52 protein-coding genes (1 of these 52 only partly in view) are annotated in these 55,746 nt (G+C 72.7%); 26 read left to right on the forward strand and 26 right to left on the reverse strand.

Annotated features, from left to right (window positions below; translation table 11 throughout):
* From ACZ7HT_RS01005 to ACZ7HT_RS01025, 5 genes are all read right to left on the reverse strand, one after another.
* Positions 1-270, reverse strand: the start of a protein-coding gene (locus tag ACZ7HT_RS01005) for a DUF475 domain-containing protein (protein WP_471158384.1). Its footprint begins 873 nt before the window's first position; 270 of the gene's 1,143 nt are visible here — the first part of the coding sequence; it begins with the start codon at positions 268-270; its stop codon lies beyond the left edge, outside the window.
* Positions 271-298: 28 nt separating this feature from the next.
* Complete coding sequence (locus tag ACZ7HT_RS01010) at positions 299-874, reverse strand: TerD family protein (protein ID WP_471158386.1); 576 nt, start codon at positions 872-874, stop codon at positions 299-301.
* 82 nt (positions 875-956) lie between these two features.
* Positions 957-1,532: a TerD family protein gene (locus ACZ7HT_RS01015; protein WP_030495317.1), complete on the reverse strand. Its 576-nt coding sequence runs from the start codon at positions 1,530-1,532 to the stop codon at positions 957-959.
* Positions 1,533-1,681: 149 nt separating this feature from the next.
* Positions 1,682-2,140 carry a peroxiredoxin gene (locus ACZ7HT_RS01020; RefSeq protein WP_471158388.1) on the reverse strand — a complete coding sequence of 153 codons (459 nt, stop codon included), beginning with the start codon at positions 2,138-2,140 and terminating at the stop codon, positions 1,682-1,684.
* 159 nt (positions 2,141-2,299) lie between these two features.
* Complete coding sequence (locus ACZ7HT_RS01025; protein ID WP_471158390.1) at positions 2,300-2,722, reverse strand: DUF3052 domain-containing protein; 423 nt, start codon at positions 2,720-2,722, stop codon at positions 2,300-2,302.
* Between the two features lie 473 nt (positions 2,723-3,195).
* Between ACZ7HT_RS01025 and aceE the strand changes: the two genes are divergently transcribed.
* Both aceE and ACZ7HT_RS01035 read left to right on the forward strand, forming a co-directional pair.
* Positions 3,196-5,928 carry a pyruvate dehydrogenase (acetyl-transferring), homodimeric type gene (gene aceE / locus ACZ7HT_RS01030; protein WP_471158392.1) on the forward strand — a complete coding sequence of 911 codons (2,733 nt, stop codon included), beginning with the start codon at positions 3,196-3,198 and terminating at the stop codon, positions 5,926-5,928.
* Between the two features lie 116 nt (positions 5,929-6,044).
* Positions 6,045-6,887 carry a potassium channel family protein gene (locus ACZ7HT_RS01035; RefSeq protein WP_471158394.1) on the forward strand — a complete coding sequence of 281 codons (843 nt, stop codon included), beginning with the start codon at positions 6,045-6,047 and terminating at the stop codon, positions 6,885-6,887.
* Here ACZ7HT_RS01035 and ACZ7HT_RS01040 read toward each other — a convergent pair.
* The gene (locus ACZ7HT_RS01040; protein ID WP_471158396.1) at positions 6,868-7,299 is read right to left on the reverse strand and encodes a peptidase inhibitor family I36 protein; all 432 of its coding nucleotides are present in this window, start codon (positions 7,297-7,299) and stop codon (positions 6,868-6,870) included. The two genes, ACZ7HT_RS01035 and ACZ7HT_RS01040, sit on opposite strands and share 20 nt — an antisense overlap.
* 148 nt (positions 7,300-7,447) lie before the next feature.
* The gene (locus tag ACZ7HT_RS01045; RefSeq protein ID WP_471158398.1) at positions 7,448-9,070 is read right to left on the reverse strand and encodes an MFS transporter; all 1,623 of its coding nucleotides are present in this window, start codon (positions 9,068-9,070) and stop codon (positions 7,448-7,450) included.
* A gap of 152 nt (positions 9,071-9,222) precedes the next feature.
* On the opposite strand from ACZ7HT_RS01045, the gene ACZ7HT_RS01050 reads away from it, so the two are divergent.
* The 7 genes from ACZ7HT_RS01050 (at position 9,223) to ACZ7HT_RS01080 (ending at position 17,018) form a co-directional block, all read left to right on the forward strand.
* Positions 9,223-9,852, forward strand: a complete 630-nt coding sequence (locus ACZ7HT_RS01050; RefSeq protein WP_471159026.1) for a TetR family transcriptional regulator — start codon at positions 9,223-9,225, stop codon at positions 9,850-9,852.
* 237 nt (positions 9,853-10,089) lie between these two features.
* On the forward strand, positions 10,090-11,301 hold the full coding sequence (locus tag ACZ7HT_RS01055; protein ID WP_471158400.1) for an alpha/beta hydrolase: 1,212 nt from the start codon (positions 10,090-10,092) through the stop codon (positions 11,299-11,301).
* Positions 11,302-11,375: 74 nt separating this feature from the next.
* Positions 11,376-12,314: a DUF4429 domain-containing protein gene (locus ACZ7HT_RS01060; RefSeq protein WP_471158402.1), complete on the forward strand. Its 939-nt coding sequence runs from the start codon at positions 11,376-11,378 to the stop codon at positions 12,312-12,314.
* 287 nt (positions 12,315-12,601) lie between these two features.
* Positions 12,602-13,927: a sensor histidine kinase gene (locus ACZ7HT_RS01065; protein ID WP_471158404.1), complete on the forward strand. Its 1,326-nt coding sequence runs from the start codon at positions 12,602-12,604 to the stop codon at positions 13,925-13,927.
* Complete coding sequence (locus ACZ7HT_RS01070) at positions 13,924-14,604, forward strand: response regulator (RefSeq protein ID WP_471158406.1); 681 nt, start codon at positions 13,924-13,926, stop codon at positions 14,602-14,604. The genes ACZ7HT_RS01065 and ACZ7HT_RS01070 overlap by 4 nt, the downstream gene beginning before the upstream one ends.
* A gap of 225 nt (positions 14,605-14,829) precedes the next feature.
* A complete protein-coding gene (locus ACZ7HT_RS01075) occupies positions 14,830-15,810 on the forward strand; it encodes an alpha/beta hydrolase (RefSeq protein WP_471158408.1) in 981 nt (326 codons plus the stop codon).
* Positions 15,807-17,018 carry an acyltransferase family protein gene (locus ACZ7HT_RS01080; RefSeq protein ID WP_471158410.1) on the forward strand — a complete coding sequence of 404 codons (1,212 nt, stop codon included), beginning with the start codon at positions 15,807-15,809 and terminating at the stop codon, positions 17,016-17,018. Before ACZ7HT_RS01075 ends, ACZ7HT_RS01080 begins: the two co-directional genes overlap by 4 nt.
* 5 nt (positions 17,019-17,023) lie before the next feature.
* Here ACZ7HT_RS01080 and ACZ7HT_RS01085 read toward each other — a convergent pair whose 3' ends face one another.
* Positions 17,024-18,049 carry an aldo/keto reductase gene (locus ACZ7HT_RS01085; protein WP_471158412.1) on the reverse strand — a complete coding sequence of 342 codons (1,026 nt, stop codon included), beginning with the start codon at positions 18,047-18,049 and terminating at the stop codon, positions 17,024-17,026.
* Positions 18,046-18,465: a MerR family transcriptional regulator gene (locus ACZ7HT_RS01090; protein WP_471158414.1), complete on the reverse strand. Its 420-nt coding sequence runs from the start codon at positions 18,463-18,465 to the stop codon at positions 18,046-18,048. Before ACZ7HT_RS01090 ends, ACZ7HT_RS01085 begins: the two co-directional genes overlap by 4 nt.
* A gap of 52 nt (positions 18,466-18,517) precedes the next feature.
* Here ACZ7HT_RS01090 and ACZ7HT_RS01095 point away from each other — a divergent pair, with 52 nt between their 5' ends.
* A complete protein-coding gene (locus ACZ7HT_RS01095) occupies positions 18,518-19,348 on the forward strand; it encodes a serine hydrolase domain-containing protein (RefSeq protein ID WP_471158416.1) in 831 nt (276 codons plus the stop codon).
* Positions 19,349-19,357: 9 nt separating this feature from the next.
* Here ACZ7HT_RS01095 and ACZ7HT_RS01100 read toward each other — a convergent pair whose 3' ends face one another.
* Genes ACZ7HT_RS01100 through ACZ7HT_RS01120 form a run of 5 tightly spaced genes read right to left on the reverse strand, consistent with a single transcriptional unit; the run spans position 19,358 to position 25,140 of the window.
* Entirely contained in the window at positions 19,358-20,122 is a 765-nt protein-coding gene (locus tag ACZ7HT_RS01100) for a hypothetical protein (RefSeq protein ID WP_471158418.1), read from the reverse strand.
* Positions 20,119-21,609 carry an ATP-binding protein gene (locus ACZ7HT_RS01105; protein WP_471158420.1) on the reverse strand — a complete coding sequence of 497 codons (1,491 nt, stop codon included), beginning with the start codon at positions 21,607-21,609 and terminating at the stop codon, positions 20,119-20,121. Before ACZ7HT_RS01105 ends, ACZ7HT_RS01100 begins: the two co-directional genes overlap by 4 nt.
* A gap of 8 nt (positions 21,610-21,617) precedes the next feature.
* Positions 21,618-22,301, reverse strand: coding sequence for a response regulator (locus ACZ7HT_RS01110; RefSeq protein WP_471158422.1), 684 nt, complete (start codon positions 22,299-22,301; stop codon positions 21,618-21,620).
* 44 nt (positions 22,302-22,345) lie between these two features.
* The gene (gene murJ / locus ACZ7HT_RS01115) at positions 22,346-23,956 is read right to left on the reverse strand and encodes a murein biosynthesis integral membrane protein MurJ (protein ID WP_471158424.1); all 1,611 of its coding nucleotides are present in this window, start codon (positions 23,954-23,956) and stop codon (positions 22,346-22,348) included.
* A complete protein-coding gene (locus tag ACZ7HT_RS01120; protein WP_471158426.1) occupies positions 23,953-25,140 on the reverse strand; it encodes a lipid II:glycine glycyltransferase FemX in 1,188 nt (395 codons plus the stop codon). Before ACZ7HT_RS01120 ends, murJ begins: the two co-directional genes overlap by 4 nt.
* Before the next feature lie 208 nt (positions 25,141-25,348).
* Here ACZ7HT_RS01120 and ACZ7HT_RS01125 point away from each other — a divergent pair, with 208 nt between their 5' ends.
* Entirely contained in the window at positions 25,349-26,518 is a 1,170-nt protein-coding gene (locus tag ACZ7HT_RS01125) for a L,D-transpeptidase family protein (RefSeq protein ID WP_471158428.1), read from the forward strand.
* A gap of 4 nt (positions 26,519-26,522) precedes the next feature.
* Here the strand turns inward: ACZ7HT_RS01125 and ACZ7HT_RS01130 are convergent, their stop codons facing one another.
* On the reverse strand, positions 26,523-27,191 hold the full coding sequence (locus ACZ7HT_RS01130) for a pirin family protein (RefSeq protein ID WP_471158430.1): 669 nt from the start codon (positions 27,189-27,191) through the stop codon (positions 26,523-26,525).
* A gap of 58 nt (positions 27,192-27,249) precedes the next feature.
* On the opposite strand from ACZ7HT_RS01130, the gene fasR reads away from it, so the two are divergent.
* The 5 genes from fasR to fabF all read left to right on the forward strand — a co-directional run bounded on the left by fasR (position 27,250) and on the right by fabF (position 32,154).
* Positions 27,250-28,431, forward strand: a complete 1,182-nt coding sequence (fasR, locus tag ACZ7HT_RS01135; RefSeq protein ID WP_471158432.1) for a fatty acid biosynthesis transcriptional regulator FasR — start codon at positions 27,250-27,252, stop codon at positions 28,429-28,431.
* A gap of 89 nt (positions 28,432-28,520) precedes the next feature.
* Complete coding sequence (locus tag ACZ7HT_RS01140) at positions 28,521-29,438, forward strand: ACP S-malonyltransferase (RefSeq protein WP_471158434.1); 918 nt, start codon at positions 28,521-28,523, stop codon at positions 29,436-29,438.
* 18 nt (positions 29,439-29,456) lie between these two features.
* Positions 29,457-30,488 (forward strand): beta-ketoacyl-ACP synthase 3, encoded by a 1,032-nt coding sequence (locus ACZ7HT_RS01145; RefSeq protein WP_471158436.1) that lies wholly within the window; start codon positions 29,457-29,459, stop codon positions 30,486-30,488.
* Positions 30,489-30,548: 60 nt separating this feature from the next.
* Positions 30,549-30,797, forward strand: coding sequence for an acyl carrier protein (locus ACZ7HT_RS01150; protein ID WP_471158438.1), 249 nt, complete (start codon positions 30,549-30,551; stop codon positions 30,795-30,797).
* Positions 30,798-30,891: 94 nt separating this feature from the next.
* Complete coding sequence (gene fabF, locus ACZ7HT_RS01155) at positions 30,892-32,154, forward strand: beta-ketoacyl-ACP synthase II (protein WP_471158440.1); 1,263 nt, start codon at positions 30,892-30,894, stop codon at positions 32,152-32,154.
* Between the two features lie 236 nt (positions 32,155-32,390).
* Here the strand turns inward: fabF and ACZ7HT_RS01160 are convergent, their stop codons facing one another.
* On the reverse strand, positions 32,391-32,885 hold the full coding sequence (locus ACZ7HT_RS01160) for a DUF3145 domain-containing protein (RefSeq protein WP_471158442.1): 495 nt from the start codon (positions 32,883-32,885) through the stop codon (positions 32,391-32,393).
* Between the two features lie 260 nt (positions 32,886-33,145).
* Here ACZ7HT_RS01160 and ACZ7HT_RS01165 point away from each other — a divergent pair, with 260 nt between their 5' ends.
* Positions 33,146-34,027 (forward strand): SGNH/GDSL hydrolase family protein, encoded by an 882-nt coding sequence (locus ACZ7HT_RS01165; RefSeq protein WP_471158444.1) that lies wholly within the window; start codon positions 33,146-33,148, stop codon positions 34,025-34,027.
* A gap of 60 nt (positions 34,028-34,087) precedes the next feature.
* On the opposite strand, the gene ACZ7HT_RS01170 is transcribed toward ACZ7HT_RS01165, so the two are convergent.
* Positions 34,088-36,526, reverse strand: a complete 2,439-nt coding sequence (locus tag ACZ7HT_RS01170; protein WP_471158446.1) for a beta-glucosidase — start codon at positions 36,524-36,526, stop codon at positions 34,088-34,090.
* A 161-nt stretch (positions 36,527-36,687) separates the two neighbouring features.
* Between ACZ7HT_RS01170 and ACZ7HT_RS01175 the strand changes: the two genes are divergently transcribed.
* Entirely contained in the window at positions 36,688-37,263 is a 576-nt protein-coding gene (locus ACZ7HT_RS01175; RefSeq protein WP_471158448.1) for a TetR/AcrR family transcriptional regulator, read from the forward strand.
* On the opposite strand, the gene ACZ7HT_RS01180 is transcribed toward ACZ7HT_RS01175, so the two are convergent.
* Positions 37,260-38,081, reverse strand: coding sequence for an NAD(P)-dependent oxidoreductase (locus tag ACZ7HT_RS01180; protein WP_471158449.1), 822 nt, complete (start codon positions 38,079-38,081; stop codon positions 37,260-37,262). The genes ACZ7HT_RS01175 and ACZ7HT_RS01180 overlap by 4 nt on opposite strands.
* A 49-nt stretch (positions 38,082-38,130) precedes the next feature.
* Here ACZ7HT_RS01180 and ACZ7HT_RS01185 point away from each other — a divergent pair, with 49 nt between their 5' ends.
* A complete protein-coding gene (locus ACZ7HT_RS01185; protein ID WP_471158451.1) occupies positions 38,131-39,048 on the forward strand; it encodes a LysR family transcriptional regulator in 918 nt (305 codons plus the stop codon).
* 8 nt (positions 39,049-39,056) lie between these two features.
* Entirely contained in the window at positions 39,057-39,770 is a 714-nt protein-coding gene (locus tag ACZ7HT_RS01190) for a carbon-nitrogen hydrolase family protein (protein WP_471158453.1), read from the forward strand.
* A 103-nt stretch (positions 39,771-39,873) separates the two neighbouring features.
* On the opposite strand, the gene ACZ7HT_RS01195 is transcribed toward ACZ7HT_RS01190, so the two are convergent.
* A complete protein-coding gene (locus tag ACZ7HT_RS01195) occupies positions 39,874-42,063 on the reverse strand; it encodes a M4 family metallopeptidase (protein ID WP_471158455.1) in 2,190 nt (729 codons plus the stop codon).
* 137 nt (positions 42,064-42,200) lie between these two features.
* Here ACZ7HT_RS01195 and ACZ7HT_RS01200 point away from each other — a divergent pair, with 137 nt between their 5' ends.
* Positions 42,201-43,163 carry a LysR family transcriptional regulator gene (locus ACZ7HT_RS01200; protein WP_471158457.1) on the forward strand — a complete coding sequence of 321 codons (963 nt, stop codon included), beginning with the start codon at positions 42,201-42,203 and terminating at the stop codon, positions 43,161-43,163.
* Here the strand turns inward: ACZ7HT_RS01200 and ACZ7HT_RS01205 are convergent.
* The 4 genes from ACZ7HT_RS01205 to ACZ7HT_RS01220 form a co-directional block, all read right to left on the reverse strand.
* On the reverse strand, positions 43,140-43,961 hold the full coding sequence (locus ACZ7HT_RS01205) for an EI24 domain-containing protein (RefSeq protein WP_471158459.1): 822 nt from the start codon (positions 43,959-43,961) through the stop codon (positions 43,140-43,142). The genes ACZ7HT_RS01200 and ACZ7HT_RS01205 overlap by 24 nt on opposite strands.
* A 42-nt stretch (positions 43,962-44,003) precedes the next feature.
* Positions 44,004-45,539 (reverse strand): serine/threonine-protein kinase, encoded by a 1,536-nt coding sequence (locus ACZ7HT_RS01210; protein ID WP_471158461.1) that lies wholly within the window; start codon positions 45,537-45,539, stop codon positions 44,004-44,006.
* 115 nt (positions 45,540-45,654) lie between these two features.
* Positions 45,655-46,077 carry an organic hydroperoxide resistance protein gene (locus ACZ7HT_RS01215; protein WP_030693363.1) on the reverse strand — a complete coding sequence of 141 codons (423 nt, stop codon included), beginning with the start codon at positions 46,075-46,077 and terminating at the stop codon, positions 45,655-45,657.
* A 64-nt stretch (positions 46,078-46,141) separates the two neighbouring features.
* A complete protein-coding gene (locus ACZ7HT_RS01220; protein ID WP_471158464.1) occupies positions 46,142-47,161 on the reverse strand; it encodes an NADP-dependent oxidoreductase in 1,020 nt (339 codons plus the stop codon).
* A 105-nt stretch (positions 47,162-47,266) separates the two neighbouring features.
* Between ACZ7HT_RS01220 and ACZ7HT_RS01225 the strand changes: the two genes are divergently transcribed.
* Positions 47,267-47,701 carry a MarR family winged helix-turn-helix transcriptional regulator gene (locus tag ACZ7HT_RS01225; RefSeq protein WP_471158466.1) on the forward strand — a complete coding sequence of 145 codons (435 nt, stop codon included), beginning with the start codon at positions 47,267-47,269 and terminating at the stop codon, positions 47,699-47,701.
* Between the two features lie 7 nt (positions 47,702-47,708).
* On the opposite strand, the gene ACZ7HT_RS01230 is transcribed toward ACZ7HT_RS01225, so the two are convergent.
* The gene (locus ACZ7HT_RS01230; RefSeq protein ID WP_471158468.1) at positions 47,709-49,004 is read right to left on the reverse strand and encodes an SCO2400 family protein; all 1,296 of its coding nucleotides are present in this window, start codon (positions 49,002-49,004) and stop codon (positions 47,709-47,711) included.
* Between the two features lie 288 nt (positions 49,005-49,292).
* Here ACZ7HT_RS01230 and mreB point away from each other — a divergent pair, with 288 nt between their 5' ends.
* The 3 genes from mreB (at position 49,293) to ACZ7HT_RS01245 (ending at position 53,163) form a co-directional block, all read left to right on the forward strand.
* Positions 49,293-50,354 carry a rod shape-determining protein MreB gene (gene mreB, locus ACZ7HT_RS01235; RefSeq protein ID WP_471158470.1) on the forward strand — a complete coding sequence of 354 codons (1,062 nt, stop codon included), beginning with the start codon at positions 49,293-49,295 and terminating at the stop codon, positions 50,352-50,354.
* Between the two features lie 39 nt (positions 50,355-50,393).
* Positions 50,394-51,842 carry a GAF domain-containing sensor histidine kinase gene (locus ACZ7HT_RS01240; protein ID WP_471158472.1) on the forward strand — a complete coding sequence of 483 codons (1,449 nt, stop codon included), beginning with the start codon at positions 50,394-50,396 and terminating at the stop codon, positions 51,840-51,842.
* 136 nt (positions 51,843-51,978) lie between these two features.
* Positions 51,979-53,163 (forward strand): MFS transporter, encoded by a 1,185-nt coding sequence (locus tag ACZ7HT_RS01245; RefSeq protein ID WP_471159028.1) that lies wholly within the window; start codon positions 51,979-51,981, stop codon positions 53,161-53,163.
* Between the two features lie 6 nt (positions 53,164-53,169).
* Here the strand turns inward: ACZ7HT_RS01245 and ACZ7HT_RS01250 are convergent, their stop codons facing one another.
* Positions 53,170-53,820, reverse strand: coding sequence for a response regulator transcription factor (locus ACZ7HT_RS01250; RefSeq protein ID WP_471158474.1), 651 nt, complete (start codon positions 53,818-53,820; stop codon positions 53,170-53,172).
* Between the two features lie 26 nt (positions 53,821-53,846).
* A complete protein-coding gene (locus tag ACZ7HT_RS01255) occupies positions 53,847-55,061 on the reverse strand; it encodes a sensor histidine kinase (protein ID WP_471158476.1) in 1,215 nt (404 codons plus the stop codon).
* 152 nt (positions 55,062-55,213) lie between these two features.
* Here ACZ7HT_RS01255 and ACZ7HT_RS01260 point away from each other — a divergent pair, with 152 nt between their 5' ends.
* Positions 55,214-55,723 (forward strand): hypothetical protein, encoded by a 510-nt coding sequence (locus ACZ7HT_RS01260; protein ID WP_471158478.1) that lies wholly within the window; start codon positions 55,214-55,216, stop codon positions 55,721-55,723.
* Positions 55,724-55,746 lie beyond the last annotated feature (23 nt).

The following is a 55,746-nucleotide window of genomic DNA, read 5'->3' on the forward strand; positions in this document are numbered from 1 at the left end:
CGCGCTGATCGCGACGATCACGACGGGGAAGACGAGGCGCATGCCGAAGACGGCGATGACGACGCCGATCGTGAGGAAGATCTTCTGCCAGAAGGCATTCATCTTCTTCAGGATTCCGGCGTTGACCACCGCGTTGTCGAACGACAGGGAGATCTCGAGGACGCAGAGGATCGCGACGATCCCGAACGCCTCCCACCCTCCGTACAACACCGCCACGGCCAGGCCGACCACAGTGATCGCGAACGACCAGCCGAAGGTTTTCAGAATCACTGTCTACCCCATCGTGAAATTACAGGCTTTACGAAACGTTGACCCCGAAGTCTAGAGCGATGCCCCGAAGCCCGGACGCGTACCCCTGCCCCACCGCACGGAACTTCCATTCGCCGTTGTAGCGATAGAGCTCGCCGAAGATCATCGCGGTCTCGGTGGAGGCGTCCTCCGAGAGGTCGTAGCGGGCGAGCTCCTGGCCGTCCAGCTGGTTGACGACGCGGATGAAGGCGTTGCTGACCTGGCCGAAGCTCTGGCCGCGGTTGTCGGCGTCGTGGATCGACACCGGGAAGACGATCTTGTCGCAGTGGGCCGGCACCTTGGTGAGGTCCACGATGAGGGACTCGTCGTCCCCCTCACCCTCTCCGGTGAGGTTGTCGCCGGTGTGTTCGACGGAGCCCTCGGGGCTGCGGAGCTGGTTGTAGAAGACGAAGTACTCGTCCCCGAGCACCCGGCCGGCCTGGCACAGCAGGGCGCTGGCGTCGAGGTCGAAGGGGGCTCCGGTGGTGGAGCGCGCGTCCCAGCCGAGCCCCACGAGGACCTGGGTCAGGTTGGGTGCGGCTTTGGAGAGGGAGACATTGCCTCCCTTGGCGAGCGTGACGCCCATGATTCGGTTCCTCCCCGGTGGTGATGAGGCACGTCCGGCGCCGCACGCGAGGTGCGGCGCCGGACGGTTCGAACGGTTCGACTCAGACGTTGACGCCGAAGTCCTGCGCGATGCCGCGCAGACCCGAGGCATACCCCTGGCCGACGGCGCGGAACTTCCACTCCGCACCATGGCGGTACAGCTCGCCGAAGACCATGGCGGTCTCGGTCGAGGCGTCCTCGGAGAGGTCGTACCGGGCGATCTCGGCGCCGCCGGCCTGGTTCACGACGCGGATGAACGCGTTGCGCACCTGGCCGAAGGACTGCTGGCGGTTCTCGGCGTCGTAGATCGAGACCGGGAAGACGATCTTGGCCACGTCGGCCGGCACGCCGGCCAGGTTGACCTTGACCTGCTCGTCGTCGCCCTCGCCCTCGCCGGTGAGGTTGTCACCGGTGTGCTCGACCGAGCCGTCGGCGCTCTTGAGGTTGTTGAAGAAGACGAAGTCCTGGTCGTTGCGGACCTTGCCCGCCTCGCTCACCAGGATGGCGCTGGCGTCGAGGTCGAAGTCCGTACCGGTGGTGGTGCGGACGTCCCAGCCCAGACCGACGGTCACGGCGGTGAGGCCAGGGGCCTCCTTGGTCAGCGAGACGTTGCCGCCCTTGCTGAGGCTGACTCCCACGAGTCCCTCCATAGGTTTTCAGGGGCAGCGCCCCAGTCGTGCGTTGGCATCGGATCAACGACTGGATCCTAGTGACGGGTTCCCGGTCGAAACAGTCGATTCGCCCGGTGATTCCGAGGGTGTCGGTCCCGTTCCCGCCCTGCGGGCCCTCAGAGGGCTTCGAGGGCCTTGAGGTAGTCGCCGAGGTCACGGGCGTCCGAGAGGGCGTTCACGACGGTCCAGCGGACGACGCCCTCCTTGTCGATGACGAAGGTGCCGCGGACCGCGCAGCCCTTCTCCTCGTCGAAGACGCCGTACGCCCGGGAGACCTCGCCGTGCGGCCAGAAGTCGGAGAGCAGCGGGAACTCCAGGTCCTCCTGGTCGCCGAAGACGCGGAGGGTGTGGATCGAGTCGTTGGAGACGGCGAGGAGCCGGGTGTCGTCGTTGACGAACGCCGGGAGGTTCTCGCGGAGCTCGCGGAGTTCGCCGGTGCAGACGCCGGTGAAGGCGAACGGGTAGAAGAGCAGCACCACGTTCTGCTCGCCGCGGAAATCGGAGAGCCGCACGGTCCGGCCGTGGTTGTCCTTGAGCTCGAACTCCGGGGCCTTGGTGCCGACCTCGATCGCCATCGCGTACGCGTCCCTTCCGACGGGGCCCGGGCCTCGGCCGTGTCGCCTTGGCCGTGTCGCCTTGGGCCGTATCGGTGAACCCGGGTGGAACCCACCCTACGGCCTGCGCACGAAAGCCCCCGCCGGGGGACCCGGCGGGGGCTTCTCGCAGCGTGGTGATCAGCGCTTGGGGGCGACCAGGCGGGTGCCGGCCCAGTCCTTGGCGACGCTGATGCTCTTGGTCTGGGAGAGACCCGCTGTCTGCGCGGCATCGTTGATGTCGGACGGCTCGATGTAGCCGTCACGGCCGGTCTTCGGGGTCAGCAGCCAGATCACGCCGCCGTCCTCCAGAAGACCGATGGAATCCACCAGGGCGTCGGTGAGGTCACCGTCCTCGTCACGGAACCAGAGCACGACGGCGTCGGCGACGTCGTCGTAGTCCTCGTCCACGAGGTCGGCCCCGATGATGGACTCGATGCCTTCACGGAGATCCTGGTCGACGTCTTCGTCGTAGCCGATCTCCTGGACCACCTGTCCGGGCTCGAACCCCAGCCTCGCTGCCGGGTTGGTCCGCTCCTCCGCGTGGTCCGCGGTCGCGCTCACGGCTTGCCTCCTGCTCATTCGGAAAATGCTGTGGGCCACGCGTATGCGCGCGGCGCTGGCCGTAGTCCACACGTGCCGGGGCGGATCGCGCAAGTACCCGGCCGCCGAGACCGCCGAAACGGTGACGTTTGGGGCCGTCTCGCCGCAACTTCCGGCACCGCCGGTCCCTCCTCAGTGATCAGGCACACATGCTTCGTCCCGGTTTACGGACTTCTGCGGTTTCAGTCTGCCGAACGCCCGGACGAAACGCATGCGCGGGTTGAGCGTAAGGTTGCGATTTGACCGCACGCAGACCTCGTCCAGACCGCTCCCGGACCGCTGGAGACATCCGAAAGACAGGCCCTGAGACGGGCCCTGGGCACCCCCCGGGGGTTACCCCTCGGTAAATGTGACGTCTGGCGCCGGCGGGGTACACGATGGACATCCCGACCACCCGTGGCCCCGTGGGTACCACCGAACAGCGAAGGAAGAGCGTGGCTCCCGGATCCGATCGCAACCCGATCATCATTGGCGGCCTTCCCAGCCAGGTCCCGGATTTCGACCCGGAAGAGACCCAGGAATGGCTCGACTCCCTCGACGCGGCCGTCGACGAGCGGGGCCGTGAGCGGGCCCGCTACCTCATGCTCCGGCTGATCGAGCGGGCCCGCGAGAAGCGCGTGGCCGTGCCCGAGATGCGCAGCACGGACTACGTCAACACCATCGCCACCAGGGACGAGCCGTTCTTCCCCGGCAACGAGGAGATCGAGCGCAAGGTCCTCAACGCCACCCGGTGGAACGCGGCCGTGATGGTCTCGCGCGCCCAGCGCCCGGGCATCGGCGTCGGCGGCCACATCGCGACCTTCGCCTCCTCCGCCTCCCTGTACGACGTCGGCTTCAACCACTTCTTCCGCGGCAAGGACGAGGGCGACGGCGGCGACCAGATCTTCTTCCAGGGGCACGCCTCCCCCGGCATCTACGCCCGCGCGTACCTCCTCGACCGGCTGAACGAGACCCAGCTCGACGCCTTCCGCCAGGAGAAGTCGAAGTTCCCGAACGGTCTTTCGTCGTACCCGCACCCGCGGCTCATGCCGGACTTCTGGGAGTTCCCGACCGTGTCGATGGGCCTCGGCCCGCTCGGCGCGATCTACCAGGCGCGGATGAACCGGTACATGGAGGCGCGCGGCATCGCCGACACCTCCAAGTCGCACGTCTGGGCGTTCCTCGGCGACGGCGAGATGGACGAGGTCGAGTCGCTCGGCCAGCTGTCCATCGCGGCTCGTGAGGGTCTGGACAACCTCACCTTCGTCGTCAACTGCAACCTCCAGCGGCTCGACGGCCCGGTCCGCGGCAACGGCAAGATCATCCAGGAGCTGGAGTCGATCTTCCGGGGCAACGGCTGGAACGTCATCAAGCTGATCTGGGACCGCTCCTGGGACCCGCTGCTCGCACAGGACCGCGACGGCATCCTGGTCAACAAGCTGAACACCACCCCGGACGGCCAGTTCCAGACGTACGCCACGGAGACCGGCGGCTACATCCGGGAGCACTTCTTCGGCGACGACCACCGTCTGCGGGCCATGGTCGAGGGCATGACGGACCAGCAGGTCCTGCACCTCGGCCGCGGCGGCCACGACCACAAGAAGATCTACGCGGCCTACGCGGCGGCGAAGGCCCACGCGGGCCAGCCGACCGTGATCCTCGCCCAGACCGTCAAGGGCTGGACGCTGGGCCCGAACTTCGAGGGCCGCAACGCGACCCACCAGATGAAGAAGCTGACGGTCGACGACCTCAAGCGCTTCCGCGACCGGCTGCACATCCCGGTGACGGACAAGCAGCTGGAGGACGGCCTCCCGCCGTACTACCACCCGGGCCGGAACTCCGAGGAGATCCAGTACATGCACGACCGCCGCAAGGCGCTGGGCGGGTACGTCCCGACCCGGGTCGTGCGGGCGAAGCCGCTGCCCCTCCCCGACGACAAGACCTACGCCGCCGCCAAGAAGGGCTCCGGGCAGCAGTCGATCGCCACCACGATGGCCTTCGTCCGCATCCTCAAGGACCTCATGCGGGACAAGGAGATCGGCAAGCGCTTCGTGCTGATCGCCCCCGACGAGTACCGCACCTTCGGCATGGACGCGTTCTTCCCGAGCGCCAAGATCTACAACCCGCTGGGCCAGCAGTACGAGGCGGTGGACCGCGAACTCCTCCTCGCCTACAAGGAGTCGCCGACCGGCCAGATGCTGCACGACGGCATCTCCGAGGCCGGCTGCACGGCCTCGCTGATCGCCGCCGGCTCCGCGTACGCCACGCACGGCGAGCCGCTGATCCCGGTGTACGTCTTCTACTCGATGTTCGGCTTCCAGCGGACCGGCGACCAGTTCTGGCAGATGTCCGACCAGCTGGCCCGCGGCTTCGTGCTCGGTGCCACCGCCGGCCGCACGACGCTGACCGGCGAGGGCCTCCAGCACGCGGACGGCCACTCCCACCTCCTCGCCTCGACCAACCCGGCCTGCATCGCCTACGACCCGGCGTACGGGTTCGAGATCGCGCACATCGTCAAGGACGGTCTGCGGCGGATGTACGGCCCCGAGGCCGAGGACGTCTTCTACTACCTGACGGTCTACAACGAGCCGATCCAGCACCCGGCCGAGCCCGAGAACGTGGACGTGGACGGCATCCTCCAGGGCATCCACCGCCTGAAGGCCGGCGAGACGGGCACGATCCCGGCGCAGATCATGGCCTCCGGCGTCGCCGTGCCGTGGGCGATCGAGGCGCAGCGGATCCTCGCCGAGGAGTGGAACGTCAAGGCCGACGTCTGGTCCGCGACCTCCTGGACCGAGCTGCGCCGCGAGGCCGTGGCCGTCGAGCAGCACAACCTGCTCCACCCGGACGAGGAGCAGCGCGTCCCGTACGTGACGCGCAAGCTCCAGAGCTCCCAGGGCCCGTTCGTCGCGGTCTCGGACTGGATGCGGTCGGTGCCGGACCAGATCTCCCGCTGGGTGCCCGGCCGGTACACCTCGCTGGGCGCGGACGGCTTCGGCTTCGCGGACACGCGCGGTGCGGCCCGCCGGTACTTCCACATCGACGCGCAGTCGATCGTGCTCACCGTGCTGACCGAACTCGCCCGCGACGGCAAGATCGAGCGGTCGGCCCTGAAGCAGGCCGTGGACCGCTACCAGCTGCTCGACGTGGCGGCCGCCGACCCGGGCGCCGCGGGCGGCGACGCCTGACGGCGCCCGTAGGGCGCCTGTACGACGCCTGACGACAGCCCCTGTGGCTCGTTTTGGCTGGTGAGGGCGGTGGGACGCGGTCCCGCCGCCCTTCGGCATTCCTTACGATGCCGGTCATGCCCGTCAAGAAGGTCCGCTGGGAAGAGCGCACCCAGACACCGCTCCTCGTGCTCGCCGTCGCGTTCGGCATCGCCTACGCGGTGCCGATCGTGGCTCCCGGCGCCGATCCGTGGGTGCACCGGCTGTGCACCCACGTCGAGTGGACCGTCTGGGGCGCCTTCGCCCTCGACTACCTCGTCCGTCTCGCGCTGGCCCCGGACCGCCGTTGCTTCGTGCGCGGCCATCTGCTCGATCTGCTCGCGGTGATACTGCCGATGGTGCAGCCGCTGCGGCTGCTGCGGGTCGTCTCCACGCTCCTCCTCGTGGGTCGGCGGGCCCGGATGGCCCCGCAGATAACGCTCACCACGTATGTGGCGGGCGCGGTGGTCGGGCTGATGATGTTCGGCTCGCTTGCCGTGCTGCACGTGGAGCGGGACGCCCCGCACGGCAACATCAAGACGCTCGGGGACGCGGTGTGGTGGTCGTTCACCACGATGACCACCGTCGGCTACGGCGACCACGCCCCGACCACGGGTCTCGGCCGGATCCTCGCGGTGGGCCTGATGCTCTCGGGCATCGCCCTGCTCGGTGTCGTCACCGCCAACATCGCGGCCTGGTTCATCTCCCGCTTCGACCGGGACGACGCCGTGGAGCGGCGGCAGACGGAGCTCCTGGAGGCGCTCACCCTGGAGGTCCGGGAGCTCCGCGCCGAGGTGGCCCGGCTCACCGCCCCGCCGGATCCGAAGGGGACGGAGAGGCTGGTGGGGCCGGAGGGCCCGGAGGAGCTGGTGGGGCCGGAGAAGCTAGTGGGGCCGGACGAGCCGGCCGAGGTCCCCTCGCCTACCGCTCCCACAGCTTGAACGCTCTGACCTCGTAGGCCGTCTGCGGCACCCAGGTCCCCCGCCCCGGGTACGTCTCGAACTCTCCCGTCTCCGCGCACTCGGCCGACTGGTACGTGGTGACCGGCCGGCCCGTGCGGTTCGCGAGGGACTGGGCCGAGGTGCCCGTCGGCAGGGCGACGCAGCTGTCGATGTCGGTCGTCGCCAGCTCGTGCGTCCACGGCCTGCCCTTGAAGTCGGACTTGGGCCAGAGGCAGAGCCGCCCGGGCCCGCAGGCGCCGAGCACGGTCCCTGACGGCGCGGCGGCCGGCGGTGCGGCCAGCGGCGCGGCCGGTGCCGCTGCCGGAGCCGCCGGTGCCGCCGGTGCCGCCGTCAGGGCGGTCAGGAGGAGGGCCGTGACGGCCATACCGGTGAGGACGGTCTTCTTGTACATGCTGATGAACCCCCGTTTCGTCACTCTCTGTAATCACGAGAATGGCGGAGGTGTCCCGCCGATGGAAGAGGGGCCGCCCCCGTTCACGCGAACGGGTGACGGCCCCTTACGGGAACCCTGAGGGGCCTGAGGCCCTGACGGGCGAGCGTCAGATGTGGCCGCCCATGCCGCCCGCCTCCGCGTTCTCGCCGCGCTTGGTGAGCATCGCGACCAGGGCCGCGACGACCGCGACGCCGCCAGCGACGGTGAAGGCCAGGCCCATGCCGTCGAGGAAGGTGTCGTGGATGACCCCGGTGATCTGCTGGAGGAGACCGGGGGTCATCCCCGGCGCCTGGGCCAGCTCCGGCGGGGCCATGCCGAACTCGGCGGCCTGCTCAAGGCGCGGGTCGGCCGGGACCGGGATGCCGGCCTCCTTCCAGTTCCCCGCGAAGGAGTCGGCGACCTTCGAGGACATGACGGCGCCGAGCACGGCCGTGCCGAGCGCGCCGCCGACCTGCATGGCGGCCTGCTGCAGACCGCCGGCGACACCGGACAGTTCGAGCGGCGCGTTGCCGACGATGACCTCGGTCGCGCCGACCATGACCGGGGCGAGACCCAGGCCGAGGAGGGCGAACCAGAGGGACATGGCGAGGGTGCTGGTGCCGGAGGTGAGCGTGATCATGCCGAACATCGCGACGGCCGTGCAGACCATGCCGCCGACGAGGGGCACGCGCGGCCCGAACTTGGTGATCAGCGCGCCGGCCAGCGGCGAGGAGACGATCATCATCGCGGTCAGCGGCAGCAGGTGCAGACCGGCGTCGACCGGGCCGAGCCCCTTCACGCCCTGGAGGTAGAAGGTGACGAAGAAGAGGCCGCCCATGAAGGCGAAGGCCATCAGGACCATCAGCACCACGCCGGCCGAGAGCGGCACGGAACGGAACATGGCCAGCGGGATCAGCGGCTCCTTGACCTTGGTCTCCCAGAAGGCGAAGACCGCGAACAGGAACAGCGCGCCGATCAGGCAGCCCCACGTCTTGCCGCTGGACCAGCCCCAGGACTCGCCGGCCTTGATGAGGCTCCAGACGAGGGAGGCCATGGCGCCGGAGAGCAGCAGGATGCCGAGGAGGTCGAAGGAGCGCGGCGCGTTCTCGGCGCGGTGGTCCTTGAGGATGAGCAGGCCGAGGACGAGCGCGACGACGCCCACCGGCACGTTGATGAAGAAGACGGACTGCCAGCTGACGTGCTCCACGAGGAAGCCGCCGAGGATCGGGCCGCCGGCCGTGGACGCGCCGATGACCATGCCCCAGATGCCGATCGCCATGTTCAGCTTCTCGGCGGGGAAGGTGGCGCGCAGCAGGCCGAGCGCGGCCGGCATGAGCAGGGCGCCGAAGAGGCCCTGCAGGACGCGGAAGGCGATCACGGCGCCGATGGAGTGCGACAGGCCGATCGCGCCGGAGGCGCCGGCGAAGCCCGCGATGCCGATGAGGAAGGTCTGCCGGTGGCCGAAGCGGTCACCCAGCTTGCCGGCGGTGATCAGGGCGACGGCGAGCGCGAGCAGATAGCCGTTGGTGATCCACTGGACCTGGGCGAGGGTGGCGCCGAGGTCGTCCTTGATGGCGGGATTGGCGATGGCGACGATCGTGCCGTCGAGCGCGACCATCATCACGCCCACTGCCACGCCGAAGAGCGTCAACCATGGGTGGCCGCGCAGTCCCTTCGCCGGGACCGGAACGGGTTCCCGGGTGCCCCCCTGACCCTGCGGGGCCTTTTCCACGGTGGTCTGACTAGTCATGGAAAGAGGCTAATGACAGCGACTGACAATTGACAAAGCGAATCATGCGTCGGTAACTGTCACGTAGCTCACAGGTAGGCTGAGCAGGACGAAATGCCGGAAAAGAGGACCCCGCCGTGACCGTGCCCGTGTCCCTGTCCGTGCCCGCGCCTGTGCCCGTGCCCGGACTGCGCGAGCGGAAGAAGCAGCGCACGCGCGACGCGCTGATCCGGGTCGCCCTGGAGCTCTTCACCACGCAGGGGTACGAGGAGACCACCGTCGACGAGATCGTCGACGCCGTCGAGGTCTCCCAGCGCACCTTCTTCCGGTACTTCTCCTCCAAGGAGGAGGTCGCCTTCGCCGTCCAGCGCATGGTCGAGGAGCGTTTCGTGCACGCCCTCGGCCTGCGGCCCGCGGACGAGGCCCCGTTCGACGCGATGCGCAACGCCGTCCTGTCCGCCTGGGACACCATCGGCGAGGCGATCGAAGAGGTCGTCCCCGTCGACCTGCACCTGCGCGCGTACCGGATGATCGAGTCGACGCCGGCGCTGCTCGCCGCGCATCTGCGGCGCTCCACCGAGATGGAGGAGACCATCGCCCGGATCATCGCCGCGCGCGAGGGCCTCGACGTCGACGAGGACCCGCGCCCGCGCATCGCGGTGGCCGCGTTCAGCGGGGTGATGCGGGTGACCGGGCAGATGTGGGGCCGGGGTACGGACGGGAGCCTGGAGGCCATCCGCGCGCTCACCGAGCGGTACCTCGACCACCTCGGCCCCGCGCTCGCGCCGCGCTGGCGGGACTGACGGAGCCGGGACCGGCGGAGGCCGGGCCGACAGGGCGGGACTGACGCAGACAGGACCGGCGGAGGCCGGGCCGACAGGACGGGCCTGACGCAGACAGGACCGGCGCAGGCCGGGCCGACAGGACGGGCCTGACGCAGACAGGACCGGCGCAGGCCGGCCGATGGAGCGGGCCCGTATCGTGGGTACGGGAGCCACCCCGTCGTCAGCCGGGCGCCGCGCCCCGTAGGGTGGCCGCCCGTGACCTCCGTCGATGCCTCGCCCGCCCTCGTCGCCACGCGCGCGCTCCTCGCACTCGCCGTCGTGTTCGTGCTCCTCGCGACCACCGGGTGGACCACCATCCGCCACCGGCCCGAGCCGTGGCCGTCCCGCGAGGCCGCGCTCGCCGCCTGGGCGAAGGACCGGATCGACCACCGTCCGCTGCCCGACCCGGACGCCCCGGCCCGTACCATCGCCGCGTTCTTCGCCCGGCTCGGCCCGGCGGGCGGCGTCCGGCTCGCCGCCCGGCACCCGCTCGTCGTCGGCAACCTCAACGGCGCCCCGGTCACCCTGCGCTACCGCGCCAACCGCTCCACCCTCGCGCGCGCGTACGCCGCCGAGCGGAACAGGGTCGACGACACCAGGCTCTCCCCCGAGGGCCGGCACGAGGCACGCCGCCGCGTCGACCGCTTCGCCTCCCTGATGCGGCCCGGCCGGCAGGTCCTCGCCTTCGACCCGACCGGTACGGGGCGGGCCGCCGAGGTCCTCGGGGACCTGGAGCACGCCCGGCGCGTCTCGGTGATCGTGCCCGGCGTCGACACCAACCTGCTCACCTTCCAGAAGACCAACGGTCGCTACGGCGCCCCCGCCGGCATGGCCGAGGCCCTCTACGCGGCCGAGCGGCGGACCTCGCCCGACGCGCGCGTGGCGGTGATCGCCTGGGCCGACTACACCGCCCCCGCCGGGATCGGGGTCGACGCGGTGACCGGCCGGCTGGCCGCGGAGGGAGCCGTACGCCTGATCGGTCTCACCGAGTCGCTGCCCGCACGCGCGCGCGTGGCGCTCTTCTGCCACAGCTACGGCTCCGTGCTCTGCGGGGTCGCCGCGCCCCGGCTGCCCGCCCGGGTGACCGACCTCGCCGTGGCCGGAAGCCCCGGCATGCGGGTCGAGCGGGCCGCCGACCTCGACAGCCACGCGCGCGTGTGGGCCATGCGGGACGCCGACGACTGGATAGCGGACGTGCCGCACCTGGAGGTCGGCGGGATCGGCCACGGCGCGGACCCGGTCGCGCCCGAGTTCGGCGCGAGGCTGCTCTCCGCGCGCGGGGCGCTCGGCCACAGTGGCTATTTCGTGCCGGGTACGCAGAGCCTCGGCAACTTCGCCGCGATAGGCGTCGGGGCGTACCCGCGACTGGTCTGCGCACGTGCCGACAGCGCTTGCCACGACGGAATATCCGGCACGGAAGGGCTCTGACGCGCGTAGATCACGCAATTTCGGGACCTATCACAGGGGCGACGCAAGGGCACACGCCGCTTACGATGAGGCGCATGGGTGATGTGCTGGCCGGAATTCATGCCACCTGGGAGCTCGAGAGCGACGCCCTCGTCATCCGCTTCGACCGGGGGATCCGCACGCCGAAGCTGTTCAGCGCGCTGGGCGAGAGACGCGTACCGCACGAGGCGCTGGCGTCGGTGACGCTCACGCCCGGCAAGCGGGGCACCGTCGTGCTGCACGCCGTGCCGAGGCCGGGCGCCGATCCGCTGATGGAGGCGGCCGGGGGGCAGCTCAAGGAGGGCAGCGATCCGTACCGCCTGGTGCTCCCGGCGGAACGCGAGACGCTCGCCGAGCAGTACCGGGACGAGCTGCGGACGCTCCTCGCGTCGCGCCCGGGGGCCGCGGGGGCCGCCGGGTTCGAGGCGGACGGGGCGTACGGAGCGGACGGGGCGTACGACGGGACCTCGGGGGGCTTCGCGCCCGCCGAAAGGTTCCTGGTGGCGCCGCCGCCCGGGCCGCAGTCCTTCAAGGCGTACGACGGGAAGGCCAGCTTCGACGGGACCTCCGAGGTCGCCTTCCGCTGGTCCTGGACGGGCGCGTCCTCCGAGAAGTGGAAGGCCGGCGACCAGGTCTTCCCCGTACGGGACCTCTGCGGGGTCGAGTGGCGCTCGCCGGACGGCGTCGACGGGTACCTGCGGCTCGTGCCCCGGGGCGGCGGGTCCGCGGGCGTCGAGCCCGACCAGGACCCGGCGTGCGTCGTCTTCGGCCGGTACGGGCCGGTGTACGAGTCCCTCACGTTCGCGGCGGCCGTCCTCGCGGCGGTGCGGGGCAAGGACCGCGCGCCCGTGCCCGCGGGGGTGCGGGACGCGGAGCGGCGGGATCCCGGGGTGGTGGCTGAAAGGATTCGGCACTTGGGGGAGCTGCATCGGGCGGGGCTGGTCACGGATGCGGAGTTCTCGGCGAAGAAGGCGGAGCTCCTGGCGGAGCTTTGACGGTGCGGGGCGGTCCGCGCCTTCGCCCGAGCCGCGCCTTCGCGTTCCGTGCCCTGACCCCGCACCGCTAGGGCGCCGTCACTCGCGGTGCGGGTCCAGGCGCGGGAGCCTCTGGCGCCGGCGTGGGCGCCGTTCCGTTGTGCCCACCCGTTCCGCCCCAGCGGAACGATTGCCCACAACGGGGGCGCGCAGGGCCACAACGGGGGGGTCATACCTCGGTATCAGTCCGTACCCCGGTCCTCGGTATGACGCCCGGGTGCGGGAGCGCTGCCTACGCTGGCCCTCTCATGGTTACCGAATCGCGGCGTGAGCCGTCCAGTGTCAAGCCGGCCGTCGTTCGTCGTCTCGTGCGGGTGCGGGAGGCGTTTCAGGGGGTCGGGGTCGCGCTCGCCAGTCCCGCCGTGCCGGGGGCGCCGTTGCTCGCCGGGGCCTCGAATCGGTGGGTGCGGCTGCTGCCGTATGTCGTCGCCCTCGCCTTCACCGCCGCGCTCCTCCCCTCCACCGTCCTGCTCCTCCTCAACGACTACGGCGTCAACGGCGCCCTCGCCGGGGCCGTCGCCACCGCGCAGACGCTGCCGCTGCTGCTCGCCGTCGCCCGGCCCCTCCAGGCCTGGTGGATCGTGTTCGCCGCCGATGTGCTCGGCGCGCTCGTGCTGCTCTCGGGGGACGGGACCCGCGCGGAGTACTGGCCCTGGCCCCCGACCGTCCTCGTCGGGTACTGCGCCCTCATGGTCGCCCTCGGGCTTCGCGAGTCCCGTCGGGCGCTGTTCGGGGTGTGGCTGGCGACCGGCGTGGCCGGTTACGTCCTGGAGGCCTTCCGGCCCGCCGGGTTCACCAGCATCCACACCCTCCTGCTCGTGCTCAGCGGTGTGCTGCTGCTCCTCACCTCGGCCGTCCGCGGCCGCAGTGACGCCCAGCGGCGCCTCGCCGAGCAGGAGACCATCAGCGAGGCCGAGCGGGCCCGCCGGACGCTCCTGGAGGAGCGGGCCAGGATCGCGCGCGAGCTGCACGACGTCGTCGCCCACCACATGTCCGTGATCACCGTGCAGGCGGACTCGGCCCCGTACCGCATCCCCGAACTCCCCGACGCGGCCCGCGAGGAGTTCGGCTCGATCGCGGCCGGCGCGCGCGAGTCGCTGGCCGAGATGCGCCGGCTGCTCTCCGTCCTCCGCAGTGACGGCAGCGAGGGCGAGCGGGCCCCGCAGCCGGGCCTCGACCGGGTCCAGCAGCTCGTCGAGGCGACCGTACGCGCGGGCGTGCCGGCCGAGTTGCGGCTCGCGGCCGACCTCGGCGAGGTGCCGCAGGCCGTGGACCTGTCCGCGTACCGGATCGTGCAGGAGGCCCTGGCCAACGTCGTGCGGCACGCGCCCGGGGCGTCGACCCGCGTGTCGGTCCGGGCCGAGGACGGGTGGCTGACGGTCCTCGTCGTCAACGGGCCGTCCCTGGAGGAGCGTTCCTCCGTGGAGCGCGGGGTCCCCGGCACCGGGCACGGGCTCGTCGGCATGCGGGAACGCGTACGGTTGACCGGCGGCTCGCTGGACACCGGGCCGCTGCCGGACGGCGGCTTCCGGGTCGCGGCCAGGCTTCCCCTGCGTACGAAGGGCACCGAGTGACCATCCGCGTGATCATCGTCGACGACCAGGCCATGGTGCGGGCCGGTTTCGCCGCGCTGCTCGCCGCGCAGCCCGACATCGACGTGGTCGGCGAGGCGCCGGACGGGCGGCAGGGCGTGGAGGTGGCGCGCTCGGCGCACCCGGACGTGGTCCTGATGGACGTGCGGATGCCGGAGCTGGACGGGCTGGCCGCCGCCCGGGAGATCCTGCACCCGCCGGCCGGGGTCACGCACCGGCCGAAGGTGCTGATGCTGACCACCTTCGACGTCGACGACTACGTGTACGAGGCGCTGCGCGCGGGGGCGTCCGGCTTCCTCCTCAAGGACGCGCCGCCGGCCGATCTCATCGCGGCCGTACGGGTGGTGGCGGCCGGCGAGGCCCTCCTCGCGCCGTCCGTGACCCGCCGCCTCATCGCCGACTTCGCGGCCTCACGCCCGGCACCCCGCCGGGACGCCACGGCGCTGCGTCTGAACGGGCTCACCCCGCGTGAGACGGAGGTCCTGGAGCTGATCGCCCGTGGCCTGTCCAACCAGGAGATCGCGGCGAGCCTGGTCCTCGCCGAGCAGACGGTGAAGACCCACATCGGGCGGGTCCTCGCCAAGCTGGACCTGCGCGACCGGGCCCAAGCGGTCGTCTTCGCCTACGAGTCGGGGCTTGTGACCCCCGGAGCGAACTGATCCACGGAGCGAACTGATCCCTGGAGCGAACCGATCCCCGGCACGAGCTGATCCACGGCACGATCTGACGTCCGGGGGAAAACCCCACCCCTGACGTGGGGTTGGCTGCTCCTCCATCCCCTACCTCGGTATCAGAGGGCAGTTGGCTCCTCGGTGTGACGTGTCGTCACCTCTCGTCTTCCTACCTTCCTCTCGCCAACGACACGAGCGAGGGAGGGCGGGCCGATGCGCCGCTTCACGAGGACCCTGATCACCGCAGCCGCGGTGACCGGCGTGATCGCCGGGACGGCCGGCTGGGCGTCCGGAAACACCCAGGAGGCCGTGACCGGGGCCCCGGTCGGGACCGCTGCGTGGCGGGCTGCGGGGCTGCCCGACCCGGAGCGGATGGGGCCGGCCGAGGTCGCGCGGTTCTTCGCGGGGCTGAGTCCCGTACGACAGGAAGAGCTGGCCCGGGCGCACCCGACGGTCGTCGGGAACCTCGACGGGGCGCCCCTGGAGCTGCGGTACGAGGCCAACGCCCGCTCCGCGCTGGGGGAGTTCGGCGGGGCTCGGGTCCTCGCCCGCGATCCGCGCGGCCGGGGTCTCGTGGCCCTGGTCTACGGGGACCTGGCGCGGGCCGAGCACGTGGCCGTGATCGTGCCCGGCTCCGACATCGACGCGGGCCACGTCGAGCCGCTCGCCGACATGGCGGGCGAGCTGCGCCGGGCGACCGGCGGGCGTACGGCCGTGGTCGCCTGGGCCGGGTACACCACCCCCGTCGGTGTCGGCCTGGACGCGGCCACCGGCCGGCTCGCCGAGGCCGGGGCCGAGCGCCTGACCCGGTTCACCGATGGCCTGGCGGCCGTGGGCGCCGCCGAGCCGTCCGTCTTCTGCCACAGCTACGGCTCCGTGGTCTGCGGCCTCGCCGCGCACGAGCTGAAGGCCAAGGACCTGGTGGTCTTCGGCTCGCCCGGAATGCGCGCCGAGAACGTATCCGAGCTCGGGACCTCCGCCCGCGTCTGGGCGGCGAAGGATCCCACCGACTGGATCGACCGGGTCCCGAACGTCGAGCTCGCGGGCCTCGGGCACGGCGCCGACCCCACCGACCCGGCCTTCGGGGCGCGCCGGATCCCGGCCGAGGACGCCGCCGGGCACGGCGGCTACTTCGCACCGGGCACCTCCTCCCTGCGTACGTTCGCCGCGATCGCCGAGGGGGGCGTCCGATGAAGACCCTGCCGATGAAGACCCTCATCCGGAAGATCGAGGCCTCCACGCCCGCCCACCGCGAGCGGGCGATCGACGGGCTTCGCGCCCTCGCCCTGCTCGCCGTGCCGACCGGGCACTGGCTGCTCGGCGGCTTCACGCTCTCCTCCGACGGCGCGATCCACAACGCGAGCCCGCTGGGCACCTTCCCCGGTCTCGCGCCCGTCAGCTGGGTCCTGCAGATGCTGGGGATCTTCTTCCTGGTCGGCGGGTACGCGTCGGTGCTTTCGTACCGGCGCCACGCGGGCTCCACGCGCGCGTGGCTCGGCGGCCGGCTCGCCCGGCTCGGGCGTCCGGTGCTCGGGGTCACCGCCGTGTGGGCGGCGCTGCTGCCCGTGCTGCACTTCGGTCTCGGGGTGCCCGTGGACACGCTGCGGACGGCGTCCACGCTGGTGATCCAGCCGCTGTGGTTCGTCGGGGTGTACACGGTGGTCACCGCGCTGACCCCGCTGTGCGTGCGGGCGGCCCGCCGCCTCGGGGCCTGGGCCGCTGCGCCGCTGCTCGGCTCGGTCGCCGTCGTCGACTTCCTGCGGTACGGGCCGTACGCCGACGCCGTGCCGTCCTGGCTGAGCGTCCTGAACATCCTGCCCGGCTGGCTGTTCGCGTATCAGCTCGGCGTCTCGTGGGGCGAGGGCCGGGTCGGCCGGCGCCACGCGTGGGGGCTGCTGCTCGGCGGCGCCGCGCTCTTCGCCGCGCTCCTGCTGCTCTTCGGCTACCCGGCGTCGATGGTCGGCGTCCCCGGCGAGGCCCGCACCAACTCGCACCCGCCGTCGCTGCTCGTCCTCGCCCTCGCCGCCGCGCAGGGCGGTGCGGCGATCCTGCTGCGGGACCGGCTCGGCGCGCTCCTGAGGCGGCCCGCGCTGTGGGCGCCGGTCGTCGTGGTCAACCTGTCCGCGATGACGATCCTGTGCTGGCACCAGACGGCGATGCTGACGGCCGCGATCCCCGCCTCGTACCTCGGGGAGGTCCCCGGTCTCCTCGGCGCGCCGGACTCGGTCGGCTGGATCCTCGCCCGGCTGGCCTGGATGCCGGTCTTCGCCGGTCTGCTGGTCCTGATCGGCCGGTACGCGCGCGTCTTCGAGTCCCCGTGGACGAAGACCGGCCCGGCCCGCCGCGCCCTGGCGGGGCTCTTCGCGGCGGGCTTCGCGGTCTTCGCCCTGGGACTGGCGTGAGCCGCTCAGACCTCGCGGCCCACCGACGTGAAGCGCATGTCCGGGTAGCGGTCGCCCGCCACCAGGCCGGCGATCGGCTCCAGTTCGGCGAGTTCGGCGGCGGTCAGGGTGATACGGGTGCCGGCGGCGTTCTCCAGGAGGCGGGAGCGCTTGCGGGTGCCGGGGATGGGGACCACGTCGAGGCCGTGCACGGCGGCCCGCTGCTGCACCCAGGCGAGGGCGATCTGGGCCGGGGTGGCGCCGTGGGCTGCGGCGATCTTCCGGACCGGGTCGAGGAGGGCGGCGTTCCGCTCGGCGTTCTCGCCGGTGAACCGCGGCTGGTACTTGCGGAAGTCACCGCCCGAGAGGTCCTTGCCGGCGTCGGCGAACGCGCCGGTCAGGAAGCCCCGGCCGAGCGGCGAGTACGGCACGAAGGTCACGCCGAGCTCGGCGGCGGCGCCGACGGCGCTGCGCTCCACGTCCCGGGAGAAGAGCGACCACTCCGACTGGAGGGCGGTGATCGGGTGCACCGCGTGGGCCTCGCGCAGTTCGTGCCCGGTGACCTCGCTCAGGCCCAGGAAGCGGACCTTGCCCTCCTGGACCAGCCCGGCCATCGCGCCGACGGACTCGGCGAGGGGGATCTCCGGGTCGCGGCGGTGCATGTAGTAGAGGTCGATGGTCTCGATGCCGAGGCGGCGCAGGCTGTCCTCCGCCGCCTTCTTGATGTACGCGGGGTCGTTGCGGACGCCGCGGTACGTGGGGTCGTCGGCGCGGCGCTCTATGGCGAACTTGGTGGCGAGGGTGACCTCGTCGCGGTGGGCGGCGAGGAACGGGGCGAGGAACTCCTCGTTGGCGCCGCTGCCGTAGATGTCGGCAGTGTCGATCAGGGTGACGCCGGCCTCCAGGGCCGCGTCGAGGGTGTCGCGGGCGGCGGCCTCGTCGGTGTCGCCGTAGAACTCGCTGATGCCCATGGCGCCGAAGCCCTGGACGCCGATCTCCGGTCCGTCCTGGCCGCCGAGACGCACGGTGCCGATCCTGGTCACGCTGGTCATGAAGATGTTCCTCCGCTTGCGGTCCCGTAATGGCCGATCTTGATGTCGAGCACGGCGAGCGTGTCCTGGAGCTCGGTGATGCGGGTGACGACGTCGCGCCGGGTGGCCTCCAGGAGCTCCCGCCGCGCGTCCCGGGTGTGGTCGCCCTCCCGCATCAGCTCGGCGTACCTGACCATGTCGGCGACCGGCATCCCGGTCAGCCGCAGCTTGCCGACGAAGGTCAGCCAGTGCAGGTCCCGCTCGGTGAAGCGGCGCTGTCCCGTGTGCGAACGGTCGACCTGCGGCAGCAGTCCGATCCGCTCGTACCAGCGCAGGGTGTGCGCGGTGAGCCCGGTCAGGGCGGCCACCTCGCTGATGGTGTAACGGTCCTTCCCCGTCAGTCCTGTCGTGCTCGCGATGCTCTCGGTCACGCTCATGGGCCCCACGCTAAAACGTTCGAGTGCACTCGAAGCAAGTAGGCTCGGGCCCATGCACAGCAGCCTGCCGAGCCTGGCGTCGATCGAGAACTGGCCCGTCCCCACCGCGGCCGCCGCCGTCGTCCGCGCGGACGGCACCCTGGCCGGGTCCCACGGCCCCACCGGGCACCGCTTCGCGCTCGCCTCCGTCACCAAGCCGCTCGCGGCGTACGCCGTCCTCGTCGCGTACGAGGAGGGGGCGATCGACCTCGACGAGCCGGCCGGGCCCGAGGGCGCGACCGTCCGCCACCTCCTCGCCCACACCTCGGGGCTCGCCTTCGACGAGAACCGGGTGATGGCCGCGCCGGGCACCCGCCGGATCTACTCCAACACCGGCTTCGAGGCCCTCGGCGACCATGTCGCCAAGGCCACCGACATCCCCTTCGCCGAGTATCTACACCAGGCGGTCCTCGAACCGCTCGGCATGACGTCGACTTCCCTGGAGGGCTCGCCCGCGAAGGACGGCGTGTCGACCGTCGACGACCTCGTGCGGTTCGCCGCCGAGGTGCAGGCGCCGCGGCTGCTCGACGCGCGGACCGTCCTGGACGCGATGACCGTCACGTACCCCGGTCTGACCGGCATCCTGCCCGGCTACGGGCACCAGAAGCCGAACGACTGGGGGCTCGGTTTCGAGATCCGCGACGGCAAGTCCCCGCACTGGACCGGCGCGAGCTCCTCGCCGCGCACCTTCGGGCACTTCGGGCAGGCCGGCACCTTCCTGTGGATCGACCCGGACGCGAGGGCCGCGTGCGTGGCCCTGACGGACCGGCCCTTCGGGGCGTGGGCGGTCGAGGCGTGGCCGCCGTTCACGGACGCGGTGCTCGCGGACCTGCGGGCGCGCTGACGGAATCCGTCAGGTCTCGCAGCGGGTCGCCGGGAGCGTGCCGTCGGCGCCCGTGAGGTTCACGTCGACCCTGCCCCCGGCGTCCTCGGCGTACGCGGTCGTGCAGACCAGCTGCTGGACGGCCGCGTCCGACAGGTCCCCGACGGGGAACGGCAGCCAGAGCCGGACGACGTGGCGGCCCTCCGGGGTCGGGTCCTTGAGCACCTCGACGTGCGGCGGCTCCTCGGACGCGGGCAGGTCCGTGGTCAGGCCCGCCGCGGTGTCGGCGCCGACCGGGCCCGCCATCAGCGCGGCGAGCACCTTGTGGGTGGCGACCCGGGCGCCGGGGGCGGTCCCGGAGCCCGGTTCCTGGGACTTCAGATGCTGGGCCCACTCGGAGCCGCCCGCGGCGAACGTCGGGTCGGGGACCGGCTGCCCGGCCTCGCGGACCACCGGGGCCGGCAGGCCGCCGGGCCCGAGGAAGTACAGCACCATGCGGAACTCGGGTGGCGGGGCGACGGCGACGGTCGCGGCGCCGCCCGCCTCGACGACGTCGCTCTCCTGGATGCCGCAGGCGGCGAGCAGGACGGTGCCGAGCAGGGCTGCGAAGGCGCCGGCCCGGCGGCTCGCGGCGGCCGTACGGCGGGTCACAGCTGCGACCCGGCGGCCCGCGGCGGCCGTCCAGCCGGGCACGGCTGCGACCCGACGGCCCGCGGCGGCCGTCCAGCCGGGCACAGCGCCGGCCCGGCGGCTCGCGGCCGGCCCGCGGCTCTCGGTGGCCGTCCGGCGCCTCACCGCGGCATCCGTACGGTGAAGACCGCGCCGCCCGCCGGGTGGTTGGCGGCCCGGAGCGTGCCGCCGTGCAGGCGGACGTTCTCCTGGGTGATCGCGAGGCCGAGGCCGCTGCCCGCCGAGCGGGACCTGGCCTGGTCCGCCTTGTAGAAGCGGTCGAAGACGTGCGGCAGGACGTCCGGGTGGATGCCCGGCCCCCGGTCGGCGACCTCCGTCACCAGCTCGTCCCCCTCCGCGTACAGCCTGACCGTCACCGGCGCCGCCCCGTGCCGCAGCGCGTTGCCGACGAGGTTGGCGACGACGACGTCGAAACGGCGCGGGTCGAGCCGCGCCCTGATCCCCTCCTCAAGGTACGGGACGACCTGCGCCGGGTCCGTCCAGTGCCGGTGCTGGAGGGTCTTGCGGACGCAGTCGGCGGCGTCGACCTCGTCGGTGTGGAGCTCGGCGGCCCGCGCGTCGAAGCGGGAGATCTCCATCAGGTCCTCGACGAGCACGGCGAGCTTCCCCGTCTCGGCGCTGATCAGCCGGACGGCGCGGGCGGTGTCGCTGTCGAGGCTCCCGGCGTCCTCGTCGAGGACCTCGGTGACCGCGAGCATGCCGGCGAGCGGGGTGCGCAGCTCGTGCGAGACGTCGGAGGCGAAGCGGCGGGCGCGGGCCTCGGCGTTGCGGAGTTCCGCGACGGAACGTTCCAGCTCGGCGGCGGACTCGTTGAACGTGCGGGCGAGGTCGGCGAGTTCGTCGCTGCCCTTCGCGTGGATGCGGGTGTCGAGCCGGCCCCGGCCCATGCTGTGGGCGGCGTGCCGCAGTTCCCGTACGGGGCGGAGGACGCCGCGCGAGGCGATGAGCGCGGGGATCAGGGCCACGGCGAGGGCCGGGAGGGCGCCGTCGCGGGCGGCGCTCACCATGGCCTCGATGTTGGCCTCCTCGTCGTCGAGCTCCATGACGGCGTAGAAGACGAGGCCGGTGGGCTGGGCCGTCCCCTGGGTCGCATGGGTACGGAACACGGCGGGGACGGCCATCGTCAGGTACGGCGTGCCGTTCTTCACGACCCGCTGGAAGCTGTCGTGCGGGGTCGCCTGCCGGGTCTGCGCGCGGGCCCGCAGTTCGGGGGTGATGACGGAGGAGGTGGGGCGGTCGGTGGAGGAGACGCGGACGGTCCCGTACTCGGCGTAGACCCGCCAGGGGCGCGGCTTGCCCTGGCGGGCGATGGAGAGGACCACCGACCGCAGGTTGTCGGTGTCGACGGGCAGGCTGATGACCAGCGGGTCGACCTGGTCGCGGAAGGCGGAGACGGCGGTGTTCTGGGTCTGCTCCAGGATGGCGTTGCGTGCGGCGCGGTAGGTGAGCGCGGCGGTGGTGCCGCAGCCGACGGCGGCGACGAGGAGGAAGGCGAGGACGAGGCGGGTGCGCAGGCCGAAGGGGTGCAGGCGGGGCCTTCGGGCTCTGCGTCTTCCGGGGGTCTCCTCCCCTGCGTCCGGTTCCTCGCTCACGCAGGCCTTCACAGCGGGCCGAAGCGGTAGCCGAAGCCCCGCAGGGTCTGGATGTACCGGGGTTCGCCCGGGGTGTCCTCGATCTTGTTGCGCAGCCGGCGGACGCAGGCGTCCACGAGCCGGGCGTCCCCGTGGTAGCTGTGCTCCCAGACGTGTTCGAGGAGCTGCTGCCGGCTGAAGACCTGCTCGGGGGCGGCCGTGAGGTGCAGCAACAGCTTGAGTTCGGAGGGGGCGAGGGCGAGGCGCTCGCCCGCCTTGGCGACGGTCAGGCCCGCGCGGTCGATGGCGAGCTCCCCGTGGAACTCGACGGCGGACCGGCCGGCGCCGGGCTCCTCGATGCGCCGCAGCACGGCCCGTATCCGGGCCTCGATGACCTCGGTACGGGCGGGCTTGACGATGTAGTCGTCGGCGCCTGCCTCCAGGCCGACGACGACGTCGAAGTCGTCTCCCCGCGCGGTCAGCATGATGATCGGGAGCTGGCTGCTCTCGCGGACCCGGCGGCAGACCTGGACGCCGTTCATGCCGGGCAGCATGAGGTCCAGGAGCAGCAGGTCGGGCCGGAACTCGCCGAGCGCGGCGAGCCCCGCCTCGCCGGTGGGGGCGGTGCGGACGTCGTGCCCGCGGCGGCGGAGGCCGAGCTCGACGCCTTCGCGGACGGAGGGGTCGTCTTCTATCAGCAGCACGCGGGGCATGTGTGGAGTATCCCAAGGTCGGGCGGCGGGACCGTCGGCGCGGTTCAGGTGCGGCGGAGGCGGTTCGTTGCGGAGGCGAGGAGGGTCTGGAGTTCCGTGAGGCGCAGGGGGCGGGACAGGGCGGCGAAGACCGCGAGGATCGTCGCGGCGCCCGCCAGGCCCGCGACGACCGGCCCGGCCGCCGTCGCGCGGTCGGCGGCGAACAGCCCGTACCCCGCGGCCGGTACCGCGGCGAGCAGCATCCGGGTCAGGGACGAGGCCGCCTCACCCGTGCCCCCGCCGAGGCGCCGCCGCAGCGCGTACGCCGTGACCGCCCAGCCCGCCCACAGCGCGAGCGAGTAGGCCGCCGCCATGCCCGTGACCGCCCAGCGGGTGGGGAGGTAGTGGAAGGCGGCCAGGGACAGGGCCGCGTTGAGGCCGGCGATGGTCAGGTTCAGCAGGAACGGGGTGCGGGTGTCGCGCAGGGCGTAGAAGGCGCGGGTGCACACGTACTGGCCGGAGAGGGCGACCAGGCCGAGCGCGAAGGCCATCAGCGTCCAGGACATCGCGCGGACGTCGTCGCCCGTGGTCGCCCCGTACCCGAAGACCACCGTCATGAGGGGGACGGCGAGGGCGAAGAGGGCGCAGGCGGCGGGGACGACCGCGGCCGCGCTGGTCCGCAGGGCGTAGGAGACGTCCCGCCGGACGCCCGCGAGGTCGCCGTCGGCGGCGGTGCCGCTCATCCGGGGCAGCAGCGCGGTGACGAGGGAGACGGTGATGATGCCGTGCGGGACGGTCCACAGCAGGTAGGCGTTGTTGTACGCGGCGAGGCCTCCGCCGCTGACCCTGGGATCCGCGCCCGCGGAGGTGGCGAGCTTCGTGGTCACCCAGTACGCGCCCTGGTTGGTGAGGACGAGCAGGACGAGCCAGCCCGCCGAGCGCAGCGGGGCGGCGAGGCCGCTGCCGCGCCAGTCGAAGCGGGGCCGCCAGCGGAAGCCGGCGGCGCGCAGCGAGGGCAGCAGGGCGAGGGCCTGGACGGCGATGCCGGCGGTGGTGCCCCAGCCGAGGAGGGCGGTCTCCCCGGGGGTGAGTTCCCCGCCGTCGCTGACGGCGAGGAAGAGGCCGAACACGGTGACGGCGACGACGTTGTTGAGGACGGGGGTCCACATCATGGCGCCGAACCGGCCGCGGGCGTTGAGGACCTGCCCGAGCAGGGTGAAGAGTCCCAGGAAGAAGATCTGCGGCAGGCACGCGCGCGCGAAGGCGATCGTCATCTCCCGCTGCGCGCCCGTGTAGTCGGTGTACGTGTCGACGATGAGCGGCGCGGCGAGCACGGCGGCCGCCGTGAGGACGGCGAGGGCGAGGCCGGTGAGGGTGAGGAGCCGGTCGGTGTAGGCGACGCCGCCGTCCTCGTGTTCCTTGGCGGCCTTGACCAGTTCGGGGACGAAGACGGCGTTGAGGGCGCCGCCGAGGAGCAGCATGTAGACGATGGTGGGGACGGAGTTGCCGACGGCGTACCCGTCGGCGACGTAGCCCGCGCCGAGTGCGGCGGCGATGACGGAGGCGCGTACGAAGCCGGTGGCGCGGGAGACGAGCGAGCCGGCGGCCATGAGGGCGCCGCTGCGGATGGCGGAAGGTTTCCGCTGGGTCGGTGCGGCGGTGAGCGTCGCCGTCATCGGCGGGCCAGATAGGCCTGGAACGCCCGGTAGAGCGCCCCGTTGGTCGTGCCCTGCATCGGAATCTCCCACTCCCCCAGCGTCTCGACGACCTGTCCGCCCGTGCCGAGCTTCCAGCGCAGGAGCCCGTGGGCGCGGTCGTCCGGATCAAGGGTGGAGGGTACTCCGCGCAGGTCGTAGACGGCGGCGCCGAGGGCGTGGGCGTCGAGCATCATGCGCCACTGGAGGGCGTTGGAGGGCCGGACCTCGCGGCGGTGGTCGGCGGAGGCGCCGGTCTGGTACCAGACGCGGCCGCCGACCGCGAGCATGGTGTGCGCGGCGAGGATCTCGCCCTCGTGGCGGGCGAGGTAGAGCTTCATGCGGCCGGGCTGCTCGGCGTTGAGGACGGCGTACTGGCGCTCGTAGTACGCGAGGGAGCGGCCGAGCCGGAAGCCGTCGCGCTCCTCGGTGATGCGCAGGAGCCGGTAGAACTCGGGCAGGTCGGCGGCGGAGCCGACGACGACCTCGACGCCGGACTTGCGCGCCTTGCGGACGTTGCGCCGCCACTCCTGGTTGAGGCCGGTCCACAGGTCGTCGGTGCTGCGGCCGGTGAGCGGGACCTGGAAGACGTGCCGGGGCTGGGCGTCGGCGCCGTCCTCGGAGTCGCCGCCGCACTTGCGCCAGCCGCGGGCGCGGAGCCGTTCCGTGACGGCGGTGCCCAGCGGGTCGACCTCGTCGGCGAGGACGTCGGAGATCCGGCGCCCCGGCCCGGTGGCGGCCTTGACGGTGGCGGCGTTCCACCGGCGGTAGGCGGGCCCGGGTCCCATGCGGACGGCGAACGCGCCGAGGGAGCGGAGGTGGCCGAGGAGCGGGGAGAGCCAGCCGTCCAGGTCGGGGTCGGCCCAGTCGGCGACGGGCCCTTCGGGCAGGTAGGCGAAGTACTTGCGGGTGCCGGGGAAGGGCCGGAGGAGGACGAGCGCGACGCCCGAGAGCTCGGCGCCTTCCCGTCCCCAGCCGAGGAGTTGGTGGCTCCAGCCGTCCTTCACCTGTGCCCAGGAGGGGAGTTGGAGGAAGCTGGGGCCGTCCGCGCCGGTGCGGGAGGCGAGGAAGGCGCGGTACGCCTCGGGGGTCACGGGCCCGAGCCTGACCGGCCCTGCCGGGGCGCGGCGGTCGGTGGGTGCGGCCGTCACGAGCAGCGCTGACACAACGGGAGCCTCCTTGTTCCGCCCCTCGGTGGTCGGGGCGCACAGCAGGCTCACAGCCGGATGAGACGGCTCCGCGCGGTGATTGTGACGGGACGATGACCGTTGTGCCGCAGCCCTCGTCACATGGGCTTTCCGGCGGCCACGCGCCGCTCGGGGCGACCTACAGTCCGGAACATCCCAGCTTTCTTCCCCTTTGCGGAGGTCTTCCGTGCTGCCGATACGCACATCCCGTCCCGCTCTCGCGGCCGTCGCGCTCGCCGTGTCCCTCACCGCCTGTACGGCCCAGGCGGCGAGCGGCCCCGACGGGAAGGGGGCCCCGGCGCGGGCGGCCGACCCGGTGAAGGTGACGGTCGCGAAGAAGGAGGCCGGCAGTCCGGTGACGGTGACCGCGTCCGGCGGCACGCTCACGGCGGTGAAGGTCGTGGACGCCGACGGCGGGACCCTCAAGGGGCGTACGGACGCGGGCGGTACGAGCTGGGTCTCGGACCGCAAGGCGGCGCCCGGCACCTCCTACACGGTCGACGTGACGTCCCGTACGGCCGACGGCAAGGAGTCGACCGCACGGTCGTCCTTCGCCACCCCGGAGCCCGGGAAGGTCAACAAGGTGACCCTCGCCCCCGGCAAGAACACCACGGTCGGCATCGCACAGCCGCTGTCGATCGTCTTCGACCTGCCGGTGACGCGGAAGGCGGACGTGGAGAGGCAGCTCAAGGTCACCACCTCGAACGGCACCGAGGGCTCCTGGGGCTGGGTCAAGGACTACTCCGGCCGGGACCGGGCCGACTGGCGGCCCCGGGAGTACTGGAAGCCGGGCACGAAGGTCGCCCTCGAAGCGGACCTCGACGGCACGGACTCGGGCGGCGGCTGGTTCGTCCGGGACTACCGCACCGGCTTCACCATCGGCGACGCGCAGATCGTCAAGGTCGACCTGGACGCGCATCGGCTGAGCGTCGTGCGGGACGGGCGCACCGTCCGTACGATCCCGGTCTCCGGCGGCACCCCGGGCGGCGACAAGCGGTCCTGGCGGGGGACGGCCGTGCTGATGGCGAAGGAGGGCACCATCAACATGAACTCGGAGACCGTCGGGCTCGGCGACGCCTACAACAAGAACGTCGACTACTCGATGCGGCTCACCTGGTCGGGCATGTACGCGCACGCGGCCCCGTGGAACGCGCCGTACTTCGGCAAGGCCAACCACAGTTCGGGCTGCATCGGCATGAGCGACGAGAACGCCGCCTCCTTCTACGCCTCGGTGAACGTCGGCGACCCCTTCGAGATCAAGGGCCGCGAGACGAAGGGCACGGTGGCGGAGGGCAACGGCTACGGGGCGTGGAACCTGTCCTGGACGCAGTGGAAGGCGAAGAGCGCGCTCGCCTGAAAGCTCAGCCCAGCGCCTTGCGCCAGTCCCGCATCTCCCAGACCAGGACCTCCGCGCCGGTCGTGGCGGTCAGTTCGGGTCCCGCGCTGTCGGTGATCCGGGCCGCGTCGCCGGGGCCGAGCTCCTCGCCGTCGAGCCGCACCGCGCCCCGCACCACGTGCGCGTACACGTGGTCGGCGGTCGGGAGCGTGACGCGGGCCCCCGCGCGGAGGCGCTCGACGTGCAGGACCGCGTCCGCCGCCGGGAGGGCGTACGGGGTGCCGAGGCCGCGCACCACCTCGTACGAGGGCTCCCCGCCCGGCTCCAGCGGGGCCAGCCACATCTGGACGAAGGCCAGCGGGACGGCGGCGTCGTTGCGTTCGACGTGGCGGACGCCGCCCGCCGAGCCGAGGTGCTGGAGGTCGCCGGGGCGGACGACCGTCGTGTGCCCGGTCGAGTCGTGGTGGGTCAGCTCGCCCTCCACCACCCACGTCACGATCTCGGTGTGCGAGTGGGGGTGCTCGTCGAAGCCGGCGCCCGGCGCGAGCCGCTCCTCGTTGACGGCGAGGAGCGCGCCGAAGCGGAGGTTGTCGGGGTCGTAGTGCGGCCCGAAGGACAGGGCGTGCCGGGTGTCGATCCCGGCGTCCGGGTCGCCCCCGGGGTAGCGCTCGGCGGCGCGCTGGATGCGTATCACGCACGTACCGTAGCCCCGACCCCGCATGCCGGCGTCCCGATAAGGCAGTCTTGTCCCCGTGCCTGAACCCGTGAACGCCGCCCATCCGCACGCCGCGACCCTGAAGCGCCTCGAACAGTCGTCCGGGCGGCTCGCCGCCGGCGCCATCGCCCGCATGGACGAGACGCTGCCGTGGTACCGCGCGATGCCGCCCGAGAACCGGTCGTGGATCGGTCTGGTCGCCCAGGCCGGCATCGCCGCGTTCACCGAGTGGTTCCGGCACCCGGAGACCCCGCAGGCCATCTCCACCGACGTCTTCGGCACGGCGCCCCGCGAGCTGACCCGGGCGATCACGCTGCGCCAGACCGTGGAGATGGTCCGGACGACCATCGAGGTCATGGAGTCCGCGATCGACGAGGTCGCCGCCCCCGGCGACGAGTCCGTGCTCCGCGAGGCGCTGCTCGTGTACGCCCGGGAGATCGCCTTCGCCACCGCCCAGGTGTACGCGCAGGCCGCCGAGGCCCGGGGCGCCTGGGACGCCCGTCTGGAGTCGCTCGTCGTCAACGCGGTGCTCTCCGGCGAGGCCGACGAGGGCGCCGTGTCGCGAGCCGCCGCCCTCGGCTGGAACTCGCCCGACCATGTGTGCGTCGTCCTCGGCACCGCCCCCGACGGGGACAGCGAGCTGACGGTGGAGGCGATCCGCCGCGCCGCCCGGCACGCCAAGCTCCAGGTCCTCACCGGCGTCCTCGGCGACCGGCTCGTCGTCATCGCCGGCGGGAACGACAATCCGCTCGCCGTCGCGAAGGCCCTGATCGGGCCGTACGCGCCCGGGCCCGTCGTCGCCGGGCCCGTCGTCCCCGACCTGCTCGCCGCGACCCGGTCCGCGCAGGCGGCGGCCGCCGGACTCAAGGCCTGCTCGGCCTGGCAGGACGCGCCCCGGCCGGTCCTGGCGGACGATCTCCTCCCGGAGCGCGCGATCGCCTCCGACCCTTCGGCGCGCGAGCAGCTGGTGGAGGAGATCTACAGACCGCTGGAGGAAGCCGGGTCGGCGCTGCTCGAAACTCTCAGTGTCTATCTGGAGCAGGCGAGCAGCCTGGAAGGCGCGGCCCGGATGCTCTTCGTCCACCCGAACACCGTGCGCTACCGGCTCCGACGTGTGACCGACGTCACCGGCTGGTCACCCTCCGATGTTCGCTCCGCGTTCACGCTGCGGATCGCCCTGATCCTGGGGCGCTTGGCCGACGGAGATCCGCAGTCCTAGACTTTTGTCGAACACCAACAATTCCCCCGACGGTTCTTCGTCCTTGTCCCCACGGGCGCTCGAAGCCGTCCCCAAGAGAGAGTGTGAGGGTGCTCGTACTCGTCGCTCCCGGCCAAGGCGCCCAGACGCCCGGCTTCCTGACCCCCTGGCTCGAACTTCCCGGCGCCTCCGACCGCATCGCGGCCTGGTCCGACGCCATCGGGCTCGACCTCGCCCACTACGGGACGAAGGCGGACGCGGACGAGATCCGTGACACCGCCGTCGCGCAGCCCCTCCTCGTCGCCGCCGGCCTGCTCTCCGCGGCCGCGCTCGGTGACGTCGCCCTCGGCGTCGTCGCCGGTCACAGCGTCGGCGAGTTCACCGCCGCCGCGTTCGCGGGCGTCCTCGACGACACCGCCGCGCTGCGCCTCGTCCGTACCCGCGGACTCGCGATGGCCGATGCCGCCGCGATCACCGCGACGGGCATGTCGGCGCTGCTCGGCGGCGACCCCGAGGTCACCGTCCCGCACCTGGAGAAGCTCGGCCTGACGGCCGCCAACGTGAACGGCGCAGGCCAGATCGTGGCCGCCGGCACGCTGGAGCAGCTGGCCGCCCTGGAGGCGGACAAGCCCGAGGGCGTCCGCCGGGTCGTCGCGCTCAAGGTCGCGGGTGCCTTCCACACGCACCACATGGCCCCGGCCGTGGCGAAGCTGGAGGAGGCGGCGAAGGAGCTGTCCCCGGCCGCCCCGGTCACGCGCTACGTCTCCAACAAGGACGGGCAGGTCGTCGCCGACGGCGCCGAGGTCGTGGCCCGTCTCGTCGGCCAGGTCGCGAACCCGGTCCGCTGGGACCTGTGCATGGAGACCTTCCAGGAGCTCGGCGCGACCGCGCTGATCGAGGTGTGCCCAGGCGGCACGCTGACCGGTATCGCCAAGCGGGCGCTGCCGGGCGTGGCCACGGTCGCCCTCAAGACTCCCGACGACCTGGACGCGGCCCGTACGCTCATCGCCGAGCACGCGGCCGTCTGACAAGGAGTGTCGAGAAACATGTCGAAGATCAAGCCCAGCAAGGGCGCCCCGTACGCGCGGATCCTCGGTGTCGGCGGCTACCGCCCCACCCGGGTCGTGCCGAACGAGGTGATCCTCGAGAAGATCGACTCGTCCGACGAGTGGATCCGCTCGCGCTCCGGCATCTCCACCCGGCACTGGGCCTCCCCGGAGGAGACCGTCGCCGCCATGTCGGTGGAGGCCTCGGGCAAGGCCATCGCCGACGCCGGGATCAGGCCCGAGCAGATCGGTGCCGTGATCGTCTCCACGGTCTCGCACTTCAAGCAGACCCCGGCCATCGCCACCGAGATCGCCGACAAGGTCGGCGCCGGGAAGCCGGCCGCGTTCGACATCTCCGCCGGCTGCGCGGGCTTCGGCTACGGCCTGACGCTCGCCAAGGGCATGATCGTCGAGGGTTCCGCGGAGTACGTGCTCGTCATCGGTGTCGAGCGGCTCAGCGACCTGACGGATCTGGAGGACCGCGCGACGGCCTTCCTGTTCGGCGACGGCGCCGGCGCCGTGGTCGTCGGCCCCTCCGACGAACCGCACATCGGCCCCACGGTCTGGGGTTCCGAGGGCGACAAGTCCGAGACGATCAAGCAGACCGTCCCGTGGAACGAGTTCCAGACCGGCGACGTCACGAACCTGCCCCTCAACGAGCAGGGCGAGATCAAGTTCCCCGCCATCACGCAGGAGGGTCAGGCGGTCTTCCGCTGGGCCGTCTTCGAGATGGCGAAGGTCGCCCAGCAGGCCCTGGACGCCGCCGGCATCTCGGCGGACGACCTGGACGTCTTCATCCCGCACCAGGCCAACATGCGGATCATCGACTCGATGGTGAAGACCCTGAAGCTGCCGGAGCACGTCACGGTCGCCCGTGACGTGGAGACCACCGGCAACACCTCGGCCGCCTCGATTCCGCTCGCCATGGAGCGGCTCCTGGCGACCGGGAAGGCGAAGAGCGGCGACACGGCGCTCATCATCGGCTTCGGGGCGGGTCTCGTCTTCGCCGCGACGGTCGTTACCCTCCCCTAGGCACTCCGGTTCTTCCGGAAGCCGTTTTTTCCCAGTACAGACAAAAGAAGGAGCGCCACCATGGCCGCCACCCAGGAAGAGATCGTCGAAGGCCTCGCCGAGATCGTCAACGAGATCGCCGGCATCCCGGTCGAGGACGTCCAGCTGGACAAGTCCTTCACCGACGACCTGGACGTCGACTCGCTCTCCATGGTCGAGGTCGTCGTCGCCGCCGAAGAGCGCTTCGACGTCAAGATCCCGGACGAGGACGTCAAGAACCTCAAGTCGGTCGGCGACGCTGCCGCCTACATCCTGAAGCACCAGGCCTGATTCGGCCCCTGCCGACTCGGTCCACACTGACTCGGTCCGCCACCCGGCGGTGGCGCCGTATTCCGACCATCACACACATGGAGAACGAATTCCTGTGAGCTCGACCAATCGCACCGTGGTCGTCACCGGTATCGGCGCAACCACACCGCTGGGTGGCGACTCCGCGTCGACCTGGGAAGGTCTTCTCGCGGGGCGCTCCGGCGTCAAGCCCCTGGAGGGCGAGCGCTTCGCCGAACTGCCCGTCAAGATCGCGGCGCTCGCCGCGGTCGACCCCGGCGACGTCCTGCCCCGCCCGCTCGCCCGCAAGCTGGACCGCTCGGCGCAGTTCGCGCTGATCGCGGCCCGTGAGGCCTGGGCCGACGCGGGCTACACCGCGCCCGCCGGCGAGGACGAGAACATCACGCCCGAGCGGCTCGGCTCCGTCATCGCCTCCGGCATCGGCGGTGTCACCACGCTGCTCGACCAGTACGACGTGCTGAAGGAGAAGGGCGTCCGCCGCGTCTCCCCGCACACCGTGCCCATGCTCATGCCCAACAGCCCCTCCGCGAACGTGGGCCTCGAGGTGAACGCCCGGGCGGGCGTCCACACCCCCGTCTCCGCGTGCGCGTCGGGTGCCGAGGCGATCGGCTACGCCGTCGAGATGATCCGTACCGGCCGTGCCGACGTGGTCGTCGCCGGCGGTACCGAGGCCGCGATCCACCCGCTGCCGATCGCCGCCTTCGCCAACATGATGGCGATGTCCAAGAACAACGACGAGCCGACGAAGGCCTCGCGCCCCTACGACACCGGCCGCGACGGCTTCGTGCTCGGCGAGGGCGCCGGTGTCGTGATCCTGGAGTCCGAGGAGCACGCGAAGGCGCGCGGCGCCCGCATCTACTGCGAGGTGCTCGGCCAGGGCCTGTCGGCCGACAGCCACCACATCGCGCAGCCCGAGCCGACCGGCCGGGGCATCGCCGCCGCGATGCAGAACCTGCTGGACTCGACGGACCTCAAGCCGTCCGAGGTCGTCCACCTCAACGCGCACGCCACGTCGACGCCGCAGGGTGACGTCGCCGAGATCAAGGCGCTGCGGAAGGTCCTGGGCGACGACCTCGACCACGTCGCGATCTCCGCGACGAAGTCGATGACCGGTCACCTCCTCGGCGGCGCCGGCGGCATCGAGACCGTCGCGACGGTCCTGGCGCTCCACAACCGCCTGGCCCCGCCGACGATCAACATCGACGACCTCGACCCGGCCGTCGAGGCGGACATCGTCCGCGACGAGCCCCGCGAGCTCCCGCAGGGCACGATCGCCGCGATCAACAACAGCTTCGGCTTCGGCGGCCACAACGTGGTCCTGGCGTTCCGCACGGCCTGACGCCCGCTTGAACGACGAGGCCCGCCCCCAGCCCGGGGGCGGGCCTCTGCCGTACCCGCCGGACGGAGTCCGGCACAGCGCCCCGAAGCCCGCGAAGCGGTGCGAGGGACGCACGAGGAAGAGGCCAACAGCTTCGGCTTCGGCGGCCACAACGTGGTCCTGGCGTTCCGCACGGTCTGATCCCCGGCTGACACGCCGAAGGCCCGCCCCCTGACCGGGGGTGGGCCTTCGGCGTGTCAGACCACCTGGTGCAGCCAGCGGACCGGGGCGCCCTCGCCGGCGTAGCGGAAGGGTTCCAGTTCGTCGTCCCAGGGCTTGCCGAGGAGTTTGGCGATCTCCGCCTCCAGCTGGGTCTCGCCGCCCTTGGCGCGCGCGAGGGCGGCCCGCAGGCGGTCCTCGGGGATCAGGATGTCCCCGTGCATGCCGGTGACGGCGTGGAAGATGCCCAGGTCGGGGGTGGCGCTGTAGCGCTCGCCCTCGGCGGTGGGGCAGGGTTCCGCGGTGACCTCGAAGCGGAGCATCTGCCAGCCGCGCAGGGCGGAGGCGAGTTTGGAGGCGGTGCCGGTCTGGCCCTGCCAGGAGAACTCGGCTCTCCAGGTGCCGGGGGACGCCGGCTGGCGGATCCAGTCGAGCTGGACCCTCGCACCGAGGACACCCGCGACCGCCCATTCGACGTGCGGGCACATCGCGCGCGGTGCGGAGTGAACGTACAGGACTCCACGTGTCGTCACCGGGACCTCCAGTGTGGGACGAGGTTCGCCTTTTCCCAGCGGCCTCAGTAAACAGCATCAGGAGCAGAACATCGCAAACCCTCAAAAAGGGGACAGCATGTGACGTGATGTAATTTACCGGAGCCGGTCGGCGAAGACGCCTCTGGTTCGACGGGGGAAAAGCTACCGTGCCGCACCGTCATCGGTGTGACGTACGGTCGGTCCGGGGGCGGGTGGACACGAAGCTTTCACCCGCGAGGACGCCGAAGGAGGGGCCGGGGATGCGCGGCCGACGCCGATTCCGTACCGCTGTCGCCGCCGCGACGGCCGCGCTGCTGTGCGGCGGAGCGCTCTCCGGCTGCATCGCCGGAGCCCCGGAGGCGACCCCTCCGGTCAGGACGTCCACCCCGAGGCCGAAGCCGCTCTGGGACGTCTCCCCCGCCTCCGTCGCCGCCGTCGGCGACTCCGTGACCCGCGCCTTCGACGCGTGCTCCGTCCTGGCGGACTGCCCTGAGGTGTCGTGGGCGACCGGGACGGACACCGCCGTCAACAGCCTGGCGCTGCGGCTGCTCGGCCCGGAGAAGGTGGCCACCCGCAGCTGGAACCTGGCCCGGACGGGCGCGCGGATGGCGGAGCTGCCCGCGCAGATGGCCGGGGCGGCCGCGGAGAAGCCCGAGCTCGTGACGGTGATGATGGGCGCGAACGACGCCTGCCGGCCCACCCCGGACCTCATGACCCCGGTGGCCGATTTCCGTGCCGACTTCGTGGCGGCCCTCGCCCGGCTGCGGGCGGGCGCGCCGAAGGCGCAGGTGTACGTGGCGAGCGTGCCGGACCTGAGGCACCTGTGGTCGACGGGGCGGGTGAGCCCGGTGGGGCGCCAGGTGTGGAAGCTGGGGATCTGCGGCGCGATGCTGGCGGACGCGGAGGACCTGGGCCCGGCGGCCGAGAAGCGGCGGGCGGCGGTGCGGGACCGGGTGGTGGCGTACAACGACGTCCTGAGGGAGGTCTGCGCGAAGGACACCCGCTGCCGGTACGACGGCGGGGCGGTGTTCGGGTTCCGCTTCGACGGCGGGCAGTTGAGCCCCTGGGACTGGTTCCATCCGAGCAGGGACGGGCAGGCGCGGCTGGCGGAGCTGGCGTACCGGCGGATCACGAAGGAGTGAGGGACCCCGGGGCGGTTGTCAGGTTCCGCCCCGGGGCCGGTCATGGGGATCCCCGGCGGGTCAGACCTCCAGGGTGGCGGTCAGGCGCCCGTCCGTCAGGGAGTGGGCGGCGGCGACCTCGTACGTGCCCGTGACGAGGGTCCAGCCGTTCTTCTCCTCGTCCCAGATCTCGAAGGCGCGGCGGGGCAGCGCGATCTCGGTCTCGACGGTCTCGCCGGGCGCGGCCTCGACGCTCGCGAAGGCGGCCAGCCAGCGGGCGGGGCGCTCGACGCGGTCCGAGACGGGCGCCAGGTAGATCTGGACGGTCTCGCGGCCGGGCCGGTCGCCGGTGTTGGTGATCCGGACGGTGACCGTGTCCGGGGTCGCGGCCAGGGTGTCGTACGACCAGGTCGTGTAGCCGAGGCCGTGGCCGAAGGGGTACGCGGGGACGGCGCCGGCCTTGTCCCAGGCGCGGTAGCCGATGAAGACGCCCTCGGTGTAGTGCAGTTCGCCGTCCGTCGGGGTGACCTCGGTGACGGGCGTGTCGGCGAGGGTGACGGGCCACGTGGTGGGGAGGCGGCCGCCGGGCTCCTCGGCGCCGGTGAGGACGTCGGCGAGGGCGGCGCCGCCCTCCTGGCCGGGGAACCAGCCGAGCAGGATCGCGGCGACGTCCTCGCGCCAGGGCAGCTCGACCGGGGAGCCGGCGTTGACGACGACGACCGTGTTCGGGTTGACGGCGGCCACGGCCCGCACGAGGTCGTCCTGGCGTCCGGGGAGGGCGAGGTCCTTGCGGTCGAAGCCCTCGGACTCGACGCGCTCGGTGGTGGCGACGACCACGACGGCGGTGTCGGCGGCGCGGGCGGCCTCGACGGCCTCGGCGATCAGTTCGTCGGGGTCACGGCGGGGACCGAGGTGGACGAAGGAGAACATGACGGCCGGGAGCGGGGCCGCGAACTCCTTGTCCAGGGTGTGCAGCAGGGAGACCTCGACGGTCTCGCCGGCGGTGAGCGCGACCTTGCCGCGCTCGACCGGGGAGCCGAAGAAGGCCTCGAAGGGGTCGGTCTCGGGGCCCAGGGCCTGGGTGCCCTCGTAGACGGTCTCGCCGCCGACGGTGAGGGTGAAGGCGCCGAGGCCGCGGGTGCCGAAGGCGTGCTCGCCGGACTCGCGCGGGGTGAAGGCGCCGACGACCTCGATGGAGGCGAGGGCCTCGTGGGTGACGCCGGCGGGGAGGTCGTCACCGATCCACTGGACCTGGCCGTTGGGCAGGGAGCCCTCGCCGATGACGGTGCCGGAGGCGTCGCGGCAGCGGGCGCGGAGGGTGAAGCCCTGATCGGCGGGGGCGAGTTCCTCGCTGGGGTCGGCGCCGACCGAGAAGGTGAGGACGCCTTCGGGGAGGGCGGCGGTGAGGCCGTCGAGCGGGGAGACGACGTGGTCGGGGAAGACCTGGGCGGAGCCGCCGCCGAGGACGCGGGCGTCGCGGGCGGCGGCGCCGGAGAGGGCGACGGTGTGGCCCTCGGGCAGGGGCAGGGCGCCGTTCTCGTTGCGGACGAGGACGAAGCCGCGGCGGGCGATCTCGCGGGCGAGGGCGTCGCCGTCGATGGCGGCGGGGTGCTCGGTGACGACCGGCGGGGCTCCTTCGAGGGCGCCGACGCGGGCGGCGAGCCGCAGGACGTTGCGTACGGCGGTGTCGACGGCGGACTCCTCGACCTCGCCGGCGCGGACGGCGGCGGCGAGGGCCGGGCCGTAGACGGTGTCGGGTCCCGGCATGGCGACGTCGAGGCCGCCGGCGATGTCGGCGGTGGTGGAGCGGGCGGCCATCCAGTCGGAGACGTTGTAGCCGTCGAAGCCCCACTCGCCGCGCAGGACCTCGTTCACGAGCTGGTGGTGCTCGGTCATGGTCACGCCGTTGACCTGGTTGTAGGCGGTCATGATGCCCCAGGGGCGGGCGTTCTCGACGATGGCCTCGAAGGGGGCGAGGTAGAGCTCGCGGAGCGGGCGCGGGGCGATCCGGTTGTCGACGGTGAAGCGGTCGGTCTCGGCGTCGTTGGCGACGAAGTGCTTGACCGTGGTGCCGACGCCGCCGTCCTGGACGCCCTGGACGTAGCCGGTGCCGATGGCTCCGGTGAGGTACGGGTCCTCGCTGTAGGCCTCGAAGTGGCGGCCGCCGAGGGGCGTGCGGTGCAGGTTGACCGTGGGCGCGAGGAGGACGTGGACGCCCTTGCGGCGGGCCTCCTGGGCGAGGAGCCGGCCGGCCCGGCGGGCGAGCGCGGGGTCCCAGGCGGCGGCGAGGGCGGTCGGGGACGGGAGCGCGACGGAGGGGTCGTCGGCGGTCCAGCGGACGCCGCGGACGCCGATGGGGCCGTCGGACATCACCAGGGACTTCAGGCCGATCTCGGGCAGGGCGGGCAGGGACCACATGTCCTGGCCGGCGAGCAGCCGGGTCTTGGCGTCCAGGCCGAGCTTGCCGAGCGCCGCTTCGACGACCGTGTTCCTGACGGTCTCCGCGGTGTTCTCCGCCATGGCCGTACCTCCTCGTTGACGTACCGATGACCCCGATGCGCCCATCGTGCACCCACCTACCTGTAGATCGGTAGGTTACGTTACGAGTCTGTTATTTATGGGTCATGATGAGGAGGTACGGTCCTGTCGGACGGACGAACCTGTGAAAGGGGGCCACGGCGATGGTGCGGGCCAGGAGCGAGGAGCGGCGCGCGGACATCCTGCGCGCCGCCCTCGAAGTGATCGCCGAGCGCGGCTACCGGGGCGCCACCCTCGGCTCCGTCGCCGAGCGCGTCGGACTGACCCAGCAGGGGCTGCTGCACTACTACCCGACGAAGGAGGCGCTGCTCGTCGCGGTCCTGGAGGAGCGGGACCGCTGGGACACGAGCGGGGGCCGGGACCGCGAGGGCTGGCGGCTCGACCTCATGGAGTCCCTCGTCGAGTACAACGCGATGCGGCCGGGGATCGTGCAGACCTTCTCCGCGCTGCTCGGCGAGAGCGTCACCGACGGGCACCCGGCGCGGGAGTTCTTCACCGAGCGGTACACGCAGGTGCGGGCGAGCATGGCGGCCACCCTGCGCCAGGAGTTCGGCGAGCGGCTGCCCGGCGGACTCACCCCGGAGCGGGCGGCGCCGCTGGTCACGGCCGTGATGGACGGCCTCCAGTACCAGTGGCTCCTGGACCCGTCGGCGGTGGACATGCCGGGCGCCTTCCGGGACTTCGTACGCCTCCTCTACGGAAGCGACGCCCCGGCCTAGCGGGCGATCACCCCCAGGTCCTCGCCGAGCAGGGCCGGGTCCTCGGTCAGGGCCGCGTGGACGGCCTCCAGGACGGGGAGCTTCGCCGCCGCCGTGGCCAGGGCGACGTCCTTCGCGGCCAGGGCGACCGGGAAGTACGAGCCGGTGGCGGTCGCCCGGGCGACCGCGCCCGCGAGGGGGCCGGCGGCGAGGGTGCGCAGCGCGAGCTCGCGGGGCAGGCCAAGGGAGCCGGCGAGGGTGAGGGCCTCGGCGACGACGGCGACCCCGCCGATGGCGGCGTTGATGAGGACGAGCTTGAGGGCGGCGCCCGTGCCGGGCCCGCCGCAGGGCGTGACGGTGCCGAGCAGGTCGAGGACGGCGGCGACGGGCGCGGTGTCGCCGCCCGCGAGGATCAGCAGCTCGCCGGTGGCCGCCCGGTCGACGCTGCCCATGACGGGCGCGTCGATCAGGGTGACCCCGGCGGGGATCCGGGCGGCGAGGGCGGCGACGGTGTCCGGGCCGACGGTCGAGGTGTCGATCCAGTGGGTGCCGGGGCGCAGCGCGGGGATCAGCTCGTCCGCGACGGCGAGGGCGGCGGCCGGGTCCGCGAGCATCGTGACGACGACGTCGGCGTCCCGGACGGCCTCGGCGGGGGTCGCGGCGCGGACGGCGCCGTCGGCGACGAGGGCGTCGGCCTTGGCGGCCGTGCGGTTCCAGACGGTGAGCGGGTGTCCGGCGTCGAGGAGGCGGCGGGCCATGGGCAGGCCCATGGATCCGAGGCCGAGGAAGGCGATCTTCTGCGGGGTCTGCCGGGAGGTCTGCTGCGAGGGCGAGGTCATGTCCTCGACGCTAGGCCCGCCCCTCTCATGCGACAAGCGACTGTCTAGCATGCTTGCCATGTCCACTCCGCATGGCTCGTACGAAGCGTTCCTCGCCGTCGCCCGCGAGGGGTCCTTCACCGCCGCGGCCCGCGTCCTCGGCTACACGCAGTCCGCGGTGTCCCGCCAGATCCAGGCCCTGGAGGACGAGACCGGCGCGCCCCTGTTCGAGCGGCTGCCGCGCGGGGTGCGGCTGAGCGAGGCGGGCCGGGTGCTGCTGCCGCACGCGGAGGCCGTGCGGGACCGACTGGCCCTGGCGCGGGCCGAGTTGGCGGCGCTGCGCACCCTGGACGGCGGGCTGCTGCGGCTCGGCGCCTTCTCCAGCGCGGGCGCGGCGCTCGTACCCCGCGCCCAGGCGGCCTTCCGGGCGCGGCATCCGGGGGTCGTGGTGACCCGGGTCGAGGGGCCTTCGGTCAAGCACCTGCGGCTGGTCGCGGCCGGCGAGGAGGACCTGGCGGTGGTCAGCCCGGCGACGAGCGGTCCGGCGCCGGAGGGGGTGACGCTCCATCACCTCCTGGACGAGCCCATGCTGGTGGCCCTGGAGCGCGGACATCCGCACGCCGGGCAGCGGGACCTGCGGCTCGCGGACCTGGCCGGCGAGGAGTGGATCGTCGCCAACGAACGCCTGGAGGACACCCTGTTCCGGCCCGTCGTCGCCACCGGGTTCCGGCCGCGCACCGGCCTGCTCGCGCTCGACTGGATCGCCAAGCTGGGCGCGGTGGCGGCGGGGCTCGGCGTCACCCTCGTACCGGCGCTCGCGGCCGCGTCCGTACGGCCCGACGTGGCGCTGGTGACGATCCACCCGGACGACGTGCCGTACCGGGCGATCTGTGCCGCGACCCCGCCGGTGCCGACGGTGGCGGCCACGGCCTTCCTGGCGCTGCTCCAGGAGACGGCCCGGACCCTGCTCGACCTCGGGCTGCGATGATGGCCGTCATGATCGTCGCAGCCACCCAGTTCACCCCGGCCGCCGGGGACATCGACGCCAACGTCCGTACGATCGCCGGTCTGGTACGGGCGGCGGGGGCGGAGGGGGCCCGCGTGGTCGTCTTCGCCGAGCTGTGCCTGACCGGGTACGAGCCCTCCCTGATCCGGGACACCCCCGGTCTCGTCCTCACCGAGGACGACCCGCGCCTCGAACCCGTGCGGGAGGCGTGCCGGGCCGTCGGCGCGGCGGCCGTGGTCAACGGGCCGGTGCGCACGGCCGGTTCGGGCGCCGGGATCACCACGCTCGTGATCGGCCCGGACGGCTCGCTCCTCACCCGCTACGACAAGCGGCATCTGTACGGGATCGAGCTGGAGGCCTTCGAACCGGGCGCCGCCGACGGGCGGTTCATGCTCGACGGGGTCCGTTTCGCCCTGGCCACCTGTTACGACAACCGCTTCCCCGAGCTGGCCGAGCGGGCGGCGGCCGACGACTGCGCGGTGTACCTGGCGAGTTCGGTCCTCGGCGCGGACAACGACTCCTTCGAGAAGGTGTATCCCGTACGGGCCCGGGACTTCGGCCTGCACGTGGTGCTCGGCAACGTCCTCGGGCCCAACGAGGACGGCGTCGGCACGGGCAGGGCCGGCGCCTGGGGCCCGGACGGCGGGCGGATCGCGGACGCGGGGCCCGAGGAGCCCGGGTTCGTCCTCGCCGAGGTGGGCTGACCGCGCGGGAAGGGCCGGACGGTCGTGGGACATACGACCGTCCGGCCCTCCGGGGAGGCCGTCACGGAACCCCCGGTCCGCGACGGCACCCCCGATCACCCCCTTACGGGGCGCTCAGGCCCAGCGTGTACGCGCCGGAGCCGCTGTACGCGTGGACCACGTACCGGTAGTAGCCCGCGGTGCCGTAGTAGCTGGTGTCCTCGTCGGCCGTCGCCGTGCCGCCGACGGCCACGTCCACCCAGCCCGACCCGTTCCACTTCTGCAGGTACAGGTCGAAGTCGGTGCCGGCCGGACCGCGCAGGCAGCCCACGTGGGTGCCGGAGCTCGCCGAGTAGTAGTACGAGCCGTCCGGCTGCGCCTCGGCCTGACCGGAGGACAGGGTGCCCTGGTAGGTGTACTCGGTGGTGTCACAGCCGGTGGGCGGGGTCGTGGTGCCGACCGACAGCTGGTAGGTGACCGTGTGCGTGGCGGAGCCCGTACCGGTGACGGTGATCGGGTACGTGCCGTTGGCGGTGCCCGCCGCGACCTGCACGGTCATCGTGGACGAGGACCCGGAGGTCACCGAGGACGGGCTGAAGGAGACGGTGACCCCGCTCGGGGCGCCGCTCGCGGAGAGCTGCACGGTCTGCGCGCTGCCGCCGGTGGTGGAGGTGTTCACCGTGGAGGTGACGGAGGCGCCCGGCTGGACCGAGCCCGAGGACGGGTTCAGGGCGAGCGAGAAGTCCGGGGTGGTGGTGCCGCCGCAGTCGGTCTCACCGGACTGGGCCGGCACGCCGACCGCGTTCCAGGCCGCCTTCACGGCGTTGCACTCGGCGCTGCCGTAGGTGTTCTTGGCGCTGGTCAGGGTCGCCCTGCGGGCGGCGAGGTGGTTCCACGAGGAGGTCTTCATGAGCAGGGCGCCCATGAAGATCTTGCCGGCCTTCTGGATGCCGATGCCGGTCACGGAGGAGGGCCCGCCGGAACATATCGGGCTGCCGGGCTTGCCGCCGCCCGGGTTGGAGCCCTCGGCGAGCAGGTAGAACCAGTGGTTCTGCGGGCCGGCCGCGGCGTGCACCTCGGTGCCGGAGGTCAACTGCGGGTAGCAGTTGGGGGCGTTGTCGGCGAGCGAGGGGTTGTACATGTAGCGGATCGGCTTGTTGTCGCCGAGGAAGTTCAGCTTCTCGCCGACCGTGTAGTCCGGGGTGTCGTTCGGGTTGTTCGCGTAGTGCTCGGTGAGCGCGCCGAAGATGTCGCCCGTCGACTCGTTCATGCCGCCGTTCTCGTTGGACGAGCCCGAGCTGCCCGGCGTCTTGTCGAAGATCTCGTGGCCGTACTCGTGCGCCACGACGTCGATGCCGGTGAGCTGCATGCTGCCGGTCTGGTTGTGGCCGTACGTGGTCTTCGTACCGTCGTAGTAGGCGTTGACCTCGCCGAGGCCGGCGCGGGCCGGGACCATGCCGCCCTGCCCGTTCTGGCCGTTGTAGCCGAACCACTCCTTGACCATGGAGTGTTCCTTCTGCGCCGCGTACATGATGTCGACGCAGGCGGTCACCAGGTCGTTGGCGCCGCCGTTGCCCCACGGCGAGGAGCCCGTGTAGGCGCCGCCGCCCTGCCCGCCGCACTGGAAGCCGCCGCGCGAGGAGTCGGTCATGGAGTTCGCGGCGGTGTCGATGGTGACGTTGCCGTTGTGGTAGCCGCGGCCGTCGGCGTCCAGGATCTTGTCGGTGGACTGGGCGAGGGACCCGGTGCGCGCGTCGACATAGGTGGCGAGGGAGCTGGGGGCGCCGTCCGCGGTCCGGCCGATGACCAGGGTGTGCCAGGCCAGGACGGCCCTGCCGCCCTTGAGGAGCACGGTCAGCTCCGGGGCGCTCGCGCTCTCCACCGAGGCCAGCTGCTTCCGGGCGGCGGCGAGGGCCGCCGCGGCCGTCACCTTCGCCTTCGTGGAGAGCCTGATGGCCGGGGCGGGGGCGCCGGTGACCTCGCGGACCCTGCCGGAGCTGTCGGAGACGACGACCGCGTCGCCGCCGACGACCGGGAGGCCGCGGTAGGTACGCTCGTACGAGGCGTAGTACAGGCCGTTCGTCCAAGGGGTGACGGACGTCCGGACGAGGTTCTCGTCGGCGCCGTGCCGCAGCTCGTCGAGGCCGCTGCTAGCCGCCTTGTCGGCGGCGGCGAGGGCGAGCGCCTTGCCGTGGCCCTGGGGTACGGGCTGTGCCTGAGGCGTCGCCGCGGTCGCCGGTCCGGCGAGGGCGGTCGCGAGGCTCGCCGAGAGCGCCAGGGCGGCCACGGCCGCCGTGAGTCTGGTCGGGTGCAACGTCGTGCTCCGTTCAAGGGTGGGGGAGACGGATCGTCGCGCCGAGTATGGGCGTGGACATGGCCAGTTCGGGACATCTCATCGGGCATAAGACGCGGGTTATGGTGCGCCCGAGCGCCGCTGCGTACGCTGCTGAAATGCAGCTGGAGTTGAGGCATCTTGAGGCCGTCTGCCGGATAGCGGAAGCGGGCAGTCTGGGACGGGCCGCCGGGCGGCTCGGTGTCTCACAGCCGGCCCTCTCGGCGCAGCTGCGGAGGATCGAGCGGGTCGCCGGCGGGGAGCTGTTCCTGCGCGGCCGGCACGGCGTGGAGCCCACCCCGCTGGGCGAGTTCGTCCTCGCCAAGGCGCGGCTCGTGCTCGGCGAGATGGACGCGCTCGTCGCCGGGGCGCGGGCCGTCGCCCCGCACACCCCGCTGCGGCTCGGCTGCATCCTGCTCGTCCTCGTCGACCGGCTGCTCGGGGAGCTGGAGCAGGTCGTGGCGGGGCGGGAGATCGCGGTCACCGTGGAGCACTCGGCGACGACGCTGACCCGGCAGCTCGGCGCGGGACGGTACGACGCCGTCCTGTACGGGGAGGTCAACGACCACGAGGTGCCGCTGCCCGAGGGGACCACGGCCCGTACCCTCGTCCCCAAGGAGCCCTTCTGCGTGCGTCTTTCGGCGGCGCACCCGCTGGCGGGCCGGGAGCGGATCGCGCTCGCCGAGCTCGCGGGCGAGTCCTGGATGACGCTGGTGGAGGACGACGACGGCGGCCCTGAGGCGCTGGTCGCGGCCTGCGAGAAGGCCGGGTTCACGCCCTCGCTGCGGCACCGGGTGGCCGACCGGAAGATGCACTACGACCTGATCGCGGCGGGCCGGGCGATCTCGATGAGCCAGCCGACGGCCCCGGCGGCGGAGGGCACGGTCCTGCGTCCCCTGGAGGGCGACCCGGTGACGGGCCGGATCCGGCTGGCCTGGAACCGGGCGGCGGTCCCGGCCCCGCAGGCGGAGCTGCTGTACCGGGCGGCGGCCCGCGCGTACCTGGCGAACGTCGGCAACAACGCCTTCCACCGCGCCTGGTGGGACGCCCGCCCGGAACTACACCCGGTCCTCGACGGCTGAGGACCGGTCCCGCCCGTCCTCCTCGGCGGCGGCGTCGGCGTCGTCGGCCCCGTCACCAGAGGTCTCTCCGCACAGGTCACGGGCCATCAGGGTGGCCCCCGCGACCGCTCCCGGCATGAGGAAAACGGCGACGAACGGCACCAGGAAGGCGAGCGTCAGCGGGACGCCGAAGCCCAGGGCGGCCATCCGGCGGCCGCGGAGCAGCCCGAGCCGTTCCTTGAGCTCGACGCGCCGGCGCTGGAGCGCGACGGCCGTCAGCTCCTCGGTGAGGAAGAAGCCGGAGACGCAGAAGCCGATGACGGGCACGACGGTCTGGCCGACGACGGGGATGAACCCGCAGGCGAAGAGCAGCACGCCGTAGAGCGCGACCCGCAGCACGATCCGCAGGCTGTCACGGGCCGAGATCCACAGCTCGCGCCAGAGCGGCAGGCCCGACTCGGGCGCCTCGCCGCCCTCGCTGCGGTCGACCTCCTCGGACAGCGACTCGTAGAAGGGCTGGCCGACGAGGAGGGTCACGGCGGTGAAGGTGATCACCGCGAGGAACAGCCCGAAGGCGAAGACGAGCCCCGTCAGGGCGCCGCGGAGGAGGCCCTGCCAGGGCGAGGTCCAGTCGTCGGCGAACGGCGTCGCCCAGGCGGTCAGGTCGTCGGCGCCGTAACCGAGGCCGACGAGCGCGCCGACGTACAGGGCGAAGGTCACGAGCCCGGGCAGCAGTCCGAACCCGAGCCGGCGCCCGTGCCCGCCGACCCACTTCTGGCCCCGCAACAAGTACCTGAAACCCGCCCCGAAATCACGCATGGGGGCCACCCTATCGGTGCCTCCGGGGGGCGCCGGTGCAGGTCAGCCGCCGGTCGCACGGAAGGAACCGAGGGCCTTGTCGAGAGCCCGTACGGCCTCGTCGGCGCGGCCGACCGGCGCGGACGCCCACAGGTCGTACAGGGTGCCGCCCCGCTCCCAGCACAGGTCGACGGTGTGGCGAGCCCCCTCGGCCGGGGTGAATCCGTTCCAGGTGAACTCCCAGCGTGCCGCCGGCAGTCCCTTGTGCGTCGTCTCCTCGACCGTGGCGTCGCCGTACCCCGGATAGTCCTTCGGGCCGCTCGCGTCGGAGGACCGCATCACACCGATCGCCCCGCCCGCCGGGATCGGCCGGATCCTGATCCCGACCCGCAGGGCCCCGTCCGCCGTCGTGTAGATCACCCGCTGGCCGTCGGTGGAGCGGAGCGCGCCGTGCGGGACGATCACGGTGAACCCGTCGGCATCGGTGACCTCCCCGTACGTGTAGGCCTTCGGGGCGCGATCGGTGGTCGTGGTGGGGCCGGGAGTCGGGACGGAGGTCGCCGAGGGGCTTCCCGTACGGGCCGGCGGCGCGCCCGTCGCGGGATCGTCGTCCTGGACGGCGCGCAGCACCGCCACGGTCGCCACCGCGACGCAGACCGCGAGGGCGGCGGCGACGAGCGGCACGGTGAGCCGCCGGCGTCCGGCGGCCGGAGCGCCGGTCTCCCCCGAGGCGGCTTCGCGCAGGGTGGGGACGTCCGCGCCACCCGCCGCCGGCTCCTCCCCCGCCGCGCACGCGGCGAGCATCCTGCGTGCCTCGGGGGCGCCGAGGCGGCGGGCCGGGTCGCGTTCCAGGAGGCCCTGGACGACGCTCACGAGGGGGCCGAGCCGGTCGGAGGGCCGGATCTCCTCGTACACGATCGCGTGCAGGACGGCGCCGATCGAGTCCCGGCGGAACGGCGAGGTGCCGGTGGTCGCCGCGCACAGCAGCGCGCCGAGCGACCACAGGTCGGAGGCGGGTCCCGCGTCGTCGCCCTGCATCCGCTCCGGCGCCGTGTACTCGGGGGTGCCGATGAAGACCCCGGTGCCGCTGAGCGTCGTCGCCCCGGGGAGGCTCGCGATGCCGAAGTCGGTCAGCACGGCCCGGCCGGTGTCCTTCTCCAGGAGCACGTTGGCGGGCTTCACGTCCCGGTGCAGCACATCGCGGGCGTGCGCGGCGGACAGCGCGTCGAGCAGGTCGAGCCCGAGCCGGGCGGCCTCCCGGGGGGACAGCACCTCGCCGGCGGCCAGCCGGTCGGCGAGCGAGCCGCCGTCGACGAGCTCCATGACGAGGGCGGGCATGCCGTCGTGCTCGACGACGTCGTGGACGACGATCACATGGGGGTGGCGGACCTGGGCGACGACCCGGGCCTCCCGCAGGGCGCCCGCCGGGTCGGCGCCGGAGTCGAGCGCGAGGGTCTTGACGGCGACCGGGCGCCCGAGCAGCTCGTCGGTGGCCCGCCGGACGACGCCCATGCCGCCCTGGCCGAGCCGCTCGCCCAGGCGGTAGCGCCCACCGAGCAGCTCGTGACCGGCCTGCTCCGACCCGTTGTACGACGACACCCGACTCCCCCTGACCGTGAACCGTTGCCATGATGCCGTAGCGCTCCCGTACACGGCGAGGACCGCACCCCGGCCGGTCGGGGTGCGGTCCTCGCGCGGTGTGCGCGTCCGGGTCTCAGACGGCGAGCTCGACCGTGATGTTGCCGCGGGTCGCCTTGGAGTACGGGCAGACCTGGTGGGCCTTCTCGATCAGGCTCTTGGCGGTCTCGGCGTCCACGTTCGGGATGGTCGCCGAGATCTTGACGATGATGCCGAAGCCGTCGTCGTTCTTGCCGATGCCGACCTCGGCGGTGACCGTCGAGCCGGAGACGTCGGCGTTCTCGTTGCGGGCGACGACGCCGAGCGCGCCCTGGAAGCAGGCGCTGTAGCCCGCCGCGAAGAGCTGCTCGGGGTTGGTGCCGGCGCCGGAGCCGCCCATGGCCTTGGGCGGGTTGACGACGACGTCGAGCTGACCGTCGTCGGTGGCGACACGGCCGTCGCGGCCGTTCTCGGCGGTGGCGACGGCGGTGTAGAGAACGTCGGAGTGCTGGATGGACATGCTGATGTCTTCCTTTTCGCTCCGCCGACGACTCGCGCCCACGATCGCGGCGGCTGAGGGAAGACTAGCGGGTCGTCGAGACGATCATCTTTCCGGTGTTGTCGCCGCGCAGCAGGCCGAGGAAGGCGTCGACGCCGTTCTCGATGCCCTCGACGAAGGTCTCGCGGTGCTTCAGCTCGCCGGAGGCGAGCCAGCCGCCGACCTCCTGGACGAACTGGTTCTGCAGGCCGTAGTGGTCGCCGACGAGGACGCCCTGGAGCCGCAGCCGCTTGCCGATGATCATCGCCATGTTGCGCGGGCCGGGGACCGGCTCGGTGTCGTTGTACTGGGCGATCATGCCGCAGATGGTGGCGCGGCCGTGCACGTTGAGCGAGGAGATCGCGGCTTCGAGGTGGTCGCCGCCGACGTTGTCGAAGTAGACGTCGATGCCGTCCGGGGCGGCCTCGCGGAGCTGGTCCTTGACCGGGCCGTTCTTGTAGTTGAAGGCGGCGTCGAAGCCGAGCTCCTCGACGAGGAACTTCACCTTCTCGTCGGAGCCGGCGGAGCCGATGACGCGGGAGGCGCCCCTGAGCTTCGCCATCTGGCCGACCTGGCTGCCGACGGCGCCGGCCGCGCCGGAGACGAAGACGGCGTCGCCCTCCTTGAAGGAGGCCACCTCGAAGAGGCCGGCGTAGGCGGTGAGGCCGGTCATGCCGAGCACGCCGAGGTAGGCGGAGAGCGGGGCGAGCGCCGGGTCGACCTTGGTGGCGTGCTGGGCCGGGACGTCGGCGTACTCGCGCCAGCCGAGGCCGTGCAGGACGTGGTCGCCGACGGCGAAGCCCTCGGCGTTGGAGGCGATGACCTCGCCGACCGCGCCGCCGTCCATGGGGTGGTCGAGCTTGAACGGCGGAACGTACGACTTGACGTCGTTCATCCGGCCGCGCATGTACGGGTCGACGGAGAAGTGCAGGTTGCGCACGAGGATGCGGCCCTCGGCGGGCTCGGCGACCGGGGTCTCGCGCAGGGCGAAGTCCGCCGGGACGGGCCAGCCGTGCGGACGGGCGACGAGGTGCCACTCACGGCTGGACGCGGGAAGAACGGACATGAGCACGGCCTCCAGAAAAGCTTGAGATCAGAAAAGGTTCAGTACCTCAAACAACCATGCGCCTAGATATTTCATGTTGTCAAGTATCGGAGTAGACTCGTCCTCATGCCCACCTCACGCACGGACCCCCTGACCCTCGAAGTCGTCGAGCTGATCGGCACGGTCGTGGCGCGCTACTACGCGGAGTACGAGCAGGCGGCGGCGCAGCACGCGCTGACCGGCGCCCAGGCCCGGGTCCTCGGCCTGCTCTCGCTCGACCCGCTGCCGATGCGCCGCATCGCCCAGAAGCTCAAGTGCGAGCCCTCCAACATCACGGGCATCGTCGACCGCCTGGAGGCCCGGGGTCTGGTGGAACGCCGCCCGGACCCGGCCGACCGCCGCGTCAAACTGGCCGTCCCCACGGACGAGGGCCGCGACACCGCCCGCCGCCTCCGCGACTCCCTCGACTTCGCCCGCGAGCCGCTCGGCGAACTGACCGAGACCGAGCGGACCCTGCTGCGTGACCTGCTGAAGCGGATGCTGGGCGCGGACGTGGCGTGACGCCGTCTTAGACGCACCACCAGAGGAAGCGGGTGCACGTCGGGGTCGGGCTGGGGGTCGGGGTCTGGGTCGGGGTGGGGCCGGTGGTCGACGGCACCGGTCCGCCGGGCGTCGCCGCCGAGCCGCTCGGCGGCGGGCCGCTCTCCGTCGCGGACGAGGTCGCGGTGGGCGTGACGGACGGGGAGGCCGGGCCGGTGGCCGTCGGCGCGGCGGTCGGGACGGTGCCGCTTCCCGTGCCGGTGCCGGTGCCGGTGCCGATGCCGGTGCCGGACCCTGTGCCTGTACCCGTACCCGTACCGGAGCCCGAGCCGGAGCCCGTGCTCACCTGGCGTGGGCGGGCGGGGACGGAGCTCGGGGCGTCCGTCGCCGGGGACGGGCTCGATCCCTGCGACGGTTCCGTGGTCTCCACGGGCGGCGGCGTGAGCGGGGGCTCGGTGACCTCCAGCTCCTCCACGGCGGTGGCCGCGCCGTCCTGCGGCGGCTCCTCGAAGGCGAACCTCGCCAGGGTCAGCGTCCCGGCCGCGAGGACCAGGCCCACCGTTCCCACCAGGACCGTACGGCCCCCCCGGCGCGGGCCCGGCCTCCTCCCCCGCCGCGCGGCGGAGCGGCTCCGGGCGGCACGGCGCCCGCCGGGGGTGGAGCGCGGCGGTTCGAGGACGTCCAGCTCGAAGACGTGCTCGGGCGCGGGCCGGTCCGGGGCGTCGTCGACGGCACCGTCGTCGTCCGGGGACGGCTCGTCGCGGGCGGGCGGGGTCGCTTCGCCGTAGGCGGCGGGGGAAGCGGAGCCGCTGTAGGCGGCGGGGCGAACGGGGTCGCCGTAGACGCCAGGGCGAGCGGGGTCGCCGTAGACGCCGGGTCCGCCGTGGTCGCCGGGGCGAGCAGGGTCGCCATAGACGCCAGGGCGAGCGGGGTCGCTGTAGATCGCGGGACGGCCGGGGACGCCGCCGTACGGCGGGGCCTGAGCGGGGGCGGCAAAGCTCGCGGGCTGACCGGGGGCTTCGAAGGCCGCGGCCCGACCGGGGGCCTCGAAGCCCGTCGCCTGACCCGGGGCTTCGAAGGCCGTCGCCTGGCCGGGCGCGGCGTACGTCGTCGCGCCGTAGGCCGCGTGCCCGGTCGGGGCGTCGTACGGCGTCGGCTCGTTCGGGTAGCCGTAGCCGAGGTCCGGGGTGTGGACCTGGGGGTGGGCCGGGGTGTGGACCGGTATGTGGGGGGGCTCGTACCGCAGTTCCTCGACCGGAGTCCCGCACCCGGCACAGGCGAGGGCCCCGTTGAGGTGCCGCCGGCACGCGTGGCAGTAGTCCATGGGCCCCGCAGGCTATGCGGCCAGGTGCGGCGTCAGGTAGGCGAGGACGTGAGGATCCTGTGTGGAAACCGCAGGTCGGCGGCGGTGCGCCGTGATTCTCCCGCTTCGGGAAGGATGGCCTCCGGAACCATCGCTACCCGCAGTGCGGCCTCCGACACCGCCCGCACCGGAACCCCGGGCGGCTCAGCCCAGCGCGCGCCGCGCCGCGCGCGGCCGGACGATGCCAACAGGACCGCGCTTCGCGACCCGCCTCGCCCGTGCCAGCACCGCACTCCGGAGGATCCCGCCGTGACCGTCAGCCTTGATCAGCTGCGTCGTTGCCATGTCGCCGTCGACCTGGGTGCCGCCCGCACCCGGGTCTACGTCAAGGGCGCCGGACTCGTCGTCGACGAGCCGAGCGTCGCCGCCGTCAACACCCGTACCGGAGCGCTGATCGCCGTCGGCGCGCTCGCCGAGAAGATGACCGGCCGCACCCCCGACTACATCCGGGTCGTCCGCCCGGTCTCGGGCGGCACGGTCGTCGACATCGAGATGGCGCAGCGGATGCTCCGTCACCTCCTCGGCGAGAAGCTGCGCCGGCAGCTGCGCCGCAAGCCCCGGCTGCGCGCGGCCGCCTGCACCCCGCACGACAGCGATCCGCTCGCACAGCGCGCCGCCGTGGAGACCCTCGTCGGGCTCGGGGCGCGCCGGGTCGAGCTGGTCGACACCCTGATCGCGGCGGCCGTCGGCTGCGGGCTTCCCGTGGAGCAGCCGACCGCGACCATGATCCTGGTGTGCGGCGCGGCGACCACGCAGGTCGCGGTGCTCTCGCTCGGCGCGATCGTCACGGCGGAGCGGATGCCCGTCGGCGGCGACGCCATCGACCACGCCGTCATCCAGCACCTGCGCCACCACCACGAGCTGATGCTGCCGAGCCAGTCGGTGCGCCCGCTGCAACTGGCCCTCAGCGGCAACGGCCTGACGACGTCCGGTCCCGCCTGGACGGAGATCCACGGCCGGGACGTCGCCACGGGCCTGGCCCGTTCGGTGACCGTCGACACCGCCGCCGTACGGGAGGCGATCCACACCCCGCTGACGGCGGTCCTCGACGGCATCGGGAAGGTGCTGCGGGACTGCCCGCCGGACCTGGTGGCCGACCTCGCGGACCGCGGGATCATGATGGTGGGCGGCAGCGCGCTACTGCCGGGCCTCGACCAGATGCTCCGCGAGGCGACCGGCATGCCCGTGCACATCGCCGAACGGCCCGACGTCTGCGCGGTCCTGGGCCTCGGCGCGATGCTGGAGGGCAAGGTCCAGCCGATGGTCCTCGACCCGCTGGCCGAGCGGGACCCCCTCGCCGATGACGACTGATATCGGCCAGAACCGAGCGATTCGTACGACAATGAGACCATGACGATCATGGATGAGGACGCCGGGGCCCCGGGCGCGGACGAGGACTCCGCCCGCCTGCCCCTGCTGCTCGAAGCCGTCCTCGGCGTCGGTACGGACCTCGAACTCCGCACCACCCTCCAGCACATCGTGGACTCCGCCACCGAGCTGACCGGAGCCCGCCACGGGGCGCTCGGGGTCGTCGACCCCGAGCGCCCCCGGCTCACCGAGCTCTTCACCTCCGGCATGACCGACGAGGAGCGGCGGCGGTTCCGCCGCCCCGACGACCTGACGCCCGACGCGCGCTCGACCGGCGTCCCGATCCGCGTCCACGCCCAGGTCTTCGGCCGTCTGCACCTCACCGGGAAGCGCGGCGGCCCCTTCACCGAGGAGGACCTCGCCCTGCTCCGGGTCCTCGCCTCCCAGGCCGGGATCGCCATCGGCAACGCCCGCCTGTACGAGACGGCCCGTCAGCGGGAGCGCTGGATCGAGGGCGCCGCCGCCGTGACCACGGCCCTGCTCACCGGCGCCACCGCCGAGAACGCCCTGACGACCGTCGCCGAGCAGGCCCGCATCCTCGCCGACGCCTCGGCCGGGGTCGTCCTCCAGCCCACCGAGGAGGGCGGGATGGAGATCGTCGCCGCCTCCACCAGGGACGACCCGGGCGATCTCGTCGGCACGACGATCGCGCCCGGCTCCCCGGTCCTCGTCCAGCTCCTCGGCGGGGAGCCCGTCTTCATCGAGGACTCGGCGACCGACCCGCGGATGACGACGCACGTCCGGTCCCGTTTCGGTCCGTCGATGATGCTGCCGCTGCAGAGCGGCGGGAAGCTCATCGGCACCCTCGCCCTGCCCCGGCGGCGCGGCGGCCCGCCGTACTCGGCGGTGGACCGGCTGCTCGCCTCGCAGTTCGCCTCGCAGGCCGCGCTCGCCCTCGTCCTCGCGGACGCGCGCCACGACCGGGAGCGGCTCGCCGTCTTCGAGGACCGCGACCGGATCGCGCGGGACCTGCACGACCTGGTGGTGCAGCGGCTGTTCGCCACGGAGATGATGCTGGAGTCGACCCGGCGGCGCGCGGCCGGCTCCTCCGACGAGGACGCGCTGCTCGGCCGGGCCGTGGACGAGCTGGACTCCACGATCCAGGAGGTCAGGACGACCATCTTCGCGCTCCAGCAGCCGCCCGCGGACGCGCCGTCGACCTTCCGGGGGCGGGTCCTGCGCGAGACCGGCGGGGCCGCGGTCCCGCTCGGCTTCCAGCCGTCCGTGCACTTCTCCGGCGCGGTCGACACGCTCGTCGACGAGGAGACGGCGGACCGGCTCCTCGCCGTCCTGCGCGGGGCGCTCGCGGCGGCGCACCGGCGGCCCGGGGTCGGCGCGATCACCGTCGAGGTGGCGGCCGGGGAGGGCGGCGGCGCCCGGCTGCGCGTCGAGGACGACGGCACCCCGCCGACGACGGTGACGTGGCCGTAGTGCCGTACGTGCGCGAAGCCGCACCCCTCCCTCGTACGGAGCAACTGGGCGCGCCGTGCCCCTCCCCCGGATCTTGACTGGAGGGGTGACCACCGAGACCACGGCCCCGACAGCGGCGGCCTACCGCAACCTGGTGATGGCCACCATCGGCTTCACGCTCACCTTCTGGGCGTGGAACCTGATCGCACCGCTCGCGAGCTGGTACGGCGACCGGCTCGGACTCAGCTCCTTCCAGCAGTCGTTCCTCGTCGCCGTGCCCGTCCTGGTCGGTTCACTCGGCCGCGTCCCGGCGGGGGCCCTCACCGACCGGTACGGGGCGAAGCGGATGTTCCCGCTCGTCTCGGCGCTGACGATCGTCCCCGTGCTGCTCCTGACCGTGGTCAAGGACAGTTACGGCCTGATGCTGGTGGTCGGCTTCCTCCTCGGCCTGGGCGGGACCACCTTCGCGATCGGCATCCCGCTGGTGAACTCGTGGTTCCCGCCGGCCAAGCGGGGCCTGGCGCTCGGGGTGTTCGGCATGGGCATGGGCGGTGTCGCGCTGTCCGGCTACTTCACGCCCCGGATCGCCAAGCACGGCGAGAACCTGCCGTTCCTCGTGGTCGCGCTCGCCCTCGCCGCGTACGCGGTGCTCGCCGCGTTCCTCATCACCGACCGCCCCGACCGTCCGGTGCCGACGGCCTCCCTCGCGTCGCGGCTCGGCTCGGCGGGGCGGCTGCGGGTGACGTGGGAGCTGTCGGCGCTGTACGCGATCGGGTTCGGCGGCATCGTCGCGTTCGGCGTCTACCTGCCGACGTACCTGAAGACCTGGTACGCGCTCGACCCGACGGACGCGGGCACCAAGGCCGCCGGGTTCGCCCTGGTCACGGTCGTCTTCCGGCCGATCGGCGGCTGGCTCTCGGACCGGGTCCACCCGGCGCTCGTGACGGCCGCCGCGCTCGGCACGGCCGCCCTGTTCGCGATCGTCCAGGCCTTCGACCCGCCGCTGAACCCCGGCGGCACGATCGCCCTGCTCGTGATGGCGGCCGGGCTCGGCACGGCGAGCGGTTCGGTCTTCGCCCTGGTCTCCCAGGTCACCCCGCAGGCCCAGGTGGGCAGCGTGACCGGCATCGTCGGCGCGATGGGCGGCCTCGGCGGGTTCGTGCCGCCGCTGGTGATGGGCGCGATCTACAGCGCGAAGGGCTCGTACTCGATCGGCTTCATGCTCCTGTCCGACCTGGCGCTCGCGGGCTGTGTGTACGCGTACGGGCGGATGCGCGGGATCCGCCCGGACGGCGAGAGCCCGGACCCGAAGCCCGCCGAGGTCACGGCGGGCCGCCCGTAGACACGGTCACGCGCCCACGCCGAGGAAGCGCAGCACGGCCAGGACCCGGCGGTGGTCGGCGTCCGCCTTGGGCAGGTCGAGCTTGGCGAGGATGCTGTTGATGTGCTTGGCGACCGCGCTCTCGCTGACGACGAGCTGCGCGGCGATGCCCGCGTTGGAGCGGCCCTCGGCCATGAGGGAGAGCACCTCCCGTTCCCGGGCCGTCAGCCGTTCCAGCGGATCGTTCGACCGCCGTACGAGGAGCTGGGCGACGACCTGCGGATCGAGCGCGGTACCGCCGTCCGCGACCCGCCGCAGCGCCTCGATGAACTCCTCGACGTCCGCGACCCGCTGCTTGAGCAGATAGCCCACGCCGCTGGTGTGGGCGGCGAGCAGGTCGGCCGCGTAGCGCTCCTCGACGTACTGGGAGAGCAGCAGCAGGGCGGTCGACGGCCGGCTGCGGCGGATCGACAGCGCGGCACGCACTCCCTCGTCCGTGAAGCCCGGCGGCATCCGGACGTCGATCACCGCCAGGTCGGGGCGGTGCTCCTCGACCGCGGCGAGGAGTCCCTCGGCGTCTCCCGCCTCGGCGGCCACCTCGAAGCCGGCCATCTCGACGACCTTGACCAGGCCCATCCGCAGCAGGACGGAGTCCTCGGCGATCACCGCACGTCGCATACGGGGCTCCTCCCGCCCGGCGTTCTTCAGTTCTGGCACGGCAGATCCACGCTCATCATGGTCGGTCCCCCCACCGGACTGCTCATCCGGAACGTTCCGTCTACTGACCGCACGCGCTGGGCGAGCCCCGTCAGGCCGCTGCCCTTGCCGGGGTCGGCCCCGCCCAGGCCGTCGTCCGCGATCACCACCCGCAGTATCCCGCCCAGCCGGGTGACCGTCACATCGGCCCGGGTCGCCTCCCGTGCGTGCTTGGCGACGTTCGTCAGCGCCTCGGAGACGACGAAGTAGGCGACCGCCTCGACCGCCGGCGGCGGCCGTCGCGGCAGGTCCGCCTCAAGCCGTACGGGCAGCGGGGCGCGGGCCGCGAGTCCCGACAGGGCCGCGTCCAGGCCGAGTTCGTCCAGGACGGCGGGGTGGAGCCCGCGCACGAGGCTGCTCAGCTCGTCGATCGCCTCCTTCGCCTCCCGGTGCGCCGCGTCGATCACCTCGCGCGCCTCGGGCGGCAGGTCCAGGAGCGTGGCCTTGGCTATGCCCAGGTTCAGCGCCAGCGACACCAGTCGCTGCTGCGCTCCGTCGTGCAGGTCCCGTTCGATCCGCCGCCGTTCCGCGCCGGCGGCGTCCACCGCGCCGGCCCGGCTCTCGGTGAGGTCCTCGACCCGCCGCGCCAGGTCCTCCGCCCGGCTCCGGCCGAGCAGGGCGGGGACCACCTCGCTCTCCAGGCGTACGAGGGCGGCGGCCAGGGACGGGACGGCGGCGAGGACGAGCAGTCCCGCCACGGAGACGTACGCGGCCTGCGTGGAGTATCCGCGGTGCTCGATCCGCCATTGGAAGGGAATCGCGTAGACCCACACCGTGGTCAGCGACGCGGCGAGGGCGGCCGGGATCAGCGCCACCACCAGTGCTTCGAGCGTGCCGAACAGCGTTCCGGCCAGGGAGTGGTACGCGAACTGGCGCCACGGCCGCCGCCATCCCGCGCGGGGGATGTCGATGCCGAGCAGCCGCCGGAAACGCCAGCGCTGGGCCATGGTCAGCGCCGGCACGCAGAACACCGCCGGCACGACCACGAACGCCAGGGCGATCGGCGCGCTGTCGTCCGCTCCCTTGATGGTCTCCCACACGAGGCCGAAGACCCCGAACAGCAGGGACCCCATGAGGAGATGGAGCGGCGCCCCCACGGCGAGGAAGGACGCGTCGCGCGTCAGGCGGGTGAGCGCCCGCCGCAGCCGGGTCCGGATCTTCATGCCCTCACCGTAGACGCCGGGCTCGACGGCCTGCCATGAACCTGCCGTCCGCATCGGGGGTGTAGCCAGTGCCACCCCAAGACGGACAGCGGTGTTACTGACTCCGAAGGGCGGCGAACAGAGGGTTGATCACGAGCCCGAAGGCCGGGTTCGTGACAGCGGAAGAGACCTCCGACATGACCCTCACCTCCTTCGTTCCCCTTGCCGACAACGGCGGTTACCGCTCCCCCGGCCTCAGCCGCGTCCGTCGCCTGCAGGGCCGCGTGCTCCTGGGCGCGGGCCTCGCCCTGCTGCCCTGGCTCGGCTACCTCGCCGGTACGCTCCCGCCCGCCGAGGCCGCCGCCTGGGTCGCCCTCGACGCCCTGGAGGCCGCCGCGCTGCTCACCGCCGGCAGCCGTCTGCTGCGGGGCGACGCCCGCCACCGCGCGCCCGCGGCCGCCGCGGCGGTGCTCCTCCTCGCCGACGCCTGCGTCGACCTCGCCACGTCCGCCGCGGGACCGGAACTGGCCGTCGCCGTCGCGATGGCCGTGTGCGCGGAGCTCCCCCTCGCCGCCCTGTGCGCGGTGATCGCCGCGCGCCCGCCGCGGAGCGCACGGGGTGGCCCCCAACCCGGGCCATCGGCCGCGCCGCACTCCCGGCACGGGCAGAATTCCTCCTGGTAGCCCCTACCCGCGACGACCGTAGG

This window comes from Streptomyces sp. NPDC037410, assembly GCF_055602235.1.

Excerpts from the sequence above, each read along its gene's own strand:
- ACZ7HT_RS01010 (WP_471158386.1), bottom strand. The coding sequence starts at position 874 with ATGGGCGTCACGCTCGCCAAGGGAGGCAATGTCTCCCTCTCCAAAGCC.
- ACZ7HT_RS01020 (WP_471158388.1), bottom strand. The coding sequence starts at position 2,140 with ATGGCGATCGAGGTCGGCACCAAGGCCCCGGAGTTCGAGCTCAAGGAC.
- ACZ7HT_RS01035 (WP_471158394.1), top strand. The coding sequence starts at position 6,045 with ATGCCCGTCAAGAAGGTCCGCTGGGAAGAGCGCACCCAGACACCGCTC.
- ACZ7HT_RS01040 (WP_471158396.1), bottom strand. The coding sequence starts at position 7,299 with ATGTACAAGAAGACCGTCCTCACCGGTATGGCCGTCACGGCCCTCCTC.
- ACZ7HT_RS01045 (WP_471158398.1), bottom strand. The coding sequence starts at position 9,070 with ATGACTAGTCAGACCACCGTGGAAAAGGCCCCGCAGGGTCAGGGGGGC.
- ACZ7HT_RS01060 (WP_471158402.1), top strand. The coding sequence starts at position 11,376 with ATGGGTGATGTGCTGGCCGGAATTCATGCCACCTGGGAGCTCGAGAGC.
- ACZ7HT_RS01065 (WP_471158404.1), top strand. The coding sequence starts at position 12,602 with ATGGTTACCGAATCGCGGCGTGAGCCGTCCAGTGTCAAGCCGGCCGTC.
- ACZ7HT_RS01075 (WP_471158408.1), top strand. The coding sequence starts at position 14,830 with ATGCGCCGCTTCACGAGGACCCTGATCACCGCAGCCGCGGTGACCGGC.
- ACZ7HT_RS01080 (WP_471158410.1), top strand. The coding sequence starts at position 15,807 with ATGAAGACCCTGCCGATGAAGACCCTCATCCGGAAGATCGAGGCCTCC.
- ACZ7HT_RS01085 (WP_471158412.1), bottom strand. The coding sequence starts at position 18,049 with ATGACCAGCGTGACCAGGATCGGCACCGTGCGTCTCGGCGGCCAGGAC.
- ACZ7HT_RS01090 (WP_471158414.1), bottom strand. The coding sequence starts at position 18,465 with ATGAGCGTGACCGAGAGCATCGCGAGCACGACAGGACTGACGGGGAAG.
- ACZ7HT_RS01095 (WP_471158416.1), top strand. The coding sequence starts at position 18,518 with ATGCACAGCAGCCTGCCGAGCCTGGCGTCGATCGAGAACTGGCCCGTC.
- ACZ7HT_RS01110 (WP_471158422.1), bottom strand. The coding sequence starts at position 22,301 with ATGCCCCGCGTGCTGCTGATAGAAGACGACCCCTCCGTCCGCGAAGGC.
- murJ (WP_471158424.1), bottom strand. The coding sequence starts at position 23,956 with ATGACGGCGACGCTCACCGCCGCACCGACCCAGCGGAAACCTTCCGCC.
- ACZ7HT_RS01145 (WP_471158436.1), top strand. The coding sequence starts at position 29,457 with ATGTCGAAGATCAAGCCCAGCAAGGGCGCCCCGTACGCGCGGATCCTC.
- ACZ7HT_RS01150 (WP_471158438.1), top strand. The coding sequence starts at position 30,549 with ATGGCCGCCACCCAGGAAGAGATCGTCGAAGGCCTCGCCGAGATCGTC.
- ACZ7HT_RS01165 (WP_471158444.1), top strand. The coding sequence starts at position 33,146 with ATGCGCGGCCGACGCCGATTCCGTACCGCTGTCGCCGCCGCGACGGCC.
- ACZ7HT_RS01170 (WP_471158446.1), bottom strand. The coding sequence starts at position 36,526 with ATGGCGGAGAACACCGCGGAGACCGTCAGGAACACGGTCGTCGAAGCG.
- ACZ7HT_RS01175 (WP_471158448.1), top strand. The coding sequence starts at position 36,688 with ATGGTGCGGGCCAGGAGCGAGGAGCGGCGCGCGGACATCCTGCGCGCC.
- ACZ7HT_RS01180 (WP_471158449.1), bottom strand. The coding sequence starts at position 38,081 with ATGACCTCGCCCTCGCAGCAGACCTCCCGGCAGACCCCGCAGAAGATC.
- ACZ7HT_RS01185 (WP_471158451.1), top strand. The coding sequence starts at position 38,131 with ATGCTTGCCATGTCCACTCCGCATGGCTCGTACGAAGCGTTCCTCGCC.
- ACZ7HT_RS01190 (WP_471158453.1), top strand. The coding sequence starts at position 39,057 with ATGATCGTCGCAGCCACCCAGTTCACCCCGGCCGCCGGGGACATCGAC.
- ACZ7HT_RS01200 (WP_471158457.1), top strand. The coding sequence starts at position 42,201 with ATGCAGCTGGAGTTGAGGCATCTTGAGGCCGTCTGCCGGATAGCGGAA.
- ACZ7HT_RS01205 (WP_471158459.1), bottom strand. The coding sequence starts at position 43,961 with ATGCGTGATTTCGGGGCGGGTTTCAGGTACTTGTTGCGGGGCCAGAAG.
- ACZ7HT_RS01215 (WP_030693363.1), bottom strand. The coding sequence starts at position 46,077 with ATGTCCATCCAGCACTCCGACGTTCTCTACACCGCCGTCGCCACCGCC.
- ACZ7HT_RS01220 (WP_471158464.1), bottom strand. The coding sequence starts at position 47,161 with ATGTCCGTTCTTCCCGCGTCCAGCCGTGAGTGGCACCTCGTCGCCCGT.
- ACZ7HT_RS01225 (WP_471158466.1), top strand. The coding sequence starts at position 47,267 with ATGCCCACCTCACGCACGGACCCCCTGACCCTCGAAGTCGTCGAGCTG.
- ACZ7HT_RS01230 (WP_471158468.1), bottom strand. The coding sequence starts at position 49,004 with ATGGACTACTGCCACGCGTGCCGGCGGCACCTCAACGGGGCCCTCGCC.
- ACZ7HT_RS01240 (WP_471158472.1), top strand. The coding sequence starts at position 50,394 with ATGACGATCATGGATGAGGACGCCGGGGCCCCGGGCGCGGACGAGGAC.
- ACZ7HT_RS01245 (WP_471159028.1), top strand. The coding sequence starts at position 51,979 with ATGGCCACCATCGGCTTCACGCTCACCTTCTGGGCGTGGAACCTGATC.
- ACZ7HT_RS01250 (WP_471158474.1), bottom strand. The coding sequence starts at position 53,820 with ATGCGACGTGCGGTGATCGCCGAGGACTCCGTCCTGCTGCGGATGGGC.
- ACZ7HT_RS01255 (WP_471158476.1), bottom strand. The coding sequence starts at position 55,061 with ATGAAGATCCGGACCCGGCTGCGGCGGGCGCTCACCCGCCTGACGCGC.